Genomic DNA, 57,671 nt, shown 5'->3' with positions numbered 1-57,671 from the left:
CGAACGAATCCCTCCGATGACCTCGGTTGTGCCAACAGCCATGAAAATGCGCCAGGATGTGGTGACCGAAGGCAATCATGCCGAAGAGATCGTGGCGAATGCACCTCTCAGTGAACGCAACTACTTCCTTGTCCCCAAGGTTCTCGATTAAGCAGAGACAGCCTCGGGCCTTGAAGAAATTCACGGCCTGCGATTGCCGCCGCACGATGCGCCCCTTTGCGTTGCGCGTGTGAGGGGCTTGAGATTTCCGGCCCACATCCGATGCCTCGAAAACTTGCCGATCTCGTTTGTGATCGAATGATGTGTCATCGCGAAGGCCCTCCCGTTTTGCACCGCAATAGCCGGTGAGGTAAGCCCCCTTCAGCAGCCAGATGACATATGACTTGCTGACTGCGAACCGTGGAGCTAAGCTTCCTACTCATAAATACTCCAATTGCCGCTGGCGTTAAAGGTAAGGGTCAGTAGCATCCAAGCTTGAAAGCTTAAGCATCAGCGCAGTCGATGGCCCCGTTCCATGGCGATGTTCTGAACGGTTCCCGAACACTTAGGCCTTGCCAATGTGCAACGAGTATGAACAGCGCGCCAGCTACGCCGAATACTGCAAGGTCATGCAGGATCTCGCGCTTGGCATGCCGACAAACCAAACGGAACTGGACATGCCGCCGGCTGACCACATCAAGGTCGGCGACATGGCCCCGGTCATCCGACCTGCGGGCGACAATATTGTTGAGCTAGCGCAGATGAAGTTCGGCTTTCCGCCCATCGGCAAGCGCGGCCCGGTATTCAACGTTCGATCGCAAGGAAGACATTTCAGCGATTGCCATCGCTGCCTTGTACCAGCCAGCGCCTTCTTCGAGCCTACCAAGAAAAAAGATCAAAAGATCAAACATCGGTTGACGTTCGTTGACGCGACGTTCATGGCGATCGCTGCGATATGGCGACCCAGCAGGAAAGGCCAGCCCTCGGCGTTCGCGATGTTGACAACGGAGCCGGGATCGGACGTGGAGCCTTTTCATAATCGTCAGCTCGTTGTCCTTCGACCGAGGGATTGGAAAGCGTGGATCGACCTTGACAAGCCTGAGGAAGAGTTGTTGCGCCCGCTGCCGGGAGGCTCGCTGAAAGTGGAGACCGCCCGCGGGAACGGTCCAATTGGCAAGCTCTAACTCCGAATTCCAGCGGTGGGCAGAACCCATTCATGTTACCGTCCCCCGGATGCTGTTTTATGCATTGCCCGCTTAACTCATCCTGATATGGGAAGAACGTTCTGCCGCAGTAGGCGCCCTCGTAGAGGATGCGTCAGCGAACAGATCGAAGCGACCGAACATCGACGCCTGATCCATGAAGGTCTGGACTAGACTCGAACCTATAACCTTTTCGAACAGGTGTTAACTCAGTAAAAATTTCGGCGCCTCACCTTCACCGGGCACGCCTCGCCGACGTGGAACCCAACACCGGGCGAGCTTCAAATACGTTGCATATCTGTGGCCATCCGAATGATTGCGTCAGGAAAGGAGCGATGTGGCTCATGCCCACACCCTTCAAGCCAGAACGTCCTTCCCAAGGCAACAATCCGCTGGATGTCGGCAAGCTGCCTTGGCGATGCGAAAGCATCTTCAGTTCCCTGGACCGCAAGGACCGGACATCGGATTTTCGACAGACACCATCTGATATCGAACCTTTGGGCAAATCCCTCGCTTGTCCAGAGGTCATGCCATCGACGAAAGATCGGCTCGGGCCTATGATGGTGGCACGAAAGGGCCCTCTTGAGCGCGCCTTCTTCCCACGCTAGACCGACGTCACGTACTGCCTTTTGCGTCTCCGGCTCGACATAAAGATGCGGTGCTTCCGCTAAGACTGCCCGAATCCTATCCCCATGCAGAGCTGCGGCAAGTAGAGCTATCGTGGCACCATCACTATGGCCAAGAAGGTATGCTTGACGGATGCCTATCGCATCAAGAACTCCGGGAAGCCGACGCGCCTCCACTGCCAGATAATCAACGTCATTTGGACCTTGAAGCGGTGATGATCTACCATATCCTTCGCGAGAATAGGCGACGACACCGAGGCCGGTTTCAAGAGCGAGTTGCTCAGGAAATCTCCGCCATGTCGAGACGCTTCCTAGTCCCTCATGGAGTAATACGATCTGCGGTTGAGGCGGCATGGGTCCCCAGCGCGTCACTTCAATGTGAAGGCCCATCTCGAGGCGGAGCATCATGCTGCTCGCCTCAAACTTGCCAATGCTCATGGATCCGTTACCCCAACGGCAATCGGCGCGCGGTTATGGCCGGCACCGATTGGTTCCGCTCAATCTTAGAGTTCAGAGGCCCTTGAAGGCAGGTTTGCGTTTCTCATGGAAAGCCTTAACGCCCTCGGCAAAGTCTTCAGAAGAACGCAGGCGGCTGTAGCAATGGCCTTCCAGCTCGATTGCCGCAGAAAGCGACGTGTCCTCGCTGTCATTCAAGAGCTTTTTTGCAGTGCGCTGCGCCAATGGCGAGAAGGCCGTAAGTTCCTTTACCAGTGCGTCGGTTGCAGCCTCGAGCTCTCCATCGGCGACGAGTTCTGTGGCAATACCCCAGTCGTAAGCCTGCGTGGCCTTGATACGCTTGGACCGCATAACAATGTCCTTGGTGCGTGTGATGCCGACGATCTGTTGGAGACGGGCCGAGCCGCCCGAGCCGGGAATCTGGCCGAGCTTCTGCTCGGGAAGCGCAAACTCCGCCGTTTCCGAGACGATGCGGAAATCGCAGGCGAGCGAGATTTCGAAACCGACGCCGAAGCAATAGCCGCGATTGGCAACGATGACCGGCTTTTCGCAGCGCGCCGGCGCGGCGATGTTCCAGGCCAGCTTGGAGACATGCTCAGGCGTCGCTTCGAGGAAGCCCATGATATAGCCGCCGGACGAGAAATGCTCGCCCTCGGCGCGCAGCACGATAACGCGCACGCGGTCGTCCGCGTCAAGCGCTTCAAAGGCGGTTTTCAGCTGGTCGCGCTGAGCCATTGACACGGTGTTGAATGGTGGGCGGGAAAGGATGATGTCGCCGCGCTGCTGCTCGGCATTGATCTCTACACGAAAGCCGTCGAGATTGGACAAGGGATTGCTCATGCTGGGCTCTTTTCCTTCTGCATTGATTCAAGTTGGTATTCGCCTTCTACCAGCTTCCTGCGCAGAAGCTTGCCGACGGGCGATTTCGGGATTTCCGTCACGAAGACGTAGCGGCGCGGTCGCTTGAAATTGGCGAGAGTTGACATGGCGCAATAGGCGTCCAGTTCGGCGTCGGTCACGTCATTGGTCCGGCTGATGAAGGCTGTGACAACACGGCCCCATTTTTCGTCCGGCAGGCCGACGACCGCGACTTCCGAGACGCCCGGATGCAGCGACAGCAAGCTTTCCACCTCGACCGGCGAGACGTTTTCGCCGCCGCTGATGATCATGTCGTCGACGCGGCCTGTGACGAAGAGATCGCCGTCCTCGTCGAAATAGCCCGTATCAGAACTGAAATACCAGCCATCCTTGAAGGATTTCACATCCGTATCCGGCCGCCGCCAATAGCCTTCGAAAGCCTCGTCGCCGGCCATCAGCGCGATTATCTGGCCTTCCTGGCCGGCTGGCACGCGGTTCTCCGGATCATTGGTGTCGAGCGCGACGACGCGGATCATCTGGTTGATGCCCGATCGTCCGGCACTACCGGGCTTGATCTGGGCGCGCTGGTTTATGGTGCAGGTGTAGATTTCCGACGAGCCGTAGTGATTGACGAAGAGATCCGGCTTGAAGGCGGCGTCGAGCACTTTAAGGAGGCCTTCCGTCATCGGTGCTCCGGCAAAGCCGAGCTTGCGCACAGAGGAAATGTCGGTAGCGGTAAAATCTGGATGATTGACGACCGAGTGATAGAGGGTCGGAACGAGATAGAGATTGTCGATTTTCTCACGCTCGATCATCTGCAACGCCTCGGAGGCATCGAATTTCGGCATACAGACGAAGGTGCCGTTGGTGATAGCGGAGGCAAGCAGCGAGCGGACCCCCATCGTATGATAGAGCGGCATCACGCCAAGCGTCTTCTCTCCATAGGCATAAAGGTTTTGGGCTACATGGGCGATCGCTGCCGCGCGTTCGGCGCGCTGCCGCCGCGGAACGCCCTTTGGCCGCGAGGTCGTGCCTGACGTATAGAGCATCAGCGACCAGGCATCCGCCCCGACACGCGGCCGGGCCGGAGCCGCGTCGCGATCGAGCAGCGCATCGAAAAAGAATTCGCCGGCTTCCGGCTGCGAAAGAGAAATCAGATGGATGCCGTCAGGCAGGTGGGCGCTGCGACAGGCTTCGGCGGAAAACTCCTCGAAAGCGACTGCGCGGGCTTCGGAATCGCTAACCGCATAGCTCACCTCGTCTGCCTTGGCGCGCCAATTGATCGGCGTCAGGATCACGCCGGAAAACTGGCAGGCCCAGTGCAGCGTCGCCGTCTGCCAGCGGTTGCGCAACACGCTGACCAGGTGATCGCCTGGCTGCATACCGAGATCGTCGAAGGCGGCGACAAGCGCCGATATGCTTTTATAAAGATCACGATAGCTGAGCCGCACGTCCCCGTCGACGATCGCAAGCGCCCCCGGCTCCCGCTCTAGGCTCGCCAGAAAAGTCGTTCCAAGATCAAGCATTAGTTTCCTCCGTGTCCGCCACCCGCTCCGCCAGCAGTTTCTGCTGGGCTGCGAGGGTCGCTTTGATGATGGGTGCATAGCCGGTGCACCGGCACAGATTGCCGGACAGAGCTTCCCGAAGCTCCGCCTCGCTCGCCTCCGGCTTTTCCTTCAGGAAGGCATCGAGCGTCATCAGGAAGCCGGCGGTGCAGAAGCCACATTGCAGGCCGTGATGTTCGCGAAACGCCTCCTGGATGATGGAGAGGCGGCTTCCGTCGAGCGAAAGCCCCTCGACAGTGCGCACGTCGCAGCCTTCGGTCTGCACGGCAAGCGCCAGGCAGCCGCGTGCCATAGCGCCATCTATCTGGATCGTGCAAGCGCCACAGACGCCATGTTCGCAACCGACATGCGTGCCTGTCATACCAAGCTCGGCGCGCAGGAAATCAGTGAGCAGCATGCGCGCCTCAGCCATGCCGGACACGGTACGGCCGTTGAGGGTAAAAGTGACAGGATGTTTTCCGTCGGCGGTCAGGCGCGGCATGACGCGGCCTCCTCGATAGTCTGGCGGCCTAGCTGGCGCACTAGATCCCGCCGGTAGCGGGCCGTGGCATGAAGATCATCCCGGGCATTGAGGTCCCAGGCAAACTGGTTGAGCGCATCATCGAAATCGGCCGTACCCGGAAGCGGCAGCGCCCGCCGCGTCGGGGCATCAGCCACGCCGCCGACGGTCAGAAAGGCTTGCTGCTCATTGACGATGGCGGCGCAGGCGGTGATTGCGAAATCGCCATGCCGGCGTCCAATCTCCCGAAATGAATAGCCATGCCCCGGCTTTGCTGTCGGATAGGTGACAGCAACAATCATTTCGTTGTCGGCCTTCGCTGTCGCCATCATGCCGGTGACGAATTGCTCCGCCGGCAGGATGCGCTCCTTTTTTGCCTTGCGCGACATCAGGTGCACCGTGCCTTCGAGCGCAATCAGTGAGGTGAGCAGTTCCGCGGACGGGTCGGCATGCGCGACCGATCCGCAGACGGTGCCGCGGGCCCGGGTCTGGGCATGCCCAACCCATTTCAGCGCCGCGGCGAGCAACGGCTGACGGTCACGAAGGCCGGCATGGCGTTCGAGCTTTGCCTGCCGCACGGCGGCGCCGACCCGCATGCTGTTCCCGTCGTCCTCGATCTTGCGTAGCGCATCAACCGCCATGATGTCGACAAGCACGGCCGGACGCGCCAGCCGCATGTTGATCATCGGGATCAGTGACTGGCCGCCGGCGAGGATACGGACATTGCCCTGCTCCTTGTCCAGCATGTCCAAAGCTTCGGCGAGGTCGGCGGCGCGCAGATAGTCGAAAGGTGCCGGTTTCATCGGATCAGCCCCATAGCCGTTGCGAACTGTCGGATCGTGTCAATCGGATTGAAACCGCGCCGCTTACCGCCCGCCTTGGCGGCGAGCGCCTCGAAGAACTGGCCGATGACGACCCGCGCAGCGCCGTCCAGCAGGCGCCCGCCGATCGAGGCAACCTTACCGCCGACGGCAGCCGTGTACTGATATCGGATCTTCGTCGTGCCGGGCGGATCTTCCGTCAGCATCACGGTGCCGGTGCCCTCGCCATTGCCGAGCGCGCCGCTGGTACCGCCGCTGAGCGTCACCGAGTCCGGTTCGTTGAGATCCGACAACTTGATGACGGCGGAATAGCGTCCCTTGACAGGGCCGATCCCGAGCGTCACGTCGGCGCTGAATTCGGTGGCGGAGACTCTCTTTACACCGTGGGCGCCGGGAATGATCGACATAAGTTCGTCAGGATTGAGGAGCATGTCCCAGATGCGCTGGCGCGGCGCCTGGACGATCGCCTCGCCTTCCCCCGACAGAGCCCGTTCGCCGGCCTTGGCGGTCTTCGGCTTCGGCTTGGCCTTGGGGGGCGTCTTCGGCGCCGGTTCCTCGCCGAAGACGTGTTCGGCGAGCCTTGCCGGCGCAAGCGGCAATTCGATATCGCGGATGCCGAGTGCGTCGGCGACGGCATTAGCAATGCAGACCGGCGTCGACATGCAATTGCCCTCGCCGACCCCCTTGGCGCCGAGCGGCGTGAAGGGGGACGGGCTCTCGTAATGCAGGATGGTGAGCGCCGGCGTCTCCATGATCGTCGGGATCAGGTAGTCAGCAAGCGTGCCAGATTGCAGACTGCCATCGGCGCCATAGCTCGACTCCTCAAGAAGCGCCGCGCCCAGCGCATGAGCAAAACCGCCGGTCACCTGCCCCTCGACCATGCCCGGATGCAGGATGCGGCCGCAATCGTGCATGGTGACGTATTTGCGGATTGTCAGCGCCGCGGTCTTGCGGTCGATCTCAACGGCACAGATATCGAAGATGAAGCCGTGACAGAGGGACGAATTGACATGGTCCTGCTCGTCCGGCGCTGTCAGTTCCGGCGGCGTCCAGAAGGCGGTTTCGCGGATTGTCTGGTCGATCCCCTGCGGCAAGTCACCCGGGGACCAATGGCTGGATGATGCAACACGGGCGAAGGGAAGGCTTTTCGTCGGATCGCCTGCGTGCACGCGGCCACCTTCGAAGACGATCGCCACCATATCCGCTTTCAGCTGCTTTGCCGCGATCGCCGCGAGTTTCGCGCGCACGCGCCGGGCGGCGATATCGGCCACACCAGCGACGGCGGCGGCAAAGCGGCTGGAATAATTGCCCGAAGCGATCGACCAGGCGTCCTTCGCCGTATCGAGTTCCGAAACGACGCGGATATCGGCGGGTTTCAGGCCAAGGACGTCGGCGACAACCTGTGACAGGACCGTGCGATGCCCCTGTCCCTGCGGCACGGACGCGACATGGACGGAGACCGATCCGAGCGCATCGATGCCGATCGTCGCGGTGGCCTGGGCGCCATTCTTCGGCCCGGCCTTGATGCGCTGCTCGGGGCTGAGAACGGCAGTGATATAGCCCATGTTCGATACGCTCGGCTCGACGACGGCGGCATAGCCGATGCCGAAGATGCGTCCTTCGGCCCGGGCTTGGTCGCGCAGCGCCAGAAGCTCGTCCAGACCGCCCTCGCGAGTGGCGATGTCCATGGCCGCCTGGTAGTTGCCGCTGTCATAAAGGGCGCCGGTCGCCGTCCGGTAAGGAAAGGCGGAAGCCGGGATCATGTTGACACGCATGACATCGAGCGGATCGAGCGAAAGTTCTACGGCAATTCGCTGCATCAGCCTTTCGAGCGCGAAATAGACCTGCGGGCCGCCGAAGCCGCGGTTGAGGCCGGTCGGCATCTTGTTGGTGAGCACGATGCGGTTGCGTATCGATACATTGGGGATCGCATAGGCGCCGGTCATGTTGCCGTGCATGCGGTAGAGAGTCGCCGGTTCCGGCGCGCGCAGATGGGCTCCGCAATCTTCGAGCTGATCCCAATGCAGCGCTGTGATGCGGCCATCGGCCTCGACCGCCGCATCCAGCCGGGTGACGCGGTTGGTGGCGGTGACCGAGCCCATCAGATGTTCGAGTCGGTCCTCGATCCATTTGACCGGCCGGCCAGCGACGCGGGCGGCGATCCCCATCAGCACGACGTAGGGGAAGATCGCCTGCTTGACGCCGAAACTGCCCCCGGAATCAGCAGGGGTGCGCAGCCGCAGGCGATTGCCAGGGACGTTGAGGCCGCGGGCCATCACCGCATGGATGCTGAATGGCCCCTGGAAATTGGCAAGAATATCGTAGCTGTCGTCGGTCGGATCATATTCGGCAACGACACCGTAGGTCTCGATCGGCGTGCAGGCGCTGCGCGGGTAGCGGATATCGATGGAGATCGTGTGCGCCGCAGCCTCGAAAGCGGCCTGCGGTTCGCCATAGGTGAAGCTGCGTTCGTTGGCGAGATTGCCCTTCAGGCCCTCATGCAGGATAGGAGCGCCTTCGCCGAGTGCCTCGACGGGGTCGGTAACGGCAGCAAGCGAAGCATAGGTGATCTCGATCAGATCAAGCGCATCCTCGGCGACATAGCGGCTGGAGGCAACGACGATCGCTACCGGCTCGCCGAAATAGCGCACCTTGTCGGTGGCGATCGGCCAGCATTCGATCGGCGCCTTGACGCCGACGACCAGCGAGCTGCCGTGACGCTGGATGTCTTCGGCGGTGAGAACGGCAACGACGCCCGGCAGAGCCCTTGCCTTTTCGGTGTCGATCGCCTCGATCCGGGCATGGCCATGAGGGGAGCGGAGAATGGCAGCGTGACAGGTGCCTGACTTGATCGCGAGGTCATCGATATAGCGGCCACGCCCGGTTAGGATGGCACCATCCTCGACGCGGGGGATGGACTTGCCGACCCATGTCTCTGTCGCGATCGCCCGTGCCTCCTTGATATCGAATGTCTGCGATGTGGTGTTCACTGTGATACCTTCAGGCTGTGAAAGAGGGGCGGCCGGCGGGCCCGGCCGCTAACGGTCGCGTCAGCGCAAAGCGCCTTTGGTTTCCGGCGTGGCGATCGCGCCGATCAGGAAGAGCACGAAGACGCAGGCAGCGAAGATCGACAGCGAGGTCGGGATATCCGCCGGCGTTGCGCTTACCAGCGAGACGAAGGTCGGCAGGATACCGCCGATGGCAAAGCCGATATTCCAAGACAGGCCCGTTCCGCTGGCGCGGATTTCCGTTGGAAACCGCTCATTGAGGAAGATCAGCACCGGCGCGTACCCGGCATTGCCGATAAAGGCGATCGCCATGGCATAGAGCGTAACGGTAGGAATGGTCGTCGCCGATGCCATGCCGAGATAGCAGACCGGCAAAAGGATGGCGGCAAGCACGCCGACAATCAGGAAGGTCGGCTTGCGGCCGATGCGGTCGCTCAGCATGCCGATCACCACCGCGGCGATGAAGGCGGCGACGCTGCTGCCCATCAGGATCAGTGAGGATGTGCTGTTGGGGATCTCGTTGACCACTTTGAGCATGGTCGGCATGTAGCCGGAAGTCAGGTAGTAGCCGGCGCCACCGCCCGTGGTGATCAGCAGATTGAGGAGCAGAATCTTCCGGTACTGGGGCGAGAAAAGGCGCTTCAAGGGCGAGGCGACGACGGTGTCCTGAGTTGCGGTCTTACTCGCAGCCTTCTTCCTTTGTAACTCCTTCCAGAACGGCGATTCTTCCAGGTTGTTAAATATGAACCAGCCGAGCAGTGCGCTGATCAGGCCGGAGAAGAACATCACCCGCCAGCCCATCTCGGCAAAGGCGTCGCCCGGGAAAATGGTGGAGGTGATCAGGAAGACGATAGAGGCGAACAGCGCACCGATGCCTGCGCCGCCGCCGCCAACAAGACCGGACACGGCGCCGCGCCAGTTTTCCGGAACCGATTCCGTTCCGATCGTATGGGTTGAGGCCACGACGCCCCCGACGAAGACGCCCTGCACAAGACGCAGGAGAAGGAAGAGGACAGGGGCGATCCAGCCGACCTGGTTGATAGTCGGCAGAAGGCCAAAGGCGGCAGTGCTGATGCCGACACCAACGATAGCGACCAACATGGCACCCTTCCGGCCGCGCGCGTCGGCAAAGTGGCCGAAGATCGCCGAACCGATCGGTCGCATCAGCAGCGTCACCGCGAAGGATGCGTAGACCGCGGCGAGCGACCATGTCGGATGGCTCGAGGGAAAGAACAGTGCGCCGACGACGGGCGCGACGTAAAGAAGAATGAAGAGATCGTAGAGATCCAGCGACCACCCCAGCAGGGATGAGACGATGGCGCTAACGATCTGTTTGCGTTCGGCCGGATAAATCCCCGCCGTGGTGTCGCTGATGGTCAATTCTCTTCCTCCCGCCGGCTTTGGAAACGTCCCCGGCTCGCAGACGGTCTTGTCCGAACCACAAGCCATGGCGCTTCCGGCGTTAGGCCGGACGCACCTCATCCCAAGGCGCAGTTCAGGCCCTCAGGGTTCTAAATTTTCGGGAGGTTGGCGATACGCGGCAGTCTCGCGCATGACCCTGCAGTATCATTTAATATGCTGCGGCGCGGTAAGCGCCTTGCTTCACACGCCGGTCGAGGCTCTTGCGACCTTGCGGAACTCGCCCGGCGACACGCCGAGGTGATCACGGAAGAAGCGATTAAAGTGCGTGGGAGCGGAAAAGCCGAGATGCTCGCCGATCAGGGAAAAGCTGTCGTCGGAATTCACGCTGGCATCGACGGCGGCCTCCACGCGGATGACGTTGAAATAGACGCGGGGGGAGACATGTGCCTGCGCTTCGAAAAGGCGGAAGAAATGGGCACGCGACAGCCCGACCCTGGTGGCGAGCGCATTCATGTTCTCGCCGTGCTGGTAGTCTTCCCGCATTGCTTGCATAGCGCGCCGAATGCGGAAATCGACGAGCGGTGACGCGGCGAGGCTGCGGATCGAGCCGTTATGTTCCCGCCAGGCGCTAAACCGCTCGATGACGGCAATCATCAACCGTGCCAGCAGTTGCTCATGGCTTGCTCGCGCATCCGGCCGCATCATCATCTCCGCGGCCAGATCCCGGGCGATAGATCGTATGAGCGGCGAAATCTCGCCTTGGGGCTGCGCGAAAAAGCCCGGCGCGCCGCTCGCCTGCCAGCCGCTGCGAAACATCTTCAGCCATTCGGGCTCGATATAGAGTGCCAGGATCAACGTCTTCGGACGTAGTGGATCGTGAACATAGGCATGCGGCTCCCAGCCATTGACCAGGACCGCTTGGGTTTCCGTCAGTGGTACGATTTTGTCGCCGACGGCAAAGAAACTGTCAGCGCCTTCAACCTTGATGAGCACATGACAGTAAGGATGGGCATGGCGCACCAGAGGACGGTCCATGTCCAGAAGCGCAACCCGGCCGAAATCGCCATAGGCGATCCGAAGTGCGTCCGACATTCTTTCCTCCTAGGCCGGCAACTTGCTGAGGACTATACACATCATCAAGGCAACACACAAATTTGCGCTGGGTTCAAATCTTGGCGGGCACAATAACGACGAGAGAATATCATCATGAGGCATCGTCGGATAAGGTCGTCGTTCCAAGCCGGCTGTCCTGCAGCGACGTTCCGGTGTGACCAGCGCATCCCTCGCGGAGAGTGCGTGTCAGCATCCTCTGGGTAACACCGTGCATTCTTCGTCGCGAAGGAGCGGCTGGAGTTGTTGCCGATCGCCACCACGGCTTCCGCGGCAACCACAGCCTCGGTGCATCCGTCGGAAATATAGCCGCTAGACGCACCTCCCCCGCGCACCCGAGAACCGCTGTCCAACGCGTGCCAGCGCAAGGCTTTCGAGAGAGATCGCGATAGAGCGGCAGCATCGAAACTCATGTTGCCGCTGTATGAATTAATCTCTTGCAGCTAGAAACTGAATCGTCGATCAAGTTCCAGGAGAGCCGACTGAACCTCATCTATCGTTACCGGCGCGGGCGTGCCCGGTATTTTTCTCAGGGCTGGCTCGGACTCCACTGCGTAGTAATCCGAGGCCCACGCAGCAAGGATCGTCCTTTTGTCATGCGCCGACAGGACGCGCGAATTGACTATATCGATCGGACGTCGAAGAGTTACGTGGTGCGGCACCAGAGAAGTCGGCCCTTTCGTTACAGCATCGTTGGCTATCTGCTGAAGCACTGCGTCCATCGTCGTTGAACCTCAGCAAATGTGTGGGTCCCGGTCACGACGGGACCGTGATGTGACGACGGGATCAATCGTCGGCGCGAGCAGATCGTGCTTCTCGGCGAACCCCCTAAAGAGGCCGCGGACGGTCTCTGCTTCGATTTCACCGAGCAATGCAGCTCTGCAGGCATTCATAGCAATCGAATGCGAGGCGTCTCTCGTCGAGACTGGCCACTCAACGAGATACCGGTAAGCATCCATGACTGACTTCACCTCGACCGGCATTCCGAGGCCGACGAGAACGGATACGGGTTTCGTGAACATATCGGGTTTCATGCTTTTCTCCTTTCCAACCCGCCATGCTGCCAGGCGCCGCTCCAGCGGCGCCTCGATTTTCAGCGTTGGATTACGCAGCCTTCTGTCCTTCGATCTGAGCCGCCGGAGCCGGCAGCGCCGGATCGATCTCAATGTCGATTTTCCGCGGCTTGAGAGCTTCGGGGATCTCACGGATGAGATCGACCGATAGCAGACCGTTGACCAACTCTGCTGCGTTGACCCTGACGTGATCCGCAAGCTCGAAGCGGTGTTCGAACGGTCGGGACGCAATGCCGCAATGGAGATAGCCTTCCGCAGTCGAGTCCTGCTTCTTACCGGTCACGGTCAGGAGATTCGACTGGAAAATAATGTCCAGATCATCGCGCGCGAAGCCCGCAACAGCGATCGAAATTCGATAGCTGTCGTCGCCGGTCTTGACGATATCATACGGCGGCCAGTCACTGACTGAGCGGGCACGCTGAGCGTTCTCCAGGAGATTGAAGACGCGGTCAAAGCCAACGCTCGACCGGAAGAGTGGCGTGTAGTCATAAGATGTTGCCATAGCCATATCCTCCTTGAAGCAACATGGGTATGAAGCGCCGAAAGACAGCACTCCCAGCAAGGCCAGCCCTGTTCTAGCGGCTGGCGGAAATCGATTTGGTTTTTGCCTATTTCGGTTTCAAGGTATGACCAGCAAAAATTTCAGCGGTATCGAACAATCGCAGTCGACTTGCGGACGTGGTCGATGCGGTCAAAAGGTCCTTTCGGTCGAAGCCAACCGCATTAAGATCTTTGAGCGGTTTGCATTGAATGAAGAGATTGCTGTCAGGGAGCAGAATAGATCAGCTTGCATATCTGCTCCTGTGAATGGCGCACAACAGCGTGTGCCCAGCCGCCTTCAGTGCTTCCGCCATTGTCGTCGGCGGTGGTGGCTGACCTGCCTTTCTTGAAGCAGGTCGAGATAGCGTTTCAGCCTTTCGAGCGCTCGTAATTATAGGCGCGGGCATCATTGATAGCGAAATCAAACCGATCTCTGACGGAATGGTCGGTACTTACGTCTGCGACCAGCTTTGCGGGTTTCACAAAGTCCCGGACAAGGATTTCAGCAAGATCCCATGGGAATGAATAGCGACCGTCGCTCTGGCAAGTGAGGCTGCGATAACGCACTCACCTCAAAGGATCTTTCTGAAACCGATGTCCCAATTAAGCGAAATCCGCAACCAGCTCGTGAAACTCGTGGCCGGCCATGTTCCGGTAGTCGATCAGATGCCTTATTTCTTCACTTTCATCAGCCGAAAGCAAACCATCTTCGATCAGCGCCTACAGACATTTTTTTACCTGGTCTTTGGTATTTTTGGGCACGCGATCAACGCCACGGCCTGCCACACGCGGAAGCGATCTGTTGTCTGCACCAGACTAAGGGGGGTTTGCTTCACCTGCTCCGCATAAAACAGCAACCGGATAAGGTTGCGCTCTGGCGCACTGGGTCATGGTTTGCGGCTATCGTGGGATGGTGTAGCGTAGGCAGTTGCGGGGGCCAGTCCACGGAGAATTGTAATATTCGTGCCTGCATTCTTTCGAAGGATATGACAGTCTTGGGGAAGGAAACGAACTCTCCGAGGAAAGACGCAAAGCGCGAAAGGTGGATACGGAACTTCTCCCGCCAAGGTCTGCCAAGGCGGCTACGAAGAAAGTTGCCTTATCCAGTCGTCGAAGCTGGCCTCTGAGGCCCGCGCCACACTATCCGTATCCGGGTTCCCGTCGGAATTTAACCCTCTAAAGTCCCGAGCCGTTTTTCCGTACGCTGCTTGAATGCTCGGGCAAAATGATCGCCGCGCAAAAATCCGACGGCGGCGATATCGGAGATGCGGCGAGTATTGCTAGGATCAGCCAAGATTGACCTGATCCGTTCAAGTCGTTGGCTTTTGCAGTTAGTAGCCTGGAAAAAATTTCCGCCAAACTTAAAAATTTCCGCCAAACTTCAAGTCTCTGCCGGGACAATTCCGATTGACGCTTCTAAGATGTCCGACAACATGACAATAAGGTTGGATGAGGAAATGGCGGTGCTCGTAACAGAGCAGATATTCGGCGGGAGGGAATGATGAAGATTACAAGCCTGGAAACCGTTCGCGTTGCGGAACGCGCCAACCTGCTCTGGGTGCTGGTGCGCACCGATGAGGGTCTGACAGGACTTGGAGAAACGTTCTTCGGCGCGGAAACGGTTGAGGCCTACGTGCATGAATATATTGCTCCGCGCGTGATCGGACGCGATCCTCTTGAGATCGACAGGCTTGCAGCCGACCTCGTCGGCTATCTCGGCTTTCGGTCATCCGGCGCCGAAGTGCGTGGCAATTCCGCCTTCGATATCGCGCTTTGGGATCTTTTCGGCAAGGCGACGGGTCTGCCGATCGCGCAGTTGCTGGGCGGCTTCACCCGCAAGGAAATCCGCACCTACAACACCTGCGCCGGTACGGAATACATCAAGAAGGCGACAGGGCAGACGACCGCCAATTACGGCCTGTCCGATGGGAAGGGCTATGACGATCTGAACGGCTTCCTGCACCGCGCCGATGAACTCGCCCAGTCGCTGCTCGAAGAGGGCATCACTGCGATGAAGATCTGGCCATTCGATACCGCTGCCGAAAAATCGCGCGGAACTTACATATCCATGCCGGATCTGAAACAGGCGCTCGAACCATTCGAAAAAATCCGCTCCGCCGTCGGGGACCGGATGGACATCATGGTCGAGTTCCATTCGATGTGGCAGTTGTTGCCCGCCATGCAGATCGCCAAGGCGCTCACCCCCTACAATACATTCTGGCATGAAGACCCGATCAAGATGGACAGCCTCGCCAGCCTCAAGCGCTACGCGGAGGTTTCGCCGGCACCGATTTCTGCTTCGGAAACCCTCGGATCGCGCTGGGCCTTCCGCGACTATCTCGAAACGGGCGCGGCTGGCGTTGTGATGCTCGACATCAGCTGGTGTGGCGGACTGTCGGAAGCGCGCAAGATCGCCGCCATGGCAGAGGCCTAGCATCTTCCCGTTGCCCCGCACGATTGCACAGGTCCGGTCGTTCTCTGCGCGTCCACCCATCTTTCTCTCAACGCGCCCAATGCCCTTGTTCAGGAAAGCGTGCGTGCTTTCTACAACACTTGGTATCGCGACCTCGTCACCGCGCTTCCGCAGGTTCGCAACGGGATGATTACGGTGCCGCCGGGCTCGGGGCTTGGAATGGAACTCAACCCGGAGCTTGAGCGGGCGTTCACCGTCAGCCGTCGTGTCTCCGATTGTTCGGCCATCTGATTTGTCCGAGGATAGTCATGACCACAAACGATGAAACCGCCGTGACGGGGATGCGCTTTGGTTCGCTTGCCGGACCGGGCCTCATGCTGCTCGGCATGCTCATGTTTGCGTTGAATGACGCGATGGGAAAATGGCTTGTCGCCAGCTACGGACTGGGTCAGCTGATCCTTATCCGGAGTCTGGCGGCGTTGCTCATTCTGTCGCCTTTTCTCTGGCGGGCGGGCTGGAAACCGATCATTGAGGCCGAGAGGCCGCTGATGCAGGCGGCGCGGGTGCTGTTCTCGACGCTGGAGGTATTTTGCTTCTATTACGCTGTCATGTATCTGCCGCTGGCCGACGTCATGACCTACTGGCTGGCGGCGCCGATCTATGTGGCGGCTGCCTCCCCTCTGCTTTTGGGCGAAAAGGTCGGCTGGCGCCGGTGGACGGCGATCTTCATCGGCTTCATCGGCGTGATCATCACGCTTGAACCATCGAGTGCGATGTTCACCGTGCCGGCCGTCATTTCGATTGTTGGCACTTTCGCATTCGCCTTCATGCTGCTTTCCGGCCGAAGACTTCGGGCCACGCCAGACAAGACGCTGGTGCTGTTCCAGCTCGCCGGCGCCGGACTTGCCGGTCTTCTCTTCGCTCCATGGGACTGGAAGCCCCTGACATCTGCTCCGGAGGTCGGCTTGCTATGCCTGCTCGGCGCAGTAGCAATGGGCGCACACATCCTCGTCAACCGCGCGCTGAAGATCTCCGATGCCGCCACGGTCGCACCGTTGCAATACACCTTACTCCTGTGGGCGATCGTCTTCGGCTGGATGTTCTTCGGCGATGTGCCGCGTCTCACGATGGTGTTCGGCGCGGTATTGATCATCGGCTCCGGGCTGTTCATCTTCTTCCGAGAGCAACAGCTCAAGAAGCGCCAACCCGACGCACCACTCGACCTACCCTGACGCGTTTATCCTGAAAGCCAAGAGCCCGCTGACGACGCAGCGGGCTCTTACGACGATCACACCGAAATCTGGCCTGCCCGCAGTTTACTTGCGGATCGCGGCAAGCTCGGCGAGGATGCCATCGACGACATCGGCGCCGATCTCAGCCTTGTGCTTTTGATAGACGACCATGGACTTCTCGCGGATGCGGGCCTGCTCTTCCGGCGAAAGCACGTTCACCTCAAGACCGGCTGCCTTGATCTTCTCCAGCGATTTCTTGTTCAGATCGCCAATGACCTGACGCTCGACGTCACGCCCGACAATAGCGCATTCCCGCAAAGCGGCCTGATCTTCGGGCGAGTACGTATCAAAGATCGCCTTGGAAAAGAGGAAGAGGAACGGCGTGTAGGCGTGGTTGGTTTGGGTGATATATTTCTGTACTTCGAAGAACTTCGACGTGTCGATGGTCACATAAGGGTTTTCCTGGGCATCGATCGTCTTGGTTTCGAGAGCCGAGAAGACTTCGCCGAATGCCATGGGCGTCGCATTGGCGCCAAGGTTCTGGAAGGTATCGAGGAACACGTTGTTCTGCATGACGCGAACCTTCATGCCCTCCAAGTCCTCCCATTTGTTCACCGGACGAACCGAATTGGAAAGGTTACGGAAGCCGTTTTCCCAATAGGCGAGATTGACGAGGCCCACGGCCGCCAGCTTCTCGTTCATCATCTCGCCGAACTTGCCGTCCAGCACCTTGTAGGCTTCCTCCGAGGTGGAGAAGAGGAACGGCAGATCGAAGACGCCAAGTGCAGGCTCGATACCGACGAGCGGCGAAGAGGACGTCACGACGGCTTCCTGGACGCCCGAGCGCAGTGCCTGGGTCGCCTGCAGGTCACCTCCCAGGGCACCGCCCCAGAATGCCGTCAGCTTCAGTTTCCCGCCTGATTTTTCGTCCAGGCATTTCTGCATCGCCTCAATGCCGTTACCGACCGGGTGATCGGCATTGATGCCGTTGGAGACGCGGATGTTACGCTCGGTAAACTCGGCGAAGGCCGGCGCGGAAGCAGACAGGGTGAAGGCGATGGCAGTTGTGGCAAGTAGCAGGTTTCGCATGATATCCTCCCATGGATGTTGGAAACAGAAGTGACCAGCCGGCTTCAGTGCAGCCAGCGAGCCGGTACGATAACCAGGTCTGGAAACAGGACCAGGAGCAGAAGTACGAGCGTTTGGGTGAGCAGGAACGGCCAGACTCCAACCGTAACCTTGCCCAGGGGAACGCGGCCGACGCCGCTGACAACGTTGAGAACGACCCCTACCGGCGGCGTCAGAAGACCAATGCAGTTGTTCATGATAAAAAGAACGCCGAAGTAGACCGGATCGATGCCTGCCTGCTTGATGATCGGCATCAGGACCGGCGTCAGGATCAGGATGGTCGGCGTCAGGTCCAAGGCTGTGCCCACGATCAGCACCAGGATCATGATCACGAACATCAGCAAGGTCGGACGGTCGATCAGCGGCTCTATGAGGCCGGTAATTTCCGCCGGAATATTGGCGGCTGTGATTAACCATGCGGAAACGAGCGCCGCGCAGACAAGGAACATGATGACGGAGGTGGTCTTGGCCGCCTGAAGGATAACCCGTGGAAGCTCCTTGGGCGTGAGCTCCCGGTAAATCACCATGCCGACGAAGAGCGCATAGGCTGCGGCGACTACGGCAGCTTCCGTCGGCGTCACCACGCCCGCCTTGATGCCGCCAAGGATGATGACAGGCATGCCGAGCGCCCACAGAGCGCGACCGGTTGCCCGAATGCGCTCCGCACCCGACACACGCGGCAATGGCTGGACATTGTCTTTGCGCACGACCATCAGCCATGTCACGACCAAGGCAAGGCCCATCATCAGGCCCGGCACGATACCGGCCATGAAGAGCTGCGTGATCGAGACGTTGGCGGCAACGCCGAACACGATGAAAGCCATCGACGGGGGGATGACGGGCGCGATGATGCCACCTGCGGCAATGAGGCCGGCTGAGCGTGGAACGTTATAGCCCGCCTTTGCCATCATCGGAATGAGAATGGCCGCGAGCGCAGCAGTATCGGCCGCCGCCGAACCGGAAATGCTGGCCATGATCAGCGCCGCAACGATCGCGACGATGCCCAGGCCGCCGCGGATATGCCCCACGCAGGCAATGGCGAAATCGATGATGCGCCGCGACAGGCCGCCGGCATTCATCAGCTCTCCTGCCAGAATGAAGAACGGGATAGCCAGCAACGTGAATGTATCGGCGCCGGCAATCATGTTCTGCGCGATGATCTGCGTATTGAACATTCCCATGTACCACATGAGAACAACGCCGCAGAACATCAGCGAGAATGCGACCGGCACCCCGATGGCCATGGCACCAATCAGTGAAGCGACGAAAACTAAAAGCGTCATCAGGTCCGCTCCGCCATCTGTTCGATCGTCAGATTCTCGCCCACAAACGCTTCGATTTCCTCCTGCGTCACACGGCCCGTGATCAGGCGGAAAAGGCGCTCCAGCGCGATGACGGCGCAACAGAAGCCGGTAAAGAAGCCACTGCCGTAGACGAAGCCCATGGAGAGGCCGGTCACCGGGGCCTTCATGCTCCAGTTGATCGGCAGTTGCTTCCACGTACCCCAGAAGAAGATAGCCGCACAGGCGATGATCACCAGATTGCTCAGGATCATGCAAAGGATGCGCCCCTTGCGGCCCAGCAGCGCAACGAGGGTTTCGACGCCAAGATGCCCATGTTCCCGGAACGTCACGACGGCGCCAATGAAAGTCAGCCAGATGAAGAAGTAGCGTGCGAGTTCGTCCGAGACCGTCAGGCCGGAGTTTAACGTATAGCGCATGATGACGTTCACGAAGACCATGATCGCCATGCCCGAAAGCAGGATGATCAGTAAGAATTCGAGAGCCTTGTAGAAATGGTCGACTACCTTCTGCACGCTTTACTCCCAGTCTGCGTTACAACAGGCCACGCTTGGCCAGGTTTTTCATCAGCGCAGCCACGCCGAAGGTCCATTCGGGGCAAGCATCACTACGATCGACCCAGTTTACCAGACGGCCAAGCAACGGTGTCGCAATTTCCACCCGGTCGCCGATTTCATGCGTAAATCCCTGCCCTGCCCCGCGCCGATCCTTCACGGGAGCGAACATGGTGCCGAGGAAAAGTACAGCGCCGTCGGGATACTGGTGATTGCGATTGAGCAACTGACGGGCAAGGTCGGAGGGCCTGCGGCTTATCGCCTCCATTGGGCTCTCGCCTGTCATTCGGAAACCGTCCTTGCCCTCGACGGACAAGGCAACGCGGACTTTGCCGAGTTCTTCCAGCGTGAACTTGTCATCGAAGAGGCGAATGAAAGGGCCGATGGAACACGAGGCGTTGTTGTCCTTCGCCTTGCCGAGCAACAGCGCCGAGCGTCCTTCGATATCGCGAAGATTAACATCGTTTCCGAGCGTGGCGCCGACGATTTCGCCGGAGGACCTGAGGACGAGGACCACTTCCGGCTCGGGATTGTTCCATTGCGAGATCGGATGGATCCCGACCAGTGAAGCGCAGCCGACTGCCGACATGGGTTGCGACTTGGTAAAGATTTCGGCATCCGGCCCGATGCCCACCTCAAGGTACTGCGACCAGAGGTTCATCTCCTGGAGAAGTTCCTTCACTCGTGCAGCCTGCTCGGAACCGGCGACGAGACCCCTAAGGCTGTCGCCCAGAACTGGCGCGAGACGCCCGCGGATATCCGACGCGCGGGACGCATCTCCCTTCGCCTGCTCTTCGATCACACGTTCAAGCATGCTGTCGGCAAACGTGACCCCGGCCGCCTTGATCGCCTGCAGATCGATCGGAGCCAGTAATTGACCAGCCTGACCCGACAGAAAATCATCGATCGACCCGAGATCGGGAAGCTCTCCCGCCGCCTCCAATTCGCCGGCGAAATCCTCCTTTTCAAGCAGTTCGGAAACAGTGACGGAAACCGAGGACAGGTCGAGGAGCCGCTCGCCCCGCACTAAGGCTGGGCAAGGGCCGCCAGCCGTATTCGACCAGACGCGACCAACAAGCAGCGCATCAGCGGCATCTGTAGGCAGAATATCCGAAGCTCGAAGTGACGTAGTCGAACCCAAGCAAACCTCCTCACAGCCACGACACGATGATCTCCCGTCATCTTGCCCGATTGTCAGGATGTCTGACAATGATGGACCTGTTTTGTAGTCATACTTCCGTGCGCTGTCCAGCGCCGAAAATCACCTGATAAAAACGGCAAGCGGGCAGCGCCGGAAGATTTCAATCCGCCTCAAGGGTGAGATCCAGCCGACTGGCCGCGCCGAGCAAATGCCGCTTCATCGCCTCGCGCGCACGTTTTGGGTCGCGGCTAGCAATGGCATCGCGGATCGCCACATGCTCGGCAATCGTCAGTTCCACAATTTCTTCAAGGACTGCTGCGGCCCGCGCGGCGTTGATGGCAAGACTGATGCGCTCTGCTATGAAGCCGACGAACAGGGCAAAATATTCGTTGCGGGTCGAAGCTGCAATGACACGATGAAAGATCAGGTCGGCAACGATCCCCTGATCCGTCCATTTGTCCGCCCCCATCATGCTCGCCAAGGCTTCGTCAAGCTTTGTCAGATCGCTATCGACATGATGCGTTGCCGCAAGGCCGGCGGCTTCGATTTCCAGCGGCATGCGCAACTGGAACAGATCCCGGAAGCTCGCGCGGTCATGAAGATCATCCTGCTCGATGCGGATCGACTGGCGCGCCTTGATCTCGGTTGCGAAGGCTCCAACGCCCTGTCTGGTCTCAACCAGACCCTCGTTGCGCAACTGAGCAATCGCCTCGCGTACTACCGAGCGGCTGACGCCGAAACTGCTGGCGAGGAAGTGTTCGGTCGGCAGCTTGCTCCCCGGCGGTATACGGCCGTCCGTGATCTCGCGGGCAATCTGGGCGGCAATTCGCGCCGGAAGATGCTCGTTGCGCCTGATCTGTCCAAAATCCAGTGACATGCCTTTTTCGCCTTAACACACTGCCGCCTATGAATGCCGCTAGAAATCCAGTTGGCAACCCGGATTCATCACGCCTTGCGGATCGACAGCCTTTTTCAATGCTGCAACCAATCCTCGTTGGATCGGAGGGATACGCATCTCATAGTCCGCCTTCTTCAGACGGCCAATACCGTGCTCGGCGCTGATCGAACCGTGATAGGTATCGACGACCGCATTGATCGCCTTCTTCGCATCCTGGATGCGCGCCTCCATCTCTGCGCGGGACAGGCCGCCCGGCGGCAGCACGTTCAGATGCACATTGCCATCGCCGACATGACCGTAGGAGACACAAACACCGTCCGGCACCGCAGCGGCCACTGCCTGTTCGGCGTCGCGCACGAAGTCGGAAAGGCGCGAAAGCGGGACGGAGACGTCCGTCCGCAGATGTGGCCCGCGCTTCGCCTGCCCCTCGTTCATTGCCTCACGGAAAAGCCAAAGGTTGCGCGCCTGCGTCCTTGAGCTTGCAATCACACCGTCCGGAACAAGCCCTTCGTCCATAACGGCACCCAGGAACCGCTCCATGAGGTCGTAGATATCGACAAGGCCAGACCCGGATATCTCCATAAGCACATAGGCGGGGTAATCTCCGGATATTGGCATCGCAAGGTCCGGAATTGCCTCGCGGGCGAGGACGAAAGCAAGCGGCGGCATGAACTCGAAGGCGGACATCAGATCGCAGCAATCGCGACGCGCGCGGCGGAAAAGCGTGATCCCATCCTCGAGCGAATTGAGCCCGAGAAGCGCGGTTGCGACCTGATCCGGTTCCGGCGTCAATTTTACGGCGACGGCGGTGATGATACCGAACAACCCTTCCGCGCCGATAAAGATCTGCTTCAGATCGATGCCGCGATTATCCTTGCGAAGTGTCGACAATCCGTCGAGAATCGAACCGTCCGGCAGAACCGCTTCAAGGCCAAGCACCAGCTCTCGCGTCATCCCGAAGCGCAATACATTGATACCGCCCGCATTGGTCGACACATTGCCGCCGATCCGGCAGGACCCTTGTGCCCCAAGCGCCAGCGGGAAGAACATGCCCTCCCGCGCGACAGCATCCTTGAATTCCGACAGGATGCACCCGGCCTCCACCACAGCGGAGAAGTCGTCAGCGTCAATGCGGCGGATTTTGCTCATCCGCTCGAGACTAATCACCACCTGATCCTCCGGACGATCGGGGATTGCTCCCAAGGCCAGCCCCGTATTGCCGCCCTGCGGAATGATCGACAGGCCGAGTGCGACGCAAGCCTTTACGGCCGCGGACACCTCTTCGGTCGTGCGCGGGCGCAACACCGCGACCGCGCTGGACGTCACGTCTCCATGCCAGTCCCGGCAATATTTATCGACCGCCTCGCCCGATAGTACCATATCGGCCCCGAGGGATCGGTTCAGGGCATCGATGGCATGCCTTTGCCGGTCGAAGCCCATGCCAGCGTCAATTTCGTTCACGGTTTTCCTCACTTTTTTGCACGCACCGAAAAACCTGTCGATGGACCCGGCACTGCAGTAAATATGCTGTTTTCAAACGAATGATATAAGGTTATCAGACAACCTTACAATATATTTTATTGTGGCGCCTGTCTCTCATCGGATCGGTGTTCCGTAGGCTGGGAGGAAAAACAGTTGCACATTCTCATCATCGGCGCCGCCGGCATGGTCGGGCGCAAACTCGCGCAGAGGCTCGCCAAAGACGGCACACTGGACAGCCGCCCGATCGAGAGCATGACACTCGTTGATGTCGTTACGCCAGAACCGCCGCAAGGCTTCGGCGGAAAGGTGGCGATGGAAACGGCAGACCTCTCGACTCCCCGAGAAGCGGCGCGGCTCGTCGCTCTCCGTCCAGATGTGATTTTCCACCTCGCCGCCATCGTATCGGGTGAAGCCGAACTCGATTTCGACAAGGGCTATCGCATCAACCTCGACGGCACGCGGTTCCTGTTCGACGCGATCCGCCTGGCCCATGGTGAGGATGGCTACAAACCCCGCGTCGTCTTCACCTCCTCGATCGCCGTGTTCGGCGCCCCCCTGCCCTATGCCATCTCGGACGAATTCCACACCACGCCGCTGACCAGCTACGGAACGCAGAAGGCGATCTGCGAGTTGTTGCTTTCGGACTATTCGAGACGTGGCTTTTTCGAAGGCATCGGAATTCGCCTGCCGACCATCTGCATTCGCCCTGGAAAGGCGAACAAGGCGGCTTCCGGTTTCTTTTCAAACATCCTGCGCGAGCCCCTCGTCGGTCAGGAAGCCGTTCTGCCCGTACCGGATGATGTGCGCCACTGGCATGCGTCGCCTCGGTCCGCCGTCGGTTTCCTCATCCATGGCGCGGCGATCGATGTCGAGAAGGTTGGCCCGCGGCGCAACCTGTCCATGCCTGGGCTCAGCGCGACTGTCGGCGAGCAGATCAAGGCGCTGCGCCGCGTTGCCGGCGAGAAGGCCGTGGCGCTGATCCGGCGGGAGCCTGATGAGATGATCATGCGCATGTGCGCCGGCTGGGCACCGGGATTTGAGGTAAAGCGGGCAACTGCGCTCGGCTTTACCGCCGAAAAATCCTTCGACGAAATCATCAGGGTCCATATCGAAGACGAACTTGGAGGTAGGCTGCCATGACAACCGGAACCGGACAACAGAGGCGAAACATCCCCTTTCTCGGAACCGGCCCCGCCCAAAACAGCGGACTGGGCGAACGCACTCCATTTTCCACTTCGATCTATCCCGCGGACGTTTTAGCCGTGCTGGAAGTACGCCGAGGCCGTAATAAGAGGCCATCGCGCCATAGCTGCGGTTGATCTCGGGATCGAAAAAGCTGGCACGACGGACGCCTGGCTTCAGATTGTCGGGAACGATCAGCCGGGGAACGCCGCCGAAGACGCGAAACATCCGGACATGCGAGCCGACCCAGTCGGGGAGCGTTTGCGTCCAGCTCGCCTCCGCATAGGTGAAGCTCGATGCACCGAGCATCGCCACGAAGATCTCCGCCTCGCGGATCGGGCCTTGCGATCAACATCGGGATCTTTTTGCCGGATAGTCGACGAACACCTTGTCGCCGGCCGCATGCTCCTCGCGCATCGTCGGTGAAAGCCGCTGTTGGAAACCACGCAGGAGTTCACAAAGCGGCTATAGCCGTAACCGTCGAGTGCGACCCACGATGCTCCTCCCGCAGGAGAGCTCGGTAACGCCGGGCTTCTTGAGCTCGATGGCAAGATCGGAGCCATTGGGCTCGATCCTCCTTCTCGTGCCCCGTTTGATGCCATTCCGAGCAAACAGTTTGCTCTCGAGCGCATCGTCAGTTAGGTCCCGGGGATGGGGTTAATTTAACCCCACCGCCGCCGCGCGCTGCAAATTATCCTGCACCGTGCTTCACGCAATTCCCAACACGACGGCAATCTCACGCGAGCTGGTTTCGCTTGCCGCAAGGCGCAGCATTGGTTGCAAATGTTTCATACTCAGCCTTCTCTTTGCCGGCATCTACATGCCCTCGTTCATCGTGAGGTATTTGATCTCAAAGTTGCTGACCCAGGGAGTGATCTTCAGTGCCGAAAACTTGCCGGTCTTTGATCGGATTGGCGGCCGGCTTCACGTCGGAATCCGCAGAGAAGACGCCCGCCTATGAGGTGGGCAAGCAGAAGAGCCTGCCTTCGCGCAAGGGCCCATTGAACGCGGAGCTTGTTGCGATCAAGTCGAAACAGGCGAGCCTCGTGCAACTCATTCAGGACCGCCATGCCGACGGCCGGCTGCGGCTTTGCCATCCTGGATGATCAACTGGGCGAACTGGAGTCACGCGGGAGACGCTGGTTCTGCAACCCGCCCACTCGCAAGCGCCGGTCGAGTATTTCCATGAGAATATGGCGAAGCTGAAGGCGCAGTTCAATAGTTCAATCCCGCCAATGCCGAGACCAGCATCCGCAAGCTGATCTTCTAGGCACGCAACATCGCCGACGAACATGCCAAGTAGCGGCTGATGCCGATGGTGCGTGATCTCATCCCGACCGTCGTGATCAGCCTCTTCGTGGTCCTTTATCAAATGCGTTCATTGGCTTTTGCCCGATTGGCTGGATTGGGAAACTTCAGATTATTTGCCCTGCCCTTGCGACCGCGCCTCCGCCAGCGATGCGGCGATTGCAGCGATCGAGCAAAACAGGACGAGCGGGTCGTCCTTCGAGGGCGTGAAACCTCGGCGCTGCCAGAACTGAGCCGCTTCGTGATCGACGGCGTTGACCATCAACGCTCGGCCACCGATCAGAGCAGCGGCCTGGACGCATCGCTCAAGGGCATGTTTCACCAGACCTGTACCGATACCTCTTCCCGCCCATTCCGTGTCCGTCGCAAGCTGGCCGAGGAGAAGACAGGGAACCGGATCGGGCGGTTGCCCGTTACGGATTGAGCGCGGCAGGATCGCAGGAACGACAGCGGTCGGCGCCAAGCCATAATATCCGACGACGCGCCCCGCCTTGTGGACGACGAGAACCGCCGTGAAACCTTTCTCCTGATTGGAAAGCGCACGCGTCTTTAGCCAATGATCGAGCGTCGGCTTGCCGCAGGAGAATTCGGAAACATTATGCGCCGCCGTAAGCGGTTCTGGAGCCGATAAAGCCACGGCTTATTGCTTCGGCTTGTAGTCGGCTTCCCACGGAGCGGGGCGCCTGGCCAGTTCCACCATCTCGGGAACAGGAGCGGCCGGTCGGGACAAGACACCCATAAAATCGGCAAAGCCTTCCGGGCTCATGCGGATGAGTCCCTGCTCCATAACGACTTCCTCGGCGGCGCGCACGGCGGCCTCCCGCACGAAATCGGTTCGCGAGCGGCCGCGCAGGCTTGCTGCACGATCGATCATTGCGACGTCTGCTTCTGGCAAGCGCATGGAGATCGGGTATTCCTTGCGTTCGACAGTGGCGGCCATGACTTATCTCCTTTACGAGGAAAATAGCGACTTGTAGCGCCAAATGCAATACGATACTATCAATCTTGTTCACCTGCCTTGGCTGCCATCCGCCAGGCCGACCGTGGCACGCTGCTCCCAGACATAGCCCAAACCGACAGACCCTGTATGGCTTGGACGATAAGCTCGTGATCGTCGAGGACGAGAGGGCCCGTGGGCCAGTAGTCGACGGCCCCACCGTCCTTGCGAAACTCCCACGCGAAGCGATTGCCGTTCGGAAAACACCGTAGTCATCCTGAATCATGACATGGACGTCGCTGCCACGAGTGACTGGGGCATCGACCTCGGGCCCGGAGCCGGCGACGATGGGGGGCAGGTGGTCGCCAACGGAACTCCAGTCCAGGCCGCTAGCGAGAAGGGCCGGACTGCCCCATTCCTGAGGAGGTACATTTAAGGTCCGCGCCCCTGCTACAGCAACACACCCCACTCGGTCGACGGATATTCGACGGTTGCCGCAGTCTCACTAGTCGAGGGTCGCACATCGGCGAAACGACGTGGCAGTTGCGTGCCTCGACTTGAGGGCAAAGCTGTGCCGGTTGCCCATCTTCGCCGCCAACAACTTGCATCTGCTGCAGCCGTGGGCGACGCACCCTTTGTGGCAAATTGCCGGGTGGATTGGTGAGCCCTATCGCATCCGACTGTACGGGTTCTGGATGCTCCGAGCGCTAAACTTGGCTTGGGTTGCGAGACGGGCCGCGCATTCCTAGGGTTCACGCCTCGCTCATGACGATCACCCCAAATTGGCTTCTAGCGGCCGAGGACACCATTTACTTTGCCAACCCGCCGTAAGCGATACGCCAGATGCTGCCATTACCGTCCTCGCTGACGAATAGCGACCCATCCTGCCCGACGGCGACGCCGACAGGGCGGCCCCAGACATCGGTATCCGAAGCCACCATTCCAGTCATGAAGTCCTCATAGGCGCCGGTTGGCTTGCCAGCCTCATCGAACAAGAGGCGGACAACCTTGTAACCGGTACGCTTGCCGCGGTTCCAGGAGCCATGCATCGCAACGAAGGCGCTGCCCTTATATTCGGCCGGGAACATCTCGCCCTCGTAAAAGGCGATCTGCAGTGGCGCCGAATGGGCCTGCATCAGCACGTCCGGTATCGTCACCTTGTCCTTGAGGTCGGGACGCGCGCCGGCGTGACGCGGGTCCTCGTGTCCGCCGATATAGTACCAGGGCCAGCCATAGGTCGCGCCCTGCTGCACCGCGGTGGCATATTCGAATGGTGTGTCGTCGCCCAGCCCGTCGCGCTCATTGACGACGCACCAGGGATTACCCGTTGCCGGTTGGATGGCGATGCCTGCGCAATTGCGGAGCCCGGTTGCATAGACCTGCTGGTTTTTGCCCTCCGGATCATAGGCCAGGACCATGGCGCGCCCTTCCTCCGTGTCCCAGGTCGCGCCGAGCGGCAGGTTCTTGTTGACCGCTTCGATGCCCCCCAAGAACGAGACTGGAAACATATCGAGCGCGACATTTGATCCCGACCCCACCGAGAGCAGCAAGATCTTGCCGTCGGGCGTAAAGGTGATGTCGCGGGTATAGTGATGCGTCCACAGGATGCGTGGAACAATGACTTCAGGTTCGCCCTTCGCCTCGATGTCACCGCTCTTGTAAGGGTAGCGGATGACGCTGTCGCTACTGGCAATGTAGATCCACTCCGGATCGGCGCCCGGCGGATAGAATGCTATGCCGAAAGGTTTGTTCAGCCCGCTGGCGAAGACTTGCGGCTCTGCCGTCGTGCCGTCTTTTGCCAGGCGCAGCACCCTGACATCGTTCGACATGCTTTCTGCGATAAACAGGTCGCCATTGGGGGCAACGCGTATGGCTCGCGGCCCCTTGAGATTCAGCGCGACCGGTTCGACGGTGAAACCGTCCGGCACGAGAGGCTTGGCGCCTTCCGGGATCGGAACGATCGCGCCAAAATTCTGCGTGTCGCTGGCGGTGGGCTGGGGCATATCCTCAACCGTGAACTGGCGGCGAACGCCAGGCTTGTCCTGCTCCCAGCTGCCGAAGGCGTCCGTGCCGGTCAAAACCTGGGTGCTGTCCTGCGCCATGCCATGCCCAAGGCCGACACCCGCAGATAAGGTCAACGTGACTATGACCGTCCTTGCAACGCTAGACATATGCATGCTCCTTTCCTGCGGATGGCCTCCCCCGCCCCCCACACTGCAATGGTGAGCGGTTGGTGACCCTGACGGATGTCAACAGGTGAAAAAGTCCCGGCCGCCACCGGTGCCCGGCGAGCGGGGCCGCTGCCGCGGTGAACGTCCACCTGCGTCCGCCTCGGCGTGAAGCACCTGTATCACGCTCAGTGCCCCGCCCAAGGCATCTCTCCGGAGGCACGCAAAAGGTTGCACAGGTCGTCGAGAGGCCTTCGCGGCCAGTGACCGCAATTGGCGCGAGGCGGTTGACACCCTCTCAAGCCGACAGTCCGCTTCCCATCTGTGGACGCCCCATGAGACGCAAGCGGTTTCTTGAAGCTTGGCACGTGGTCGGAGGCTGCCATCTGTCCGGTCTCTGATGTAGCACCGGAGGCTGCGGGCCCGTATGGGAGTTCGCGGACCGGATCCATATCACCCACAGCGTGCTCAAGGCACAGTGGAAAGCCCTGGTTTTTTCCGTTTCGAAGGAGCTGGTTTGCCGGAACGATCGCGGGAACTGCCGCTCCAGAGAAAGCCGTCGCGGCTTACCGCCACCGCTCGTCGACGCACGCCTTCGGTTGTTCGCCTCGATCCTGAGCCAGTGATGGATAGTCTGTGTATCCCTTCTCGCCGCCGCCATAATACGTCGTCGGATCTTCGGCATTGAGAGGCGCGCCGGTGCGCAAACGCTCCGCCAGGTCGGGATTGGCGATGAACTGTCGGCCGAACGCGATCAGGTCGGCCTTGCCTTCGCGAAGCCACTGCGCCGCGGTGTCGGGCTTGAAGCCGCCCGCCACTATCAGGGTTCCCTTGAAGTTTTTCCTGATCGTCTCGACCATACCCAGCGCCCGTGGATCCGGAGCGTCGCCGCGCTGCATCTGCTCCATGGCCGGGTTGACGATATGCAGATAGGCAAAGCGGAAGTCGCTCAGGCGCTCAGCGACATAGCCAAAGGTTGCCTCCGGTTGGTCGTCGTGGATGTCGTTCGCCGTGCCCATCGGCGACAGCCGCACTCCGATGCGATCCGGCCCCCAGACCCGCATCACGGCCTCGGCGATCTCGATCAGCAATCGCGCTCGGTTCTCGACCGGGCCGCCATAGAAGTCGGTACGTCGGTTGGTGCCGGTCTCGATGAACTGATCGAGCAGATAGCCGTTGGCGGCGTGGATCTCGACGCCATCGAAGCCGGCGGCCTGAGCGTTTCTGGCGGCGCGTTCATACTGCGCCACGATGTAGGGCATTTCTTCGATGTCGAGAGCGCGCGGTCGCACGAACGGGACCAGCTCGCCTTCGCCGCGCTCGTTCTCGATGAAGGCCGTCCCTTCCGGCACGATGGCGGACGGGGCGGCGGGGAGCATGTTGTCGGGCTGCAGGGCGGGATGCGAAATACGCCCGACGTGCCAAAGCTGGTTGAACATCAATCCGCCGGCCTGATGCACCGCTTGGGTGACCCGTTGCCATGCCTCTACCTGCTCACGACTGTGGATGCCGGGCGTCCAGGCGTAACCCTGTCCTTGCATCGAGACCTGGGTTGCCTCGCTCACGATCAACGCCGCGGATGCGCGCTGCGCGTAGTAGCAGGCGGCAAGGGAACTCGGCACATTGCCCGGCTGGCGCGCCCGCGAGCGCGTCAGCGGTGCCATGACGATGCGATGCTGCAGGTTGAAGGGTCCAAGCCGGTACGGCTGGAACAGCACGTCCGTGTCCGGCGCATGAGTAGCACCGGGGGATTGTTTAATGGTAGCTGCCTCGTCCATATTCCATCCTTCAGAGATTGGAATTGCCAGGTCTCCAGGACCCTCATCGCGGAATGTTAGGAGCACAGCGATCCGCCTCAACTGACGCCCGTCAGTGCGGCTTACGATTTGCTGCCGAGACCGACGACGGCGCTCGGCCAACGATCGTTCATGCCATGCATGAAGAATCGGCGACTATCCGGTCGCGCTCGATTGCTGACGCCCGTCAATGACGGATGGGCGTTGGCTTGCTATAAGGCCCAGGAGATCGTTGGCCCAATGGGGTTGCCAGCCGGTTACAACCGCGCTGTATCCGTCTGGTCCCAGAGACGGTGAGGGGGTGATGCCGGTCCCTGTCAACGCAATGGTCCAATCCGTTGGCGAAGCCGAGGAGTTGGTCGACATTCGCCGTACGCACAGGATCGGCGCACTGATCGAAGCGTGAAGCGGCGCCTTCCCGTGCAGATCAGCCAAAGCTAGCGCGCCGCTCCGACTGCACCCTACCTGCCGCGCCCTATCAAGGAGACGCCGATGTCCCAATCGACCACCGATAGCCGGCCGGAAGCATCTGGCGAGATCCTGTTCGTCGCCTGTCCGGTCGATGCATCAGTGAACCGCGTCCCCCGCGCAAAACTCGACCGCAACCCGAAATGCGGGAGGTGTCACAACCCCCTCTTCGCTGGCAAAGTCGTCGAGCTCAACGGCGCGAACTTCGATTCGCACGCGCTCAAGAGCGACCTGCCGGTCGTGATCGACTTCTGGGCGGAATGGTGCGGTCCGTGCCGGATGATGACTCCCAATTTCGAGAGTGCGGCACCGCGGCTGGAGCCGCGGGTGCGGCTTGGCAAACTCGACACCGAGGCGGAACCCGCTATTGCCGGGCGCTACGGCATTCGCAGCATTCCGAGCATGATCATGATTAGCAAAGGGCAAGAGATCGCTCGCACCTCGGGCGCGATGCCGACGTCGGCGATCGTCGATTGGGTCGAGCAGGCGCTAAACAGGGCTTGAGGGCGCCTTTGCATAGCCTCTGGCAGCGCGGTCGTCGAACAATTGGCGGCGCGTCGCCCTGACGAGCGTAAAGGCGCGATCGGGCAGATGGCCTCATAGTGGCGGTCCAGCAGGTGAGGTGCGCAATGGCGACCATTCATAGGCAGAGAAGATGTTTCCCCGGGCGGGCGATCTCGATCTCGACAAGAGCGACCTCGAGCAGCTTGAGACTTTCGTTCGTCGGAAAGTCACGGACCTTGTTGTTCGCGGCGAGGCAAACGCCAAGGCCAACAGTCGCGACGTGGTCGAGCCCTGGGATCTCCCGATCACCAAGGGGCTCCAGGAGACGATCCACCGCTTCCGGCTGATCAATGCGGAGTTGCACCTGACGAATTACCTGTCCGGGCAGATCGGGTTGCCGCCGAGCGATCTTACGATCGGCGACGAGACCCAGGCACGGTTCTCCGAGATTGCCGGGGGACTATGCCTCGCCCTTGCGGAGACCTTCAGGATCATCGACCCGAATCTCAGGAATCCGACCACCAGGGCGCCTGTTCGACCTGCTGCACTAATGGCCGTTGCCCCTGGTTGCGTGCGATATATGGGGTGGGATTGTCGTTGTGGGTTTCGATGAAAGCGTCGATGTCGGCCTCAAGTTCTGCAGTGGAACGGTGTACTGTTTTCGCGTCAGCTCTGCGAACCATCGCTCGACCTGATTGATCCAGGATGCCGACGTTGGCGTGAAGTGAACATGCCAGTCTGGGCGGCGCGCGAGCCATGCCTTGACCCTTGGTGTCTTGTGGGTGGCATAGTTGTCCATCACCAGATGCACGTCCGGCCCATTGGGCATTTCGGCGTCAATCCGCTTCAAAAAGTCGGGGAATTCGGTCGCTCGGTGACGCTTGTAGCAATGACCGATCACGGCGCCAGTCGCGACGTCGAGCGCGGCGAACAGGGAGGTCGTGCCATTGCGGACATAGGTATGAGTGCGCCGTTCGGCGACGCCCGGCGCCATAGGCAGCACAGGCTGCTCGCGATCCAGGGCTTGGATTTGTGACTTCTCATCCACGCAAAGCACGACCGCCCGGTCCGGAGGCGACATGTAAAGTCCGACGATGTCCTGCACCTTATCGACGAAGAGCAGATCAGAGGAAAGCTTGAATGTCCCGGCACGATGCGGCTGCAGGCCAAATGCTGTCCAGATCCGACGGATGGTGGTATGCGAAAGTCCACTGGAGGCTGCCATCGAACGGATGGACCAGTGCGTGGCATCCTTGGGAGTGGTGTTCAATGTACGCTCGACGACCTGAGCAACCTGGGCATCAGAGACAGTTCGTGGTCGACCGGCACGATATTCATCTGTCAGCCCTTCAATACCATCTTGTAGGAACCGGCGGCGCCACTTGCCAACCGTATGCTCGTGGACCCCGAGACGCTCGGCAACGTCTTTGCTTTGCAGACCCTGCGCACACACCAAGACCATCCGGCATCGATCCGACAAGGAGCGCGGCGCTTTATGCCGGCGTACCTGAGATTACAGGAAATTTCTATCCGCGTCGCTCAGAACGACGAGGCCTGCTTGCCTGCCAACCATCAATCAACTCCTGCTCGAGGCTCTCGGATATGCAACGGCGTCAGCGGAGAGCGCCAATGAAGCGCTCCGGCTGCTCGCAAGGGATCAAGAAATAGATGTCGTTCTCGCGGACTTCGCGATGCCGGAAATGAGCGGCGGTGAGCTTGCGAAAGCGATACGCGCGATGCGGCCAACTTTGCCAGTCATCCTCCCGGCTATAGCGATCGAGGCCCCCTGAAGGAACTGAAGGACTGGCGAATAATCTTGAAACCCTTCACGGAAAACGACTTGGTTAACGCCATCGAAGCTGCACTAAAGTAGGTGAGCTTCCGATGTCAGTTGTTGGCCCATCGCGTCATTTCGGGCGTTAGAGCGATTCAGTCGCTCCTGGATTGACGCGGACGTTAGGCTGGGTCTTGTGAGTACACGACCTAGTTTGCAGTAGCCGCCTCGAGAGGGGGCGTCCCCACACCTTTGCCCAGGTGCGGGAGGACCTCCCGGCCGATCTCCTCCAGCACCTCGCCCGCATCGCGCCGACCATATTTGAGGTTGAGGATGACGTGATTGACGCCAGCGCTGGCGAGTTCGTTCAGGAAGTCGAGCAGGAAGTTGCGGCCGGCTCGGAATCCGAGATGAATTGGCCGAGGCGGCTCGGCCGGCTCGTCGGCCAGGTCGACATAGAGCGACTGCACGAAGGGCTTGAACACACCAGGCGACATGACCTCCACCGCTGCGCGCCATTTCGCGACCAGCTCCGCCTGCCGTGCGAGGTCGCGTGGATAGGTGATCCAGCCGTCCGCATGCTCGGCGATCCACTCAAAACTCTGGCGGCTCGAACCGGTGATCAGGATCGGCAGGCGAGAGACGGGTTTGGGCACGAGGTCCGCCGTTCCCATCAAGGCGCCATAGCTCGACTGGACGCTTGGAAATTCCTCCATGAGCACCCTGCGGATCGTCGACAGGTTCTCGCGAAAGAGGACGTCGCGCTGGTGCCAGTCGACACCGAATGCCGGAAACTCAACGGGGCGATCGCCGGATGCGACGCCGAGGACGAATCGCCCGCCCGTCAGTTGATCGACCGATGCGGACGCCTTTGCAGTATGGAGCGGGTGGCGCAAGGGGAGAATGATCGATCCGGTCGCAAGCGCGATCGTCGAGGTATGCGCAGCGATCCAGCCCAGCCACACCCACGGATCGTGGATCTGTCCCAGATCTCCGAAATTCGGATCTCTCAGAGGCACGTCTCGTGTCCAAAGGCCGGCAAAGCCGAGTTCCTCGGCGCGCCGGGCAAGACGCGGTTGATCGCGGATGCTGGGCTCGTCCCTCTCGAAAGCCTCGATAGGGAAGAACACTCCGAGCGATAGCCGGCCAAGCGAGAACATGCCCCGGAAGCCGGCGGAATCGCTGATGGACGCATCTTTTTTGGCTTTTAGCATGATGCCTCATTCTGGACGAAGAGCACATCGCGGCCATGACAACGGTCAATTTTTCACGGAGCGAGAGGGGAAGCTGTGCCAGACAAGCCGGGCCATGCTTTATTTCTCCAAATTCGGCGATTTACCGTGATCTCTGTATCGGGTGCGGCGCCCATCCACGGTGCCGCAATCCCGCAATCAAGTTCGTTCGCCCTCGAAGAGGAGCTGGATCAAAGCCTCAAGTCCATTGTCGGGGGGAGCATCGGTCTCCGGTTGCGAAAACGCTGGTTCAACCATAACGATTCTCCACGTATTAGGGCTATGCTTCGTGGATAGTCGAACATAGGACGCATAGTCTCTCCAGCCATCGACCGGGGAGAAGTTGCCCAAATAATGGACATTCTCTTCTTGATTGTTCAGTCCGCAGCCTACCAGCAAGGCGGCGCGAGGATTGCCTCCTTTGGCGCGAACCGAATAAGCACCATCCGCGCTTGGCGCGCAGGCGACCCGGTCGTCCGACTGCCGTCGCATCGGCACCATATGGTCACAACAACTGCGGCTCTATGCAAGCGCCTTCGCCTCCGGAAGTTGGATGCTGCCTTTGCTCGCAAGGACGCCGCGCGGAGATGCGCGCTGCTATTGCCTGCGCCAGGCTTCCTAGCCGACAGTAAAATCTAAGGCTACATCAACCAACCTGCAGGTTGATTGGCACAAGTATGCGGCCCCGCACCTGACCATCAAGGAATTTAGGTGCCATTGACACAATGTCAGAGAGGTGGACCTCCGTTGTCATTCCATCGAGTTTCGCCATATCGAGTTCCTGCGCCAGTCGTTGCCAGGCGGCCAGTCTCTGGGGTTTGGGACACAAAACGCTGTCGATCCCGACCAACGTCACAGCGCGCAAGATGAAGGGCGCGACGGTCGTGGGGAGTTCCATCCCACCAGCTAGTCCGCATGCGGCGACGACACCGCGATAGCGCATCGAAGCCAGTACATTGGCCAGCACCACTCCGCCTGCCACGTCGATGGCTCCTGCCCAACGCTCCTTGGCCAAGGGCCGGCCGACCTGTGTGAACTCAGCCCGGTCAATGATAGAGGTGGCACCGAGGCCGGTGAGATAATCCGCTTCGGTCATCCGCCCTGTAACGGCAGCAACGCTATAGCCGCGTGAGGCCAGAAGCATGGTTGCAATACTGCCGACACCACCGGCCGCGCCGGTTACCACCACCTCTCCGCTGTCCGGCAGCACACCGTTGCGCTCGAGCGCCATAACGCACAACATCGCGGTGTAGCCGGCCGTCCCTATCGCCATGGCGTTCCGCAGACTGACCCCTTCTGGCAAAGGCACGAGCCAATCTCCCCTTACGCGCGCCCTGACCGCCAGCCCACCCCAATGCCGCTCTCCAACGCCCCAGCCGTTCAGCACGACCCGATCGCCCGGCTTAAAGTCGGAATGGGAATTTTCAGCCACGACACCCGCAAAATCGATCCCCGGCACCATAGGGAAGCTGCGAACGACCGGCGAGGCGCCGGTGATCGCTAAGGCATCCTTGTAGTTCAGGGTCGACCACGCGACGTCCACCAACACGTCGCCTTGTGGCAGTTGCGCGGTCTCGACCTTGGAAACACCGGCTTCCTGCCCGCTGTCGGACTTTCTGATCAAGACGGCGTCAAACATCTGAGGCTCCCATTTCTGGATTTCTTTTTTCCTACGCAACTTTCTTGGCGTCGGATGTCGAGTAGACGACTTGCGCATTGACCATGGCATGAACCGCCTGGGGAAGCGTCAGCACACCTGTGACCTGACCGTCGCCATCGACGACGGCGATCTCGCTTGTCCCGGCCAGCGTCATTGCTCTTGCCGCTTCCTCCAGCGTCGCGCCGGCCGGCACCGAAATCTTCAGCTCGCCGGACGAGCCGTTCGGCGCGGTGGCGACAGTCTCAACTTTGATGACCCGCGCGCGGTTCACTTCCCGGACGAAGCTGGCGATGTAGTCGTCGGCCGGGTTCATCACGATATCCTGCGGCGTGCCCTGCTGCACGACTTCCCCATCCCGCAAGATCGCAATGCGGTCCCCGAGCCTCAGCGCCTCGTCCAGATCATGGGTGATGAAGACAATCGTCTTCTTGATCTCCTTCTGCAGGTCGAGGAGCACGGTCTGCATATCGACGCGAATGAGCGGGTCCAGTGCGGAAAACGCTTCGTCCATCAGCAGGATCGGCGCATCGTTCGCCAGCGCACGGGCAAGACCGACGCGCTGTTGCATGCCGCCGGACAACTGATTGGGATATTTGCTCTCAAAACCTTTCAGCCCGACCCGCTCGATCCATCGCATGGCGCAGTCGACCTGCCGGTTCCGTGGCGCCCCTTGTATCTCCAGGCCATAGAGGGTGTTTTCGAGGACGGTGCGGTGCGGGAGAAGCGCAAACTTCTGGAACACCATTGCCGTCTGATGCCGACGGAACTCACGCAATTGCGCATCGTCCATCTTGACCACATCCTCTTCACCGATGACAACTTCACCAGACGTCGGATCGATAAGGCGATTGATGTGGCGAATAAGCGTGGACTTTCCCGATCCGGAAAGGCCCATGATCACCTGAATGCCACCCGCAGGCATGGAGATGTTGATGTCTCTCAGGCCAAGAACATGACCATGTTTTTCGTTCAGTTCCGCCTTCGTAACACCCTGCTCAACGAGTTTTACGCAGTCGGCGCCATTTGGACCGAAGATTTTGTAGAGCTTTTTGATTTCGATGCTGAAGCCGCCAATTTTCTTGTTACCCATGGACCACCTCCCGGTGCTTTTGAAGGCGCACGCCGAAGGCCTGGCTGACGCGGTCGAAGATGATCGCGATGCCGACGATGGCAAGGCCGTTGAAGATGCCGAGCGTGAAATACTGGTTGGAGATCGCCTTCAGAACCGGCTGGCCCAAGCCCTGCACGCCGATCATCGAGGCGATGACCACCATGGCGAGCGCCATCATGATCGTCTGGTTGATGCCGGCCATGATGGTGGGCAGCGCCAGCGGCATCTGCACGTTCTTCAGCTTCTGCCAGCTCGACGAACCGAAGGCATCGGCCGCCTCCAGCACATCCTTGTCGACGAGGCGGATGCCGAGATTGGTGAGGCGGATCATCGGCGGGATGGCGTAGATGACCACGGCGATGAGGCCGGGCACCTTGCCAATGCCGAGCAGCATGACGACCGGGATAAGATAGACGAAGCTCGGCATGGTCTGCATGACGTCTAGGATCGGGTTGATCACGTTCTGCACCCGGTCGGAGCGCGACATGGCGATACCGCTGGGAATACCGACGACGATCGAGAGCACCGTACAGACGAAGATCATCGAGACCGTCTTCATCGTGTCGTCCCACATGTCGAAATAACCGATGAGCAGCAGTGTCACGACCGTTCCCGCGACGATCTTCCAATTGCGGCTGGCGAACCACGCGACGGCGGCGATCAATACCAGGATGATCGGCCAGGGCGTCTTCGTCATGAAGCGCTCGGACCAGATCAAAAAGTGCTGCAGCGGCTCGAAAACTGCTTCAAGACCATCGCCATAGGCCCGCGTGAACCCGCGGAAGCCTTCGTCGATTGCCTTCTTGAGATCACGCAGAGACGCGTCATCCATGTGCGGAAAGCTAAACAGCCAATCCAAAATCTATCCTCCTCGATAACAGCTAGCGCATTCTGGACGCGCTGCAGCGTCTTGAACGAGTTCAAAGCGCCGCTTTGATCTTCTCGGCTGCCTCAGGCGATACCCATTCCTTCCACATGGCCTCGTTCTCTTCGAGGAAGTGTTTTGCGCCGTCGTCGCCGCTTGCCTGGTTGTCGGTCATCCAGGCCATCAGCTTGTTGACGGTTTCGTTCGACCAGGCGCGCTTGTGGAGATAGCCCATGACGTCCTCGCCGGCGCGCTCGGAGAACGGCTTGGTCACGAGCGTCTGGACGGTGTCCCTCGGCCACTCATTCTTTTTCGGGTCGGGGCAATCCGCGACGGTGTTGCAGCGCTTCCACTCGGCCGCTTCGTGCGGCACGCCATAATCGAGCTTGACCATGTCGTACTTGCCGAGAAGCGCGGTCGGGGCCCAGTAGTAGCCGACCCAGCCTTCCTTGCGCTCGTAAGCCTTGGCAATCGAGCCATCGAGGCCGGCAGCCGAACCCGTGTCGACGAGCGTGAAGTTTGCAGCTTCCCCGCCATAGGCCTTGTAGAGCTGCGCGGTCACGACCGTGCCGCCCCAGCCCTGCGGGCCATTGTGAATGGCACCCTTCGATTTGTCTTCGGGATCCGGGAACAGCTCCGGATGCTTGAGGACATCATCGATCGTCTTGATATCCGGATGCGCGTCAGCAAGGTATTTCGGCATCCACCAGCCCTGCACCGCGCCGTCGGTCAGGACGGTCGATGCAACGACGAGCTTTCCGTTTGCAACGCCAGCGTTGACGACATCGGGAAGAAGATCGACCCATCCTTCGGGCGCGATGTCGGGCTGGCCCTTCTCGGTCATCGACGTGATCGTCGGGACCGTATCGCCCTGTATGATTTCGGCATTACAACCGTAGCCCTCGGTCAGGATGAACCTGTCCAGACTGGCGAGCACTTCCGCGCTCTGCCAGTTCATGCTGGCGATGGTGACGTCGCCGCAATCCGCAGCCTGCGCCGAATTGCCAAAGGTCAGCATCGCCGCTGCAAGGCATGTCGAGGCAAAGAGTTCTTTCATGGCACTTCCTCCCTATGTGCGATGTTGAAATTGCAGGCCCGCCAACGCCATCGGATATCTTGGCGGGCCGCGAGCAGCTTCGGTATCCTCCTCAGAACCCGAAGCCGCCGTTTTCTGCTAGCTCGGCAGATATTCCTCGCTCCAGGTCTCGCTGATCGCACCGGAGGCAATCAGCCGATCGATCTGGGCGTCGGTGTAGTTCAGGGATTTCAGTACGGCGCGTGTGGACGCCCCGTACTTCTCGGCCGGCGCGACGGCCGTGACCTTGCCGACCGTCGGACGAATAGCGAAGGGATCGAGCTGGGTGACGGTGTGGCCACTCGGATGGTTCGGGAAGATCGAGAAGGAATAGCTGCCACGATCGATCCCCGGCGTAGCGTCGGCAATGCGGGCGCTGCGGCTCCGGACAGTTTCGATATTCTCGCAAAGCGATACGCCGATATCGGCTTCCTGTAGCCGCTGTTGCCAGGTCTCAGCGGATGCAGTCATGAAGGCCCGCGAGAGGTAGGCCTCGCGATCCGATGCCGCCATTTCCGGTATGCCCTCCAACCCTTCAACCTTGCGGAAGCGCGGCAGGTCGGCTTCCGAAGCGCACAAGAGAAGGTGATCCCCTGACGCCGTTTCGTACAGCCGCGACAGGGCATGATAGCCCTTGGTTTCGCGTCCGGACGGCTCGTCGAAGGGACCGCGCCCGGCGTAGTCGTAGCAGAACGGTATCTGCGCGAGGCCGGTCAGCGCCGACAGCGACGTGCGCGGGCGGCCGACGATCCCGGTTCTGGATTTCTGGTAGAGGGCGGCGGCAATGCCGAGCGCCGCACCGAAGCCGCACATGACATCGATGGTGCCGACATGGGCATGTTCCTCCGGCGTTTCCATCGATCCGCCGAAACGCAGCATGATGCCGGTCGCCGATTGAACGAGGTCGTCATAGCCGAGATAGTCGGTGCGCGGGCCGGTTCGCACGCCGCCGAAGCAATCGAGCTGGCAGAAGATCGCTTGGCGGTTGAGCACCTTCAGGCTTTCGGCGTCTAGCCCCATCGCCTTGACCTGCCTGTCGGTGGCATTCCAGACGACGACGTCGGCGGAGCGCACCAACTCCTCGAAGACGACGCGGCCATCGGGCGAACCGATGTTCAGCAGCAAGGACTGTTTGCCACGCATGTGCGACATGCCGAAGATCACGGTGTTCCAACAGTCATAGAGCGGCTTGGCCGGGTCAATCTTGACCACCTCTGCGCCGAAGCGGGCGAGATAGGCGACCGAATGCGGGCCGGCGATCACGTTGCAGAGATCAAGCACCCTGACGCCATCCAACCAGCCACCGGGGGCGTCGGTCGGAACCGGTAAGGAAGGGCGTTCCATCTCCGCAAGCATCGCCAAGGCGTCCTTGGCCGTCCCCCAACGCCGCGGGCGTGGCGCAAGCATGGCTTCGGCGCTCTCCTGTAGCCAGGCCATCGGCCCCGGCTGGGTCATTTGGCCCAGGATCGGATCGTCAACCTCGATCATCAGGCCGGCGGCCCTGGCGTGATCGTCGGCGATCCATTCCTTCAGCCAGCGCTGCGGCGCACCCGGAAACAGCCCTTCCCCGAAGACGCACTCCCATTCGGCCGCCGTCCTGGTCAGGAAAACCTCCTTCATGCGGGCCGCAATCTTGTCTGCCCAGAATTTCGGAAGCGGATAGACGCCGAGCGAAACGTCCGACGACCATTGCGACACCGGCAGATAGGTGTCTTCCTCCTCGCGCAGTCCTTCAGCAACCAGTTCGTCGTAAATGCCGAGGGCTTGCAGGCAGCGCTTCGCATGGTTCTTGTGGCTGGGGCAGACGACGTAGAACATGCGCCCGTCGGCGCACACATAGCTGCGATAAAAGGGATCGAGGAACTCCTGGAGGGCGTCATAGGACATATCCATCGGCAGGCCCTCGCTGCGCCGCCGTTCGATCTCCCGCTCGCGCTGGGTCTGGTAGCGCAGCGGATAGTCGTCGATCAGGATGGAATTGTAGGAGAGGCCCTCCATCACCGCGCTTGCCAGCGGCACTTCGATGTGGTCGCCATGACCCGTGCGCTCCCGCGCCTGAAGCGCCAGCACCGTTGCGGATGCTGCAAGCATGGTGCCGTAGGCGGAGGACAGCGGCAGTGGCGAGAAAGACGGGTTAATGCCCATCAGGACGCGATTGAGGCCCATATCCGTAAAGACGCCGGACGAGGCCGCGATCACCGTCTCAAAGGCCCGCCAGTCGCGACGAAGCTCATCGTCGGAGGCGAAGCCGGGAATCGACAGGGTGATCAGTTCCGGCCGTGCTTTACGCAATTCGGCAAAATCGATCCCGAGTCGGGCAAGCACGCCAGGGCGGAAATTCTCGACGATAATATCGGCCTCGGCCACCAGCGCTTTCGCCTCATCCAAGCCCTGCTGCGATTTGAGATCGAGGGTGACGATCAGCTTGTTGCGGTTGAGGATGGCATTGGCAGGAGTGTCCCAGAGCGGACCACCGGGCGGATCGACATGCACGACGGTCGCGCCGAGATCGCCAAGGATCATGGCGACGGCCGGGCCGGCGATATATTGCCCGAAATCAACCACCCGAACGCCGGAAAGTGGAAGCGCGGAACGTGCGATCGATGTCATTGCTCTTATCTCCCCAAGACTTTTCTATGCGCGCGCATCGGCGACGATCCAGCCGGCCGCCTTTTCGGCGATCATCAGCGTCGGTGCGTTGGTGTTGCCGCTGGTGATCTTTGGCATGACGCCTGCGTCGACGACGCGCAGGCCCTCGATGCCGCGCACCCTGAGACGGCTGTCCACCACTGTCATCGGATCGTCGTCGCGGCCCATCTTCGTCGTCCCGACCGGATGAAAGATGGTGTTGGCGATATCGCCCGCCAGCCGCGCCAGTTCCTCGTCGCTCTGGAACTGCAAGCCGGGCTTCCATTCCTCAGGCTGGTATTTTGCAAGCGCCGGCTGCGACACGATCTTGCGCACTTGCCGCAGGCTCTCGGCGGCAATTCTGCGATCCTCTTCCGTGCTCAGATAATTCGGCGCAATCGCCGGGGCATCCGACGCCTTGCCGGAACGAATGCGCACGTTTCCGACGCTGGCCGGGTTGAGATTGCACACACTCGCGGTGAAGGCGGGTAAGCTGTGCAACGGCTCGCCGAAGGCGTCGAGGCTGAGAGGCTGGACGTGATATTCGAGATTAGCGTGGGCCTGTCTGTCGTCCGACCGGGTGAAAGCGCCGAGCTGCGAGGGCGACATGCTCATCGGGCCGCTGCGTTTCAGAACATATTCGAGCCCGATCATCGCCTTGCCGAATAGGCTGTTGGCGAGCGTGTTCAGCGTTTTTGCATTGCCGACCTTGAAGACGGCGCGGATCTGCAGATGGTCCTGGAGATTTTCCCCGACGCCCGGCAGGTCATGCACAACCTCGATGCCATGTCGCTTCAGCAGTCCGGCGGGGCCGATACCGGACAGTTGCAGGATTTGCGGCGAGCCGATTGCGCCGGCGGACAGGATGACCTCCCTGCGGGCACGGACCTCCGCGCTCTGCCGTTGGCGTTGGACCACGACGCCAGCGCAACGCCTGCGGCCGAAACCGTCGGTTTCCAGGATCAGCCGTTCGACATGGGATTGCGTCCAGACCGCCAGGTTTGGGCGGTTCTTCGCGGGGCGCAAAAAAGCCTTCGACGTATTCCAGCGCCAGCCGGAGCGCTGGTTGACCTCGAAATAGCCGACGCCTTCGTTGTCGCCGCTGTTGAAATCGTTGGAGCGCGGAATGCCGGCCTCGACGGCGGCCTCTGCAAAGGATTCGAGGATCTCCCATTTGAGCCGCTGCTTCTCGATCCGCCACTCGCCGCCGTGGCCGTGCATGTCCGAGAACCGGCTGTTGCCGCCAGTCTTCGGGTCCTCACCGTTGTCCAGCCGGTAATGATCCTCATGCGCCTTGAAATCAGGCAAGCAATTCTGCCAAGACCAGGCGTCATCGCCGGTTGCCGCCGCCCAGCCGTCGAAGTCGCGGGCCTGGCCACGCATATAGATCATGCCGTTGATGGAGGAGCAGCCGCCGAGCGTCTTGCCGCGCGGGTAGCGCAGCGAGCGCCCGTTCAGGCCAGCGTCGGGCTCGGTCTTATACAGCCAGTCGGTGCGCGGATTGCCGATGCAATAAAGATAACCGACGGGAATATGAATCCACGGATAGTCGTCCTTGCGGCCGGCCTCCAAGAGAAGCACCCGCATCGCCGGATCGCGGCTGAGGCGGTTGGCAAGCAGGCAGCCGGCGGAGCCGCCGCCGACAATGATGTAGTCAAAAGCATGCTGTGTAGATAGCGAAGCGTTACGCGTCATTGTGCTGCCCGCCCGTTCAGACGGAACCACCCACACTCATAAGCTTCGACATCCTGTCGCTGCATGCCAGCCTCCCTGCCTACATCGTTCAGAGCCATAGCGGAGGTGCGGTCGGAAAATCCAATGACAAATAATAGAAGGCATTATAAATGAAACTAATATGCTGCAATCGGCCGACCTGAGAACATTGAGGGCATTCGTCACCGTGGCGCGGGAGGGCAACGTCACCCGCGCCGCGGAGCTATTGCACCTCACCCAGCCGGCCGTGACGCTGCAACTGAAACGTCTTGCCGCAGAGACCGGCCTCTCCCTGTTCCGACGGACTTCCACGGGTTTGGAGTTGACGCAGGAGGGCGCGCTGCTGGCTGCCAAGGCCGAGCAGGTGCTGGCGGCGCTGACGGATTTCCGCCAGACAGCCGGGCATCTGGCAACGCGCGTGCGGGGCAAACTCCGGATCGGCACCATCATCGACCCGGAGTTCACGCGACTGGGCGCGTTTCTGAAGGCGCTGATCGAAAACGGACCGAGCATTGAGACAACATTGCGACATGGCATGAGCGGCGATGTGCCGGAAGGGCTTCGGCGGAATGAACTGGATGCCGGATTCTTCCTCGGAGACCCGAGGGACTACGATCCTATAGTCGAGCTTTCTGACGAAACTGCCACCAAACTGTTTTATGGCAAGGAACTGGCACAACTGACCTATCGCGTCGTTGCCCCGCCGTCGCTTGCAAGCTTCGTCCGTGGTGCGGATTGGGTACAGTTGGCAGCACTGCCATGGATCGGCACACCGCCCGCCTCGGTGCATAACCGGCTGCTGGCACGACTGTTCACCGATCTTGGCCTGCGTCAGAACATCGTCTCCCAAGTCGATCAGGAAGCGTCGATGGTCGCCATGGTCCGCACAGGCGTCGGCTTGAGCCTCTGCCGCGAGTCGATCGCCCTCCATGAACAACAGGCCCACGGGCTCTTCATCGCCGATGCGGTGAAAATTTCGACGACATTGAGCTTCATATGCATGGAAGCTCGTAAGGGTGATCCCACTGTTGTGGCCGCATTCGATGCAATCAAACGTGTTTGGGGTTAAGAACCTTGAATTTGCACAACATCTTTCACACGGCCTCGGAGCCAACCCCTCGGACTGGACGACGGGACAGGTAAAAACCCGATACGCTCTGGGTCTCAATCGTAGAGGACTCATGAAGTCCCGAGCGCGATATCGGCGGCGCTCGACCCTGTCTAAGCTGCAGCTTTGCCAGGATATTCGAAACGGCGTACGAGATCACCCACTTACCGCAGCGCGCCTTCAACCGCGCTTCCTGGACGATGCGTTCGATAAAGGAATGGCGGGGCATGGAGCGCTTGTGCCGTGCTGGATCGTAGTTTCGGCTATTTTTGGATACTGTAGCGTGGTTGCGGGGGCCTGACTGCACGGAGACTTGTAAATTCTCCGCCTCAATCCGGCTTTACGGCAACAAATTCCGCTTCGCGTCAGAAGCCTCTCTTGCCTACTCATTTTTGGAGTATCTCGTTTGGGGCCGATGGCCGACCGTCCGCTGCGAGGACATCCAGCACGAAAAACGGACATTAGAGTTCTTGCCGGCAAGGTCTGGGATCGGTCCGAAGTGGACCTAATGTCACAAGACGTTGGCTTCGCCCACTCAAACAAGTCTTCCAATCAACTGGGAAACGCTTAAATGGGGAGGTCGACCTCACTCGTCGCATATCAGGCGTAATACGAAGCAGTGCCGGCATGGAACAGAGGCTTTCGACCCTATGTAAAGCGGACGTTGCTCAGGTCGATGGATACCATCAACGGTTCCTCTACGGCGCTATCATCGGCACCGCGTGCGAAGGTGCGGCGTTTGGTCGGGTACCGGATGCCGTTGGTCTCCCGATAGTCGTAGGCGCGTTGTAGAGCTGCAAAGCCTCCCGCGACATCAACATTATAATCGTGCCGGCGCAGCAACAAATCGTCGCCGAAATAGAAATCCTGCGCTTCGCTATGGGTGGCCACGTGCTGCGGGAAATACGCCCGCAGCCTGTGCCACGTTTCATTCTCTTCGCGCCAGGGTTCCTGCTCTTGGATGACCACGCCCGGAAGAGTGAGCAGGAATGGCGTAGTCAAGTACGTCCACAACGCGTATCCATTAAAATATGCGCGATGAAGTGGATCCCAGTGGGTCGTTTTCCCATGGCCGCCGAATGCGGTACGTGGGTCCAGGCGCTCGGCGATGACCTTGCCGTCTGTCGTCTCAATAGCGATGCGGCCGGAGGTAAAGGCAGTCCGATGGTTGGCAGCGCCAAACGGGATTACTGACGCCTTCTGCTCTGTGAGCGATACCGTTATTTCGCGAGGATCGGCATCTTGGCGAAGACCCTTCATGCCCCAGAAAGCGCCACCCGTAACAATCGTGGCCTCGACAGTGTTGAATCGCTTCCATCGCTCGAGGCCGCCGTGGGCTGCGATGATTCTGTTCAAAAGAAAGGTCATGTCCTGACTCCAAGGAAAAGTACGCGCGCAGCTTGGCGCTGCGGTCGCCTGCCAAGAAACCGCCTCGGCCAAAAAGACGCAGGGCAAAGTTCCTTGAGGCACATTTGCGGAAAGACCCTCATCTACCCGGCCCAATAGGCATGATGCACTACGCACCGAGGGCCCGGTTCAAAAGGGACGGGTGATGTTCACCCGTCCCTGGATGGGGATCGGCTGGGGCGTTGCGTGTTATTTGCTACCTTACCGATCGGAACGCGTTTCGGAGTTCGGTTGCGAACAATCTCGGCTGTTCCCACGCGGCGAAGTGGCCGCCCTTCTCTACTTGATGGTAGTAGATAAGATTGGGATATGCCTTCTGGGTCCAACTTTGCGGCGCCTGATACTGTTCACCTGGGAAGACGCTGACAGCCACCGGGATCTTTACGCCCTTTGCGTTGAAGTAGCCGCCCTTATACTCCCAATAGAGGCGCGACGCGGAGACCCCGGTGTTCGTCAGCCAGTAGAGTGTGATGTTGTCGAGGATCTCGTCCCGAGTCAGCTCGCCAGAGGCGCTTTCGTGTCGGTCAAGGGCCTCGGTGACTGCCTTTGCGGGCTGGCTGCCACCGTCGCCATGATCGAGCATGTAGGAAGCCAGTGCAACGGGCGAATCGGCAAGGCCATACAAGGTCTGGGGCCGGGTTGCCATCAACTGGTAGATTGCCACGTGCTTGTACGTGAAAAGAAGCTGCTCGTAGGCGCGTCTTTCCTCGGCGGAGAGACCGGATGGGGGCGGTTCGCCGGCCAAGGTCGCCTTGTCGATGTCCGCCGGAACCGCCCCTGGCATATTGGTATGGATGGCCTTTAGGCCCTTTGGTGCCTGCAATCCCATTTGGTCAACGACGAACGCGCCCCAATCGCCACCCTGCGCCACATAGTTCTGATAGCCGAGCCGCTTCATCAGCACGTCCCAGGCACGGGCCATGTGTTCTGGTCCCCATCCGGTCACTGTGGGCTTTCCGGAGAAGCCATAGCCGGGCATCGACGGGATCACGACGTCGAAGGCATCAGAGGCTTTTCCGCCGTATGCCGTTGGATTGACGAGCGGGTCGATGATCTTCAGCTGCTCGATGATCGAACCCGGCCAACCGTGTGTCACGATGAGCGGTAGCGCGTTTTTATGCTTGGAGCGGACATGGATGAAATGAATGTCCAACCCGTCGATTTCGGTTGTGAACTGCGGATAAGAGTTGAGCTTCGCCTCGACCTTGTGCCAATCGTAATCCGTCGCCCAGTAGCGGGCCAGTTCCCGGATTTTCGAAAGTTGCACGCCTTGCGAACTGTCTGCGACCGTTTCCTTCTCCGGCCAACGGGTCTCTAGGATGCGCTCCCGGAGGTTCGCCAGCTGCGTCTCGGACGCGGTGTATTTGAAGGGTCGAATTGACAGGTCCGCTGCACCAGCTTGCAGTGGCAAGAAGGTCGCTGAGCCGATCAACGCGACGGCTGCGATAAGATTTCGAAGAGGTATTCGCATCCTCTTGTCGTTGGTTGACTGCTTCAGGATCTCGGTCATGGGTCTATTTTCCTTCGATGACGTCGGTGTTGTTAATGCGGCTAAGCGTTCGGAATGAAAGGACGCTGGCTCGCATGGGCTTTTCCGTTCTCAAGTGCGACTACGCCTCGTCCGGTCCGGACCGGAAGACGAGAAACTTGTTGCCCTCCGGATCGCGGAAGTATGCGCAATAGGGGCCGTCGCCGTTTTCGCCCCTTGAACCGGGTGCGCCTTCGTCCGATCCGCCTGCCGCCAAGGCGACGGAATAGGCTTCGTTGACCTGCGAACGGGAGCGCGCTTCGAAGGCGACCATGCCGCCATTGCCCAGCGTAGCCGGATGCCCGTTGAACGGCTTGACGACACCGAACTCGAGCGTGCGGTGGCCGTAGTAAACTGCACGGTTGGGCTGGACGAGAACGCGGCCAATGCCGAACACGGCGAACAGCCTGTCGTAGAATTCCCCAGCGGCGTCGAGATCGTTCGTGCCCACGGTCGAATGTCCCGGCAGGCCGCGGACCTTCTCGGGTTGAGTTGCTCTGTCTCGAATTGCTGTTACTTGGTTCATGTGACCATTCCATCTTGCTATGGCAGTCGAGGCATCGGCCTCCTGCTCGCGTTGGACGCGGGCCAAGCTCTGTCGGGAGTTCCTCGGTCCGCGAATGGGGTAAATTTAAGCGCGATGATCAGTGGTCGGTACTCAGGGAAACTGAGAGTCTCCCTCTCGTTTCGATGTCTTGGGGAGCAGATAGCGAGCGGCGGGTTCGCCATTGACCGATTGAGCCAGTAGGGCTGTTCGAGCGCTCTCGTAGCGCCTCCAAAGATGGGAGTGTTTCAGTGAAGGCATGGTGACTGTTTCTCGGCGGTCGAATCCGACCAGCGCCGCGTCCACGAGATCGTTTGCCGTCATCATGCCGGGAACGGTTTCGGGCTCCTGATCGGGGAAGGGCCACACGTCGGTGCGGGTTGCAGCAGCAAGGACGAGCTGGACGTAGACCCCAAATTCAGACACCTCATCCTGCATCGTACGGGTCAGGGCCATCACAAACGCTCTGGTCGCACCATCTGCGCCACTCGAGATTTCAGGGGCAAGACCGACCGCCGACGTCACGTTGATGATCGCACCTTGTCGACGTGACCTCAGGCTACGAAGCGCAGCCGCCGAAATGCGCGCGTAAGCTCTCACATTGATACCAAGCAGACGGTCGAGAGCGTTCGAGCGCTCTGTGGTCAATGATCGGCCGGGAGGAAGGGCGAGATTGTTTACGACGACGTCAAAACACTCTGCGCCGATGCGGGCTTCGACTTCGTCAAGGCAGCGACTTTTCGAGAGGTCGCCAGGGAAAACCTCGACCTCAACGGCGGTTTCTGCGCGCAGCATCCGGGCAAAGTCGGTTGATCGATCCGCTCCACCAGCGAGCAAGGTGACATTGTATCCTCGTCGTGCGAATCGATCCGCATAGAGCATTCCGATCGTGCAGGATGCGCAAGTGACAAGAGCTTTGGGATTGGGTTGCGACATGGAGTTTATCCTTTCGCAACAGGTGTATGTCGTTCGCGCGGGCTGCGGGACTTGCCGAATTCGAGAGGCTCCCTCTCACATTTTTCCGCGTGCCCCTGACCGCGGAGACCGGCTTTTTGCCGGACATCATTAAGCCACCACTATTCAAAGTTCTCTCGTGAGCTGATCTACTTAGATGGCGTGCCAAGGTCGCTATTGTAGGTTTTGGTGTTCGCTCTCAGCCGCGGCAAGGCCCAATCAATGAACGTACGCACCTTTAGGGCAAGAAGTCCCTGGCGGGGGTAGACGATGTGGATCGGATATGGATCGCCGCCGAACTCCTTGAGGATCGGCACGAGAGTGCCAGAGGACAGTTCGTCTGGCACTTGGTAGTCGAATAGACGTGCGATACCAGCGCCTCTTAGCGCTGCGGCGACACAGTTGGCTGCTGTGTTGACCTGGAGTCGGTTGCGCGGAATGGCTTCTACAGGCTTGCCGTCGACGTTGAATGTCCAAAAGAACGTCTGTTTATCAAAGATAATTCCATCATGCCGCGTAAGCTCACTGGGATGCGCGGGAATCCCATAACGCTCAAGGTAGGCTGGGCTGGCGCAAGTCAGCACACGAAATTCACCCGCCTTTACTGCGTAGAGGGAACTGTCAGCGAGATCACCAAGCCGTATCGCGACATCCACGCCTTCCGCGGTGAGGTGAATAGTGCGGTCGAGGGACAGAAGATTCAATGATACCTCGGGGTACTTCTCCATAAAGCTCACGGCGATGGGAAGGACATATCGGCACCCGAATTCGATAGGCATCGTGATCGTCAACGTCCCGCGAGGCGCCTGATACTCACCAGAGGCGCGGCGTTCGGCTTCCTCGAGATCCGTGATGATCTTGCGGGCAGCTTCCGCGTACTCGCGCCCTGCATCGGTGAGCTGCACATTCCGGCTAGTGCGGATGATGAGACTTGCCCCAAGGAGCCGCTCAAGATCGGCAACCTTGCGGCTCACACTTGGCAGCGGGGCGTTGAGGACCTTGCTGCCGGCCGACAAGCTGCCCGCATCGACCACGGCAAGGAACACCCTCATTGCATCAAGACGGTCCATGACACACCGCGCAAGTGTTTGATGCCTTGTTGGTAGTGCAAATCAGAGCTGCTGACCAGACGCCTAGGCAAGAGGCCGCTCACTTGTGACATTCGATCTGATTTGAATGTTCGCTCCGCGCCCACGTGGGCGCATATGGTCCAGGGCTACGGCGACAGATGCCTCTTACGACGGCCTTGGATTCCAGCGACGAGGTGCTAAGGGACTAGGTTCGCTCTTCACACGCGAGAAGTCCATCTCGCCAGTCTCTCGCTTGCGATTTCGTGTCGCTCGGCCGATGTCCCGATCTCGCGAAGCTTTTCGCGAATAAAGCGAATGTGGTTGCGCATGGCTGTGGCTGCTCTGTCGGAGTCATGCGCTGAAACGGCGTTTAGGATTTCCCGATGCTGCTCCAGCACCATCTGTCGATCGGTCGAGCCCCTGACGCCATTGCTCTCGTCAAACAGCACGAGGCGCGTGTGCAGCAGCTCCTGCTGCATGATGACCTTCAGCGAATACGAAATATGCGTGATAACGATGTTATGCGACGCTTCCGCGAGAGCCATGTGAAAATCAGCGTCCAGTGAGGACTCCTCGCTCTGGTCTTTCGCCAGATGAGCCGCTTCCATCCGCTCAAAAATGAGCTTCAAAGCGCGAATATCCGGATGCGTCGCGCGCGCTGCGGCCAAATGGGCTACCGAGCTTTCAAATTCGCACCTGAACTCCATGAAATCATCCATGGCTTGCGTGTTTTCCCGGAGAAGGGAGGCCAGGGGGTCAGTCATTTCGGCACCTATTACCTCGTTAACGTAGTTTCCGCCGCCTTGCGTTGAGCGAATCAGGTTCTTTGCGCCAAGAACCTTAAGGGCATCCCGCAATATGTTGCGCGAAACGCCAAAATCCTCTGCCAATATTCTTTCCGGAGGTAGCTTCTCCCCCGGTCTCATGACGCCGGTAATAATAAGTCGTTCAATATGCTTCTGCACGATCTCTGACGTCTTTGGATATTCAATGGCTGATACGGGGGATCTTTTGGCAGTATCAGACTGTTCTTTTTTGTACGTCATTTCATCATCAGACTTACTCAATGGCGGCTGCTCCATTGTGTTGCATGGCGCCCTGTCGGTCGCGTCTGTCGCTATAGTAACGCAATCGCCTTATCGATGCGTAAGCAAAAATTGGTTTACAAAAAGAACCAATAGTGTTAGTTCGGGCAAATCCACTTGGCGTAGGGAGGCGCAGGATGAAACGAATTTTGATGCCAGTTGCAGCAGCACTCATCGGTGGTCTTTGCAGCTTGAGTAGCGCGGTAGCCCAGGAAAAGGCCGTCGCGATGAGCTTTGGAGGTTCGACAATTGAATTGTGGAACGACATTATCGTGCAGATGAAACCGGCCCTCGCAGCCGAGGGATATCGGCTGATCACGCACGATCCGCAGTTCCGGGTCGAGCAGCAGGTTCAGGACTGGCGCGCATGGATAGCGCAGGGCGAGGTCAAGGCAATCATGGGCTGGCCCATCAACTCGGATGCGTTGGTCCCGGTCACTCGACAGGCCGAAGAAGCCGGCATCCCTGTCATAGGCTATGCGGCCTCTTGGGAGGGCGTCTCCGCGGCAATGCTGACGATGCCCGAGCAGGACGGGCGCGACATCGCCAAGTATGCGGTGGAATGGATCAAGAAAAATCACGGCAGCGAGCCGGTAACGATCGGCCTCCTCAGCGATGAGCAGAACGATCTGACGCGGCAGCGGGTGGAGGGCATTGAGAAGCAGATCAGCGAAAGCCTGCTGAATGCCCAGATATTCAAGCTGGCATCGATCAGCCGGGAAGAGGGCTACAACGCCGCCCGCCAGCAGTTGACGGCACACCCGGACACGACCGTCTGGCTTTCGTACTCGAACGAGAACCTGAAGGGTGCTTACAAGGCTCTCGTGGATAGCGGCATTGCCGCCAATGATCCCAAGATATTCATGGCCGCCATGGATGTGACCAATGAGGATCTCGATATGATCAAGAGCCCAGGCAGCATCTATCGGATGGCGTTTGCGTTCCGCAGTTCGACGCTGGCGAAGGTGAATACCGAGCTTCTCCTGGCTGGAGCTCGCGGCCAGCCACTTAAGAACCAGTATGTAAGGCCTGACCTGGTGACGCCCGAAACCGCCGACAGCTTCTACGTTGGAAATCGGTAAATCAAGGCCTGGTGCACCGGTGGTGCCGGCCTTCCGTATCGCCCAAAGTGCTCGCGCCTGACCTACCGAACCTGAACGATCATCGAGATGCGTTCACGATCGAAGGCGCGTGCGCTTTCCCTCCAACTGCTAGGGGTGACCCAGTGGCAAATACCATTTTTGAACTCCACGACGTGCATGTCCAATTTGGCGGGCTGACTGCCCTGCATGACGAGTCGTTCGAAGTTCGCGCCGGTGAAATTATTGGCCTGCTCGGCCACAACGGCGCGGGAAAGTCGACCCTCGTAAACGTAGCGACCGGCGCCGTACGCCCGCAGAACGGCACGATGAAAATTGACGGCAAGCCGCTCGAGTTGGCGGGAAATCCCAGAACCGTCGAACAAGCCGGGATCAAGGTGATCCATCAGTTTCCGGCCTTGATCGATGAATTGTCCATCGCCGACAATATTACACTCTGCCGGCCCGAGGAGCGGCTGTCGCCGACCGCCCGCGGCGAGGTCGCCCGCAATGCGCTGGCGCTCTTGGGCGCGGAACTGGACGTCGAGCGCCCCGTGCACACGTTGGAATTCGGCGAGCGCCAGATTGTCGATCTGGCTCGGGCCCTCTCGACAGAGTTGAAGGTCCTGTTCCTGGATGAGCCAACGGGCGCCCTCGGGCAGCACGAGGCCGATCAACTGCACGATCTGTTGCGGCGCCTCGCCGCCGAAGGCCGCGGCATAGTGTACGTCTCGCATCGGCTGCGCGACATTCTCTCGGTCTGCACCCGGCTCGTCGTGCTTCGTGGTGGTCGCGTCGTGATGAACGAGAGGGCCGATCGCTTTAATGTCGCCGATTTGTCCTCGGCGCTCGCGCCCGGATTGGAGACTTCGGCAGCTCCCACCGCCGCGCGGTCGCCATCAACGAAGGGAAAGCACTCTCTCGGGATAGAATTCGGTGAGTGGAATATTCCGGTTCACAAGGGAGAAATCCTCGGCCTGTTTGGCATGGCCGCCGGCCCCCAGTTCCGCCTGCTCGACGCGCTGTACGGGATTGCCGATGAGAACGCGCAGATCACGCACGGCGATCGGAGGATGCATTGCCGCAGTCCCCACGAAGCGATTTCACAGGGCATCTATTACGTCGGCGCCAACCGGGAACGAGACGGCCTTGTCTCGGAGATGTCCGCGCTCGACAATCTGGTTCTGCCTTGGATTCATCATTACACGCGGTTTGCCACCTATTCACGCTCGCTCGCGGAGGAGACTTACAGGCGCGCCGAAAGAGTGTTGAATCTCAGAGGTGGGCATATCGATGCTCCGGTAACCGCGTTGAGCGGTGGCAATCGACAGAAGATCTTCCTCGGTCGCTGGCTGTTTGGCGAGAACCCGCAACTGCTTCTATTGGCCCAGCCGACCCAGGGGGTCGATGTCGGCGCTCGCGCGGATATTGCGGCGGCGCTCAGGGAATTGTCCGCAGCCGGGGTGACGGTCCTCGTTGCGTCGACGGAGGCGGATGAGATCGAGCTCTTATGCGACCGCGCCCTGACACTTCACGGTAGCGAATGTGTCGAGACGCTTCCTGGGCCGGACTGGTCAGAACGTCTTCTCAGGTCACTCGTCGAGATCGTGTCGACCCATTAAGGAGATCGAAGTGAATACGAAAGCTATGACTTACATCGTTGCGCGCAATGGAACGTGGGCGGGCTGCCTCTGCCTGTTTCTGCTGTTCTATTACTGGAACCAAAACTTCCTTTCGTTCGGCAACTTGCGCAATATCGGCGAGGCTCTGTCCGCCCTCGGTGTTGTCGCCATCCCGCTTGCGCTCCTGGTGATCGCCGGCGGTGTCGATCTCTCCGTCGGCTCGGTCGCAAGCCTCTCGGGAGTCGTCGGCGCTCTCGTCATGATCCATACCGGGTCGCCATTGCTCGGCATCGTCAGCGGGCTTTCCGTCGGCGTTGTTGCCGGCATAGTGAATGGCCTGCTGGTCAGCTATTTCAAGTTCAACTCGATTGTCATCACGCTTGGCGCGCTGTCGGTATGGGGTGGCCTTGCCCTTCATCTCACCGGTGGACGGACCGTTGCCGGCTTGCCTGCGGCCTTTACCAATCTCGGCGTCATTCGAGTGGCCGGCATCTCGCTCGACATCCTTATTCTGATGCTGGCCATCGTTTACGGCTTCGTGATGCTCGGACTGCTGCCCTATGGCCGCAAGCTTCGGGCGGTCGGCGGGAGTAATCGCGCCGCCTTCCTGATGGGCATTCCAGTCGAACGGGTGCAGTTTCTGATGTTTGTTCAGGTCGGCGTCGCGGCGTCCCTGGCGGGCCTGGTGCTGGCGTCAAAGCTGGCGGCGGCAACTCCGATTACCGGACAGGGAATGGAGATCAACGCTCTGACGGTTGTCTTGCTCGGTGGGGTGGCCTTCACGGGCGGCGTCGGGCGCATCAGCGGCGTGCTGGCCGGCCTGTTCTTTGTCGGGGTGCTGCGCAACGGACTGGTATTCATGGGGACATCGCAGTTTCTCCAGCAGATACTGATCGGGCTCACGCTGATTATAGCCGTTGCCTTCGATGATACCGTGCGACGTTTCCTGAAGAACCAGTGGGACTGGAAGAAGAACCCGGCGCCCGTAGTTGTTCCGGTCAAGAATTGATCGGGTGTATAACCAGTCACAACCTTCTGAAAGGGGAGAGAAATAGATGAAAACATTTCCGCGCGAGAAAGCGACCATCACCGAGTTCGGCGCACACATCGAGCCGGGACTGGTCGTCGATCAGGGTGAAAAATTTACGATCCAGACGATCGACAATTTTTGGGATGAGCTCGGCACGCCGGAGGCCCGTGTCAACCCCAGTGCCAAGAGCGTGAAGGCGTTGCAGGTCTTCCGCGCCAACCCTGTCGGTGGCCCAGTCTTCGTCAATGGCGTCGAGCCAGGCGACACCATGGTCGTCGATATCGAGAAAATTGCGGTCCGGGACTGGGGATGGACCGGCACGATCGCCGGTTTCGGGCAGCTTGCTGGCCTGTCCTATTTCGCCGATATTGATGAAAACTTCTCGACCGTGATCAAGCATGTGCCGGGTGCATCCGGCACCCTGGACGACGGCTATGCCGTCATGAATGTGGGCAGGGAGGTCCGGTGGCCGCTTGCGCCGTTCCTCGGCGTCATCGTCACCGCGCCGGAACGCGGTTCGGAGAACACCGTAACCTCGCAAGGACCCTGGGGCGGCAACCTCGATGTCCGAGACGTCCGCGCCGGTCACAAGATCCATTTGAATGCGTCTCATTCCGGCGGGCTGCTATTTCTGGGGGACGTTCACGCCTCGCAGGGAGACTCCGAGCTTACCGGCATTGCCAACGAGACGGCGGCAGACGTCACCGCATCAGTGAGTGTCATCAAGGGCAAGCAAGTTCCCGGCGTGATGCGGATCGAGAAACCGAATTCGCTGGTGCAGGTCGACTCGGCTCGCAATGCCGGCAACCCGGATCGGGCGCTCTCGCACTGCTTCATCAACATGATCAAGTGGCTGGTCGAAGACTACAACATGAGCAAACGAGAGGCCTATCTTCATATGACGGCGAATTCGCTTGTCAGGATCAACGTGTACCAGTGCACCACCGGGTTCTTCACGTGCGGTGTAGAATTCCCGAAAGAATGCCTCTGAGTTGACTTCAGAGGTGAGACCGTGGCGTCGGGGACTGCGAGGAAAGCTCTCGTCGCCCCCGCCCGGTAGAGCATGCAAACGAGATTGCGGAGAGTAAAAGTAGTGAGCACGTTGCTGACCATTGATGATCTCAAGCGACAGGCGCGGCGCCGTGTCCCGAAAATGTTCTTCGACTATGCCGATTCCGGTTCTTGGACAGAGGCCACCTATCGCGCCAACGAAGAGGATTTCGCCAAGATAAAGCTGCGCCAACGCGTGCTGGTCGACATGACGAACCGATCACTCGAAAGTACGATGATCGGCGAGAAGGTGTCGATGCCGATAGCTCTTGCCCCGACCGGGCTGACGGGAATGCAACATGCTGACGGCGAGATACTCGCCGCGCAAGCGGCCGAAGAATTCGGCGTTCCCTTTACGCTGTCCACGATGAGCATTTGTTCGATCGAGGACGTCGCCGCGGCGACGAAGAAGCCATTCTGGTTCCAGCTCTACGTCATGCGCGACCGTGACTTCGTTGCGTCTCTGATCGATCGTGCCAAGGATGCCGGCTGCTCGGCCTTGGTACTCACGCTCGACCTGCAGATCCTCGGGCAGCGTCACAAGGATTTGCGGAACGGTCTTTCGACCCCACCAAAGTTCACGCCGAAGCACGTCTGGCAGGTTGCGACCCGCCCTCGTTGGCTCGTCGGGATGATGGGCACGCGGCGCAGGACTTTTCGCAATATCGCTTGCCACGCCAAAGGCGTAACAGATCTGTCATCGCTGGCGGTATGGACGGCCGAGCAGTTCGATCCGCGCCTGTCGTGGAAGGATGTCGCCTGGATCAAGGAGCGCTGGGGCGGCAAGCTCATCCTGAAGGGAATTCTCGACCCGGACGACGCCAGGATGGCCGCCGAGGCCGGAGCCGATGCCATTGTTGTTTCCAACCACGGCGGCCGCCAACTTGATGGTGCGCCTTCCTCCATCTCTGTCCTGCCCAGGGTTGTCGAGGCGGTAGGCGATCGGGTCGAGGTTCATTTCGATGGCGGCATCCGGTCAGGACAGGATGTACTGAAGGCGCTTTGCCTGGGTGCCAAGGGCACATTTATCGGGCGACCGTTTCTTTACGGCCTGGGCGCCGGCGGAAAGGATGGCGTGAAGCTCACCCTGGATATCCTCCGCAAGGAACTGGATACGACGCTCGCGCTATGTGGCAAGCGTGACATTACCGAGGTTGGTAAGAGCTTGTTGTACGATTGAGGTCATTCACGGCGCCGGAGCGCGGCCAAGTCGCGACGCTCCAAAGGATTGCGGCTACCCTGCGCATACTTGGAAGCAGGATAAATTCAAGAAAAAATGCTGCCGCGATCCCAATTCCGAAAACGATCAAGCAGGCGGCGAGACGCGCGGAAGTGGAACGCCGCCGAATGGCTCTCTGCGGAATTCGAAACCACTCACCGGTCAGTCTGTAATTTAAGGAGGATGGCACATGCCCATTTCCAAGATACTCGTTGCCAACCGTTCGGAAATTGCCATCCGCGTGTTTCGCGCGGCCAACGAGCTCGGGATAAAAACGGTCGCGATATGGGCGGAAGAAGATAAACT

46 protein-coding genes and 2 pseudogenes (1 of these 48 running past the window's edge) are annotated in these 57,671 nt (G+C 59.8%); 14 read left to right on the top strand and 34 right to left on the bottom strand.

Annotation, left to right across the window (positions count from 1 at the left end; genetic code table 11):
* Together gatC and FHT97_RS26030 are read left to right on the top strand one after the other, a co-directional pair.
* Positions 1–151: the 3' portion of an Asp-tRNA(Asn)/Glu-tRNA(Gln) amidotransferase subunit GatC gene (gene gatC / locus FHT97_RS26035; protein ID WP_183758393.1), read on the top strand. The gene continues 137 nt to the left of window position 1, outside the view; only the last 151 of its 288 coding nucleotides appear in the window; its start codon lies off the left edge, out of view; the stop codon is at positions 149–151.
* A 457-nt stretch (positions 152–608) separates the two neighbouring features.
* Positions 609–1,163, top strand: coding sequence for an SOS response-associated peptidase family protein (locus tag FHT97_RS26030; RefSeq protein WP_310503305.1), 555 nt, complete (start codon positions 609–611; stop codon positions 1,161–1,163).
* 299 nt (positions 1,164–1,462) lie between these two features.
* Here FHT97_RS26030 and FHT97_RS26025 read toward each other — a convergent pair whose 3' ends face one another.
* The 10 genes from FHT97_RS26025 to FHT97_RS25980 all read right to left on the bottom strand — a co-directional run bounded on the left by FHT97_RS26025 (position 1,463) and on the right by FHT97_RS25980 (position 13,061).
* Positions 1,463–2,245 (bottom strand): alpha/beta hydrolase, encoded by a 783-nt coding sequence (locus FHT97_RS26025; RefSeq protein WP_183864702.1) that lies wholly within the window; start codon positions 2,243–2,245, stop codon positions 1,463–1,465.
* Positions 2,246–2,317: 72 nt separating this feature from the next.
* Positions 2,318–3,103 (bottom strand): enoyl-CoA hydratase-related protein, encoded by a 786-nt coding sequence (locus FHT97_RS26020; RefSeq protein ID WP_183758388.1) that lies wholly within the window; start codon positions 3,101–3,103, stop codon positions 2,318–2,320.
* The gene (locus FHT97_RS26015) at positions 3,100–4,647 is read right to left on the bottom strand and encodes an AMP-binding protein (RefSeq protein ID WP_183758386.1); all 1,548 of its coding nucleotides are present in this window, start codon (positions 4,645–4,647) and stop codon (positions 3,100–3,102) included. The genes FHT97_RS26020 and FHT97_RS26015 overlap by 4 nt, the downstream gene beginning before the upstream one ends.
* On the bottom strand, positions 4,640–5,167 hold the full coding sequence (locus tag FHT97_RS26010) for a (2Fe-2S)-binding protein (RefSeq protein ID WP_183864701.1): 528 nt from the start codon (positions 5,165–5,167) through the stop codon (positions 4,640–4,642). Before FHT97_RS26010 ends, FHT97_RS26015 begins: the two co-directional genes overlap by 8 nt.
* Complete coding sequence (locus tag FHT97_RS26005; RefSeq protein ID WP_183758382.1) at positions 5,155–5,988, bottom strand: FAD binding domain-containing protein; 834 nt, start codon at positions 5,986–5,988, stop codon at positions 5,155–5,157. Before FHT97_RS26005 ends, FHT97_RS26010 begins: the two co-directional genes overlap by 13 nt.
* Positions 5,985–8,951: a molybdopterin cofactor-binding domain-containing protein gene (locus FHT97_RS26000; protein WP_183864727.1), complete on the bottom strand. Its 2,967-nt coding sequence runs from the start codon at positions 8,949–8,951 to the stop codon at positions 5,985–5,987. The genes FHT97_RS26005 and FHT97_RS26000 overlap by 4 nt, the downstream gene beginning before the upstream one ends.
* A 105-nt stretch (positions 8,952–9,056) precedes the next feature.
* A complete protein-coding gene (locus tag FHT97_RS25995; RefSeq protein WP_246712781.1) occupies positions 9,057–10,394 on the bottom strand; it encodes an MFS transporter in 1,338 nt (445 codons plus the stop codon).
* Between the two features lie 222 nt (positions 10,395–10,616).
* The gene (locus FHT97_RS25990; protein WP_183864699.1) at positions 10,617–11,468 is read right to left on the bottom strand and encodes an AraC family transcriptional regulator; all 852 of its coding nucleotides are present in this window, start codon (positions 11,466–11,468) and stop codon (positions 10,617–10,619) included.
* A 752-nt stretch (positions 11,469–12,220) separates the two neighbouring features.
* Positions 12,221–12,520 carry a DUF982 domain-containing protein gene (locus tag FHT97_RS25985; RefSeq protein ID WP_183758376.1) on the bottom strand — a complete coding sequence of 100 codons (300 nt, stop codon included), beginning with the start codon at positions 12,518–12,520 and terminating at the stop codon, positions 12,221–12,223.
* A 70-nt stretch (positions 12,521–12,590) separates the two neighbouring features.
* Complete coding sequence (locus FHT97_RS25980; RefSeq protein WP_183864698.1) at positions 12,591–13,061, bottom strand: Hsp20 family protein; 471 nt, start codon at positions 13,059–13,061, stop codon at positions 12,591–12,593.
* 1,539 nt (positions 13,062–14,600) lie between these two features.
* Between FHT97_RS25980 and FHT97_RS25975 the strand changes: the two are divergent.
* Together FHT97_RS25975 and FHT97_RS25970 are read left to right on the top strand one after the other, a co-directional pair.
* Positions 14,601–15,803 (top strand): annotated as a pseudogene (locus tag FHT97_RS25975) (mandelate racemase/muconate lactonizing enzyme family protein).
* Between the two features lie 50 nt (positions 15,804–15,853).
* Complete coding sequence (locus FHT97_RS25970; protein ID WP_246712787.1) at positions 15,854–16,744, top strand: DMT family transporter; 891 nt, start codon at positions 15,854–15,856, stop codon at positions 16,742–16,744.
* 84 nt (positions 16,745–16,828) lie between these two features.
* Here the strand turns inward: FHT97_RS25970 and FHT97_RS25965 are convergent, their stop codons facing one another.
* The 6 genes from FHT97_RS25965 to FHT97_RS25940 all read right to left on the bottom strand — a co-directional run bounded on the left by FHT97_RS25965 (position 16,829) and on the right by FHT97_RS25940 (position 23,206).
* The gene (locus FHT97_RS25965) at positions 16,829–17,833 is read right to left on the bottom strand and encodes a TRAP transporter substrate-binding protein (protein WP_183864697.1); all 1,005 of its coding nucleotides are present in this window, start codon (positions 17,831–17,833) and stop codon (positions 16,829–16,831) included.
* 44 nt (positions 17,834–17,877) lie between these two features.
* Positions 17,878–19,155, bottom strand: coding sequence for a TRAP transporter large permease subunit (locus FHT97_RS25960; RefSeq protein WP_183758366.1), 1,278 nt, complete (start codon positions 19,153–19,155; stop codon positions 17,878–17,880).
* Positions 19,155–19,688, bottom strand: coding sequence for a TRAP transporter small permease (locus tag FHT97_RS25955; RefSeq protein ID WP_183758364.1), 534 nt, complete (start codon positions 19,686–19,688; stop codon positions 19,155–19,157). Before FHT97_RS25955 ends, FHT97_RS25960 begins: the two co-directional genes overlap by 1 nt.
* 19 nt (positions 19,689–19,707) lie before the next feature.
* Entirely contained in the window at positions 19,708–20,868 is a 1,161-nt protein-coding gene (locus FHT97_RS25950; protein ID WP_183758362.1) for a fumarylacetoacetate hydrolase family protein, read from the bottom strand.
* A 160-nt stretch (positions 20,869–21,028) separates the two neighbouring features.
* Complete coding sequence (locus FHT97_RS25945) at positions 21,029–21,745, bottom strand: FadR/GntR family transcriptional regulator (protein ID WP_183864696.1); 717 nt, start codon at positions 21,743–21,745, stop codon at positions 21,029–21,031.
* A gap of 39 nt (positions 21,746–21,784) precedes the next feature.
* A complete protein-coding gene (locus tag FHT97_RS25940; RefSeq protein WP_183758480.1) occupies positions 21,785–23,206 on the bottom strand; it encodes an FAD-binding oxidoreductase in 1,422 nt (473 codons plus the stop codon).
* A gap of 195 nt (positions 23,207–23,401) precedes the next feature.
* Between FHT97_RS25940 and denD the strand changes: the two genes are divergently transcribed.
* Both denD and FHT97_RS25930 read left to right on the top strand, forming a co-directional pair.
* Positions 23,402–24,388 carry a D-erythronate dehydrogenase gene (gene denD, locus FHT97_RS25935; protein WP_183758358.1) on the top strand — a complete coding sequence of 329 codons (987 nt, stop codon included), beginning with the start codon at positions 23,402–23,404 and terminating at the stop codon, positions 24,386–24,388.
* A gap of 923 nt (positions 24,389–25,311) precedes the next feature.
* Positions 25,312–25,536 (top strand): hypothetical protein, encoded by a 225-nt coding sequence (locus FHT97_RS25930; RefSeq protein WP_183864695.1) that lies wholly within the window; start codon positions 25,312–25,314, stop codon positions 25,534–25,536.
* Between the two features lie 314 nt (positions 25,537–25,850).
* On the opposite strand, the gene FHT97_RS25925 is transcribed toward FHT97_RS25930, so the two are convergent.
* The 4 genes from FHT97_RS25925 to FHT97_RS25910 form a co-directional block, all read right to left on the bottom strand.
* The gene (locus FHT97_RS25925) at positions 25,851–26,375 is read right to left on the bottom strand and encodes a GNAT family N-acetyltransferase (protein ID WP_183864694.1); all 525 of its coding nucleotides are present in this window, start codon (positions 26,373–26,375) and stop codon (positions 25,851–25,853) included.
* 3 nt (positions 26,376–26,378) lie between these two features.
* Positions 26,379–26,678, bottom strand: a complete 300-nt coding sequence (locus FHT97_RS25920; protein WP_183864693.1) for a DUF1778 domain-containing protein — start codon at positions 26,676–26,678, stop codon at positions 26,379–26,381.
* Between the two features lie 806 nt (positions 26,679–27,484).
* Complete coding sequence (locus FHT97_RS25915) at positions 27,485–28,777, bottom strand: PQQ-dependent sugar dehydrogenase (RefSeq protein WP_246712785.1); 1,293 nt, start codon at positions 28,775–28,777, stop codon at positions 27,485–27,487.
* 632 nt (positions 28,778–29,409) lie between these two features.
* Positions 29,410–30,621 carry an alkene reductase gene (locus FHT97_RS25910; RefSeq protein ID WP_183758568.1) on the bottom strand — a complete coding sequence of 404 codons (1,212 nt, stop codon included), beginning with the start codon at positions 30,619–30,621 and terminating at the stop codon, positions 29,410–29,412.
* A gap of 510 nt (positions 30,622–31,131) precedes the next feature.
* On the opposite strand from FHT97_RS25910, the gene trxC reads away from it, so the two are divergent.
* Both trxC and FHT97_RS25900 read left to right on the top strand, forming a co-directional pair.
* Complete coding sequence (gene trxC / locus FHT97_RS25905) at positions 31,132–31,611, top strand: thioredoxin TrxC (protein ID WP_210281058.1); 480 nt, start codon at positions 31,132–31,134, stop codon at positions 31,609–31,611.
* Positions 31,612–31,762: 151 nt separating this feature from the next.
* On the top strand, positions 31,763–32,224 hold the full coding sequence (locus tag FHT97_RS25900; protein ID WP_183758566.1) for a DUF1931 family protein: 462 nt from the start codon (positions 31,763–31,765) through the stop codon (positions 32,222–32,224).
* Here FHT97_RS25900 and FHT97_RS25895 read toward each other — a convergent pair.
* From FHT97_RS25895 to FHT97_RS25855, 8 genes and pseudogenes are all read right to left on the bottom strand, one after another.
* Positions 32,118–33,184 (bottom strand): annotated as a pseudogene (locus FHT97_RS25895) (IS630 family transposase). The gene FHT97_RS25900 and the pseudogene FHT97_RS25895 overlap by 107 nt on opposite strands.
* Positions 33,185–33,594: 410 nt before the next feature.
* A complete protein-coding gene (locus tag FHT97_RS25885) occupies positions 33,595–34,599 on the bottom strand; it encodes an LLM class oxidoreductase (RefSeq protein WP_183864691.1) in 1,005 nt (334 codons plus the stop codon).
* Positions 34,600–35,263: 664 nt separating this feature from the next.
* Positions 35,264–36,256 carry an MDR family oxidoreductase gene (locus FHT97_RS25880; protein ID WP_183864690.1) on the bottom strand — a complete coding sequence of 331 codons (993 nt, stop codon included), beginning with the start codon at positions 36,254–36,256 and terminating at the stop codon, positions 35,264–35,266.
* Positions 36,257–36,287: 31 nt separating this feature from the next.
* Complete coding sequence (locus tag FHT97_RS25875; RefSeq protein ID WP_183864689.1) at positions 36,288–37,367, bottom strand: glycine betaine/L-proline ABC transporter ATP-binding protein; 1,080 nt, start codon at positions 37,365–37,367, stop codon at positions 36,288–36,290.
* Entirely contained in the window at positions 37,360–38,247 is an 888-nt protein-coding gene (locus FHT97_RS25870) for a proline/glycine betaine ABC transporter permease (RefSeq protein WP_183758559.1), read from the bottom strand. Before FHT97_RS25870 ends, FHT97_RS25875 begins: the two co-directional genes overlap by 8 nt.
* A gap of 61 nt (positions 38,248–38,308) precedes the next feature.
* Positions 38,309–39,310, bottom strand: a complete 1,002-nt coding sequence (locus tag FHT97_RS25865; protein ID WP_183864688.1) for an ABC transporter substrate-binding protein — start codon at positions 39,308–39,310, stop codon at positions 38,309–38,311.
* Positions 39,311–39,427: 117 nt separating this feature from the next.
* Positions 39,428–41,938 carry a CoA transferase gene (locus tag FHT97_RS25860; RefSeq protein ID WP_183864687.1) on the bottom strand — a complete coding sequence of 837 codons (2,511 nt, stop codon included), beginning with the start codon at positions 41,936–41,938 and terminating at the stop codon, positions 39,428–39,430.
* A 24-nt stretch (positions 41,939–41,962) separates the two neighbouring features.
* Positions 41,963–43,651 (bottom strand): GMC family oxidoreductase N-terminal domain-containing protein, encoded by a 1,689-nt coding sequence (locus FHT97_RS25855; RefSeq protein WP_183864686.1) that lies wholly within the window; start codon positions 43,649–43,651, stop codon positions 41,963–41,965.
* A 160-nt stretch (positions 43,652–43,811) separates the two neighbouring features.
* On the opposite strand from FHT97_RS25855, the gene FHT97_RS25850 reads away from it, so the two are divergent.
* Complete coding sequence (locus FHT97_RS25850) at positions 43,812–44,738, top strand: LysR family transcriptional regulator (RefSeq protein WP_183864685.1); 927 nt, start codon at positions 43,812–43,814, stop codon at positions 44,736–44,738.
* A 687-nt stretch (positions 44,739–45,425) separates the two neighbouring features.
* Here the strand turns inward: FHT97_RS25850 and FHT97_RS25845 are convergent.
* From FHT97_RS25845 to FHT97_RS25820, 6 genes are all read right to left on the bottom strand, one after another.
* Positions 45,426–46,145 (bottom strand): hypothetical protein, encoded by a 720-nt coding sequence (locus FHT97_RS25845; protein WP_183864684.1) that lies wholly within the window; start codon positions 46,143–46,145, stop codon positions 45,426–45,428.
* A 235-nt stretch (positions 46,146–46,380) separates the two neighbouring features.
* The gene (locus FHT97_RS25840) at positions 46,381–47,694 is read right to left on the bottom strand and encodes an epoxide hydrolase family protein (protein WP_183864683.1); all 1,314 of its coding nucleotides are present in this window, start codon (positions 47,692–47,694) and stop codon (positions 46,381–46,383) included.
* A 100-nt stretch (positions 47,695–47,794) separates the two neighbouring features.
* Complete coding sequence (locus FHT97_RS25835; RefSeq protein WP_183864682.1) at positions 47,795–48,238, bottom strand: VOC family protein; 444 nt, start codon at positions 48,236–48,238, stop codon at positions 47,795–47,797.
* A gap of 132 nt (positions 48,239–48,370) precedes the next feature.
* Positions 48,371–49,192 (bottom strand): SDR family NAD(P)-dependent oxidoreductase, encoded by an 822-nt coding sequence (locus tag FHT97_RS25830; protein ID WP_183864681.1) that lies wholly within the window; start codon positions 49,190–49,192, stop codon positions 48,371–48,373.
* Positions 49,193–49,359: 167 nt separating this feature from the next.
* A complete protein-coding gene (locus FHT97_RS25825; RefSeq protein ID WP_183864680.1) occupies positions 49,360–50,280 on the bottom strand; it encodes a LysR substrate-binding domain-containing protein in 921 nt (306 codons plus the stop codon).
* Positions 50,281–50,498: 218 nt separating this feature from the next.
* The gene (locus tag FHT97_RS25820; RefSeq protein ID WP_183864679.1) at positions 50,499–51,347 is read right to left on the bottom strand and encodes a FadR/GntR family transcriptional regulator; all 849 of its coding nucleotides are present in this window, start codon (positions 51,345–51,347) and stop codon (positions 50,499–50,501) included.
* A gap of 155 nt (positions 51,348–51,502) precedes the next feature.
* Between FHT97_RS25820 and FHT97_RS25815 the strand changes: the two genes are divergently transcribed.
* From FHT97_RS25815 to FHT97_RS25795, 5 genes are all read left to right on the top strand, one after another.
* Positions 51,503–52,447 (top strand): sugar ABC transporter substrate-binding protein, encoded by a 945-nt coding sequence (locus tag FHT97_RS25815; RefSeq protein ID WP_183864678.1) that lies wholly within the window; start codon positions 51,503–51,505, stop codon positions 52,445–52,447.
* 143 nt (positions 52,448–52,590) lie between these two features.
* Entirely contained in the window at positions 52,591–54,066 is a 1,476-nt protein-coding gene (locus tag FHT97_RS25810; RefSeq protein ID WP_183864677.1) for a sugar ABC transporter ATP-binding protein, read from the top strand.
* Between the two features lie 10 nt (positions 54,067–54,076).
* A complete protein-coding gene (locus FHT97_RS25805; protein ID WP_183864676.1) occupies positions 54,077–55,075 on the top strand; it encodes an ABC transporter permease in 999 nt (332 codons plus the stop codon).
* Between the two features lie 46 nt (positions 55,076–55,121).
* On the top strand, positions 55,122–56,087 hold the full coding sequence (locus FHT97_RS25800; protein ID WP_183864675.1) for an acetamidase/formamidase family protein: 966 nt from the start codon (positions 55,122–55,124) through the stop codon (positions 56,085–56,087).
* A 72-nt stretch (positions 56,088–56,159) separates the two neighbouring features.
* On the top strand, positions 56,160–57,326 hold the full coding sequence (locus FHT97_RS25795) for an alpha-hydroxy acid oxidase (protein WP_183864674.1): 1,167 nt from the start codon (positions 56,160–56,162) through the stop codon (positions 57,324–57,326).
* The last annotated feature ends 345 nt before the right edge of the window (positions 57,327–57,671 follow it).

Source organism: Rhizobium sp. BK399, assembly GCF_014194695.1.
GTDB lineage: Bacteria > Pseudomonadota > Alphaproteobacteria > Rhizobiales > Rhizobiaceae > Rhizobium.
This window is presented reverse-complemented; position numbering and strand designations above follow the sequence as displayed.

Coding starts and splice junctions, on each gene's coding strand:
- FHT97_RS25980 (WP_183864698.1), bottom strand. CDS start 13,061: ATGGCAACATCTTATGACTACACGCCACTCTTCCGGTCGAGCGTTGGC.
- FHT97_RS25985 (WP_183758376.1), bottom strand. CDS start 12,520: ATGAAACCCGATATGTTCACGAAACCCGTATCCGTTCTCGTCGGCCTC.
- FHT97_RS25915 (WP_246712785.1), bottom strand. CDS start 28,777: ATGGCGCAGGACAGCACCCAGGTTTTGACCGGCACGGACGCCTTCGGC.
- FHT97_RS25840 (WP_183864683.1), bottom strand. CDS start 47,694: ATGACCGAGATCCTGAAGCAGTCAACCAACGACAAGAGGATGCGAATA.
- FHT97_RS25920 (WP_183864693.1), bottom strand. CDS start 26,678: ATGGCCGCCACTGTCGAACGCAAGGAATACCCGATCTCCATGCGCTTG.
- FHT97_RS25910 (WP_183758568.1), bottom strand. CDS start 30,621: ATGGACGAGGCAGCTACCATTAAACAATCCCCCGGTGCTACTCATGCG.
- FHT97_RS25845 (WP_183864684.1), bottom strand. CDS start 46,145: ATGACCTTTCTTTTGAACAGAATCATCGCAGCCCACGGCGGCCTCGAG.
- FHT97_RS25830 (WP_183864681.1), bottom strand. CDS start 49,192: ATGTCGCAACCCAATCCCAAAGCTCTTGTCACTTGCGCATCCTGCACG.
- FHT97_RS25815 (WP_183864678.1), top strand. CDS start 51,503: ATGAAACGAATTTTGATGCCAGTTGCAGCAGCACTCATCGGTGGTCTT.
- FHT97_RS25945 (WP_183864696.1), bottom strand. CDS start 21,745: ATGTCACTGGATTTTGGACAGATCAGGCGCAACGAGCATCTTCCGGCG.
- FHT97_RS26020 (WP_183758388.1), bottom strand. CDS start 3,103: ATGAGCAATCCCTTGTCCAATCTCGACGGCTTTCGTGTAGAGATCAAT.
- FHT97_RS25825 (WP_183864680.1), bottom strand. CDS start 50,280: ATGGACCGTCTTGATGCAATGAGGGTGTTCCTTGCCGTGGTCGATGCG.
- FHT97_RS25835 (WP_183864682.1), bottom strand. CDS start 48,238: ATGAACCAAGTAACAGCAATTCGAGACAGAGCAACTCAACCCGAGAAG.
- FHT97_RS25965 (WP_183864697.1), bottom strand. CDS start 17,833: ATGCGAAACCTGCTACTTGCCACAACTGCCATCGCCTTCACCCTGTCT.
- FHT97_RS25795 (WP_183864674.1), top strand. CDS start 56,160: ATGCAAACGAGATTGCGGAGAGTAAAAGTAGTGAGCACGTTGCTGACC.
- FHT97_RS25960 (WP_183758366.1), bottom strand. CDS start 19,155: ATGACGCTTTTAGTTTTCGTCGCTTCACTGATTGGTGCCATGGCCATC.
- FHT97_RS25865 (WP_183864688.1), bottom strand. CDS start 39,310: ATGAAAGAACTCTTTGCCTCGACATGCCTTGCAGCGGCGATGCTGACC.
- FHT97_RS25940 (WP_183758480.1), bottom strand. CDS start 23,206: ATGGGCTTCGACCGGCAAAGGCATGCCATCGATGCCCTGAACCGATCC.
- FHT97_RS25970 (WP_246712787.1), top strand. CDS start 15,854: ATGCGCTTTGGTTCGCTTGCCGGACCGGGCCTCATGCTGCTCGGCATG.
- FHT97_RS25855 (WP_183864686.1), bottom strand. CDS start 43,651: ATGACGCGTAACGCTTCGCTATCTACACAGCATGCTTTTGACTACATC.
- FHT97_RS25850 (WP_183864685.1), top strand. CDS start 43,812: ATGCTGCAATCGGCCGACCTGAGAACATTGAGGGCATTCGTCACCGTG.
- FHT97_RS25990 (WP_183864699.1), bottom strand. CDS start 11,468: ATGTCGGACGCACTTCGGATCGCCTATGGCGATTTCGGCCGGGTTGCG.
- FHT97_RS26030 (WP_310503305.1), top strand. CDS start 609: ATGCAGGATCTCGCGCTTGGCATGCCGACAAACCAAACGGAACTGGAC.
- FHT97_RS26015 (WP_183758386.1), bottom strand. CDS start 4,647: ATGCTTGATCTTGGAACGACTTTTCTGGCGAGCCTAGAGCGGGAGCCG.
- FHT97_RS25860 (WP_183864687.1), bottom strand. CDS start 41,938: ATGACATCGATCGCACGTTCCGCGCTTCCACTTTCCGGCGTTCGGGTG.
- FHT97_RS26005 (WP_183758382.1), bottom strand. CDS start 5,988: ATGAAACCGGCACCTTTCGACTATCTGCGCGCCGCCGACCTCGCCGAA.
- FHT97_RS25880 (WP_183864690.1), bottom strand. CDS start 36,256: ATGTTTGACGCCGTCTTGATCAGAAAGTCCGACAGCGGGCAGGAAGCC.
- FHT97_RS26010 (WP_183864701.1), bottom strand. CDS start 5,167: ATGCCGCGCCTGACCGCCGACGGAAAACATCCTGTCACTTTTACCCTC.
- trxC (WP_210281058.1), top strand. CDS start 31,132: ATGTCCCAATCGACCACCGATAGCCGGCCGGAAGCATCTGGCGAGATC.
- FHT97_RS26025 (WP_183864702.1), bottom strand. CDS start 2,245: ATGAGCATTGGCAAGTTTGAGGCGAGCAGCATGATGCTCCGCCTCGAG.
- FHT97_RS25900 (WP_183758566.1), top strand. CDS start 31,763: ATGTTTCCCCGGGCGGGCGATCTCGATCTCGACAAGAGCGACCTCGAG.
- FHT97_RS25875 (WP_183864689.1), bottom strand. CDS start 37,367: ATGGGTAACAAGAAAATTGGCGGCTTCAGCATCGAAATCAAAAAGCTC.
- FHT97_RS25885 (WP_183864691.1), bottom strand. CDS start 34,599: ATGCTAAAAGCCAAAAAAGATGCGTCCATCAGCGATTCCGCCGGCTTC.
- FHT97_RS25800 (WP_183864675.1), top strand. CDS start 55,122: ATGAAAACATTTCCGCGCGAGAAAGCGACCATCACCGAGTTCGGCGCA.